Genomic DNA, 55,155 nt, shown 5'->3' with positions numbered 1-55,155 from the left:
GCCGGGCGAGGCGTCCCAGTTCGCCGCCCGGGGTCGTGGGTTGGCCATCGTCGACCACGTCTGCGAGCAGTGGGGGGTCGACCTGGACGACGGCACGGTCCGGGTGACCGCTCAGATCGTCTTCGCCTCCTGACACCAGGAGCTGCGGGAGGCGGCCCTTGCCCAGGCGGGCGGATGCGCGGCAGGGGTGTGAGGTGCGTCGACCGATAGCCGTGCCGAGGTCGGGTACCGGGTCCCCATGAGCCAGAACGACGACTCCGCAGCCCTCGGCACCGACCCGTCCGTCGACGTCACCCAGGACGCCAGCGACAACGAGAGCTACCACGGCTACAGCGTCGACGACGAGACGCAGCCGCAGAGCTCGGGCGACAGCCTGGTGCAGGAGAACACCGACATCGGCGAGCCCCTCGACGAGGGCTACAGCCCGCCGGAGAAGTGGTCGGTCGCCCAGGGCTACGGCAACACCCCGCTCGAGGAGAGCATGGGCGAGACCTTCGAGCAGCGGCTCGAGCAGGAGATCCCCGAGCCCGACCCGTACGAGCAGGCCGAGCAGGAGGCCGACCGCGGTGAGCTCAACGACGTGATCCGCGAGGGCGCCCAGGTCGGCGACGAGCGCGCCGGCCGCCTGGTCGAGTCCGACGAGGGTGCCCGGACCGACACCGAGAAGGACCTGGTGGCCGGCGACGTCGGCATCGACGGCGCCGCCGCGAGCGCCGAGGAGGCCGCGGTGCACGTGGTCGCCGACGAGGACCTCTGAGAACTCTGAGCAGGACCGATCCACCGTTGCCGAGGGCCGCGTCCGATCTGGACGCGGCCCTTGGTGATCGCCGTCACCCGGCCTAGTGTTCCCCGCACCGTCCCGGCGACGCCGCCGGTGACGCGCGAGCCGAGGAGGACGTCGTGCCGGACCGGGAAGTCTTCACCCACGTGGTGGTCGGAGCCGGCAGCGCCGGCGCGGTCGTCGCCGCACGGCTGACCGAGGACCCGTCGGTCTCGGTGCTGCTCCTGGAGGCCGGCGGGGCGGCCGACGCCGACGAGATCAGCATCCCGGCGGCGTTCGCGAACCTGTTCAAGACGCGGTGGGACTGGAACTACCAGACCTCGGAGCAGAAGCAGCTCGAGAGCCGCCGCGCCTACTGGCCGAGGATGAAGGCGCTCGGCGGCTGCTCGTCGATGAACGCGATGATCTACATCCGCGGCAACCGGGCGGACTACGACACCTGGCGCGACGCGTACGGCGCGACCGGCTGGGGCTACGACGACGTGCTGCCGTACTTCGTCCGCGCGGAGGGCAACACCCGCCTGGCCGGGCCCTTCCACGGCCAGGACGGACCGCTGCACGTGGAGGACCGTCGCTACACCCATCCGCTGACCACCGCCTGGGTCGAGTCGGCCGTCGCCGCCGGCTTCAAGCCGACCGACGACTTCAACGGCGCCGAGCAGGAGGGTGCCGGGCTCTACCAGGTCACCTGCCGCAAGGGCCGCCGCTGGTCGACGGCCCGGGCCTACCTCGACCCCGCGGCCGACCGTCCCAACCTGACGGTCCGCACCGGGGCCCTCGCCGAGCGGGTCGTCGTCGAGGGCGGCCGCGCCGTGGGCGTCGCCTACCAGCACGGCGCCGGCACGCGCACGGCGTACGTCGAGGGGGAGGTGGTGCTCGCGGGAGGGGCGGTGAACTCCCCGCAGCTCTTGATGCTCTCCGGCATCGGGCCGGGCGCGCACCTGCGGGAGGTGGGCGTCGACGTGGTCGTCGACCTGCCCGGCGTCGGGCAGAACCTGCACGACCACCCGGCCGTGCCGCTCGTCTTCGCCACCCGCGGCACCAGCGACCTGATGGACCACAACAACCTGCTGCAGCTGGCGCGCGCGAAGGCCACCGGCACCGGCCCCCTGGTCTCCAACATCGGCGAGGGGGGCGGCTTCTGGCGCACCCGCGACGATCTGGCCGCACCGGACCTGCAGGTCCACGTCGCGCCGACCGGCTTCTACGACAACGGGCTGCACGAGGCGACCGCCCGGAAGGTCACCGTCGCACCGACGCTGGTCTCGGTCGCGAGCCGGGGGGCCCTGCGGCTGCGCTCGACCGACCCGCGCTGGCACCCCGAGATCGACCCGGGCTACTACGACGACCAGGCGGACCTCGACGCGATGACGGCCGGCGTGCGCCGGATGCTCGAGACCGTCGCCACGGGGCCGCTGGCCGACCACGTCACCGGCCCCGGCCTGCCGACGATGGAGACCTGGGGCGAGGACCCGACCGACGCGCAGGTCGTCGAGCACGTCCGGAGCTACACCCAGACGCTCTACCACCCCGTCGGCACCTGCGCGATGGGTGACGACGAGCGCTCCGTCGTCGACCCCGAGCTGCGGGTGCGCGGCGTCGACGGCCTCCGGGTCGCGGACGCCAGCGTGATGCCGATGGTGACGCGCGGCAACACCAACGCCCCCACGATCATGATCGGCGAGCGCGCCGCCGACCTCCTCCGCGGAAAGGCCCTCCGATGACCACCGGCACGACCACCGGCACGACCACCGGCACGACCACCGGCACCGACGGGAAGCTGGAGTCGATCAACCCCGCCACCGGCGACGTGGTGGGTGTCCACCCCGTGCACGACGAGGCCGACGTGCGGGCCGCCGTCGCCCGGGCGCGGGCCTCCGCGGACTGGTGGGCCGGGCTGGGCTTCGAGGGCCGCCAGCAGGTCCTGACCCAGTGGCGCGGCGTGATCACCCGGCGCCTGGCCCAGCTGTGCGACGTGGTCCACCAGGAGACGGGCAAGCCCCACGGCGACGCCCAGCTCGAGTGCGCGCTCGCGATCGACCACCTGGCCTGGGCCGGGTCGCACGCCGCGAAGGTCCTGGGCCGCAGGCGGGTCTCGCCGGGCCTCCTGCTGGCCAACCAGGCCGCGTCGGTGGAGTACCTCCCGCTCGGCGTCGTCGGGGTCATCGGCCCGTGGAACTACCCGGTCTTCACCCCGATGGGGTCGATCGCCTACGCGCTCGCGGCCGGCAACACCGTCGTCTTCAAGCCCAGCGAGCTGACCCCGGGCGTCGGCACCTGGCTGGCCGACAGCCTGCGCGAGGTCGTGCCCGACCACGACCTGCTGCAGGTCGTCACCGGGTACGGCGAGACCGGGGCGGCGCTGTGCCGGGCCGGGACCGACAAGATCGCCTTCACCGGCTCGACCGCCACCGGCAAGCGGGTGATGGCCGCCTGTGCGGAGACCCTGACCCCGGTGGTCATCGAGGCCGGTGGCAAGGACGCGCTCCTCGTCGACGAGGACGCCGACCTCGACGCCGCGGCCGACGCGGCCGCCTGGGGCGCCTTCGCCAACGCCGGCCAGACCTGCGCCGGGGTCGAGCGGGTCTACGTGCACGAGAAGGTGCACGACCGCTTCGTCGACCTGCTCGCGGAGCGGGCCCGCTCGGTGCACGCCGGCGTGGACGTCGACGCCAAGATCGGCCCGATGACCATGCCCGGCCAGCTCGACGTCGTACGACGCCACGTCGACGACGCGCTCGCCCGGGGCGGGCGGGCCGTCGTGGGTGGCGCCGAGGCGGTCGGCGACCGGTTCGTCCAGCCCACCGTCCTCGTCGATGTGCCAGAGGACAGCGAGGCGGTCACCGAGGAGACCTTCGGGCCGACGGTGACCGTGCGCAGGGTGCGCGACATGGACGAGGCGGTCGAGCTGACCAACGCCGGGAAGTACGGCCTGGGCTCGGCCATCTTCACCGCCAAGCGCGGCGACGACCTCGCCCGGCGGCTGCGCACGGGGATGACGTCGATCAACTCGGTGATCTCGTTCGCCGGCGTGCCGACGCTGCCGTTCGGAGGGGTGGGCGACTCGGGCTTCGGACGGATCCACGGCCCGGACGGGCTGCGGGAGTTCACCTACGCCAAGGCGGTCACCCGCACCCGGTTCAAGGCGCCGCTCAACCTCACGACGTTCGACCGCACGCCCGAGCAGGACTCGACGGTCGCGACGCTCCTGCTCGCCCTGCACGGTCGTGCCTCCCAGCTGCCCAAGCTGCCGCGCCGGCCGCTTGAGACGATCCGCGGGCGCCGCCGCGGCTGACCCCTTCCACCGCCTCGTGGTGCCCAGCGCGCGCCCGGGCGCACGCTGGGCACCACGAGGCGCGGTGGGTCAGGCGACGAGGTCGTCCCAGCCGGCCGCGAGGTAGTCGATGAACGCCGGGCCGACCCGCTCCGCGCGCAGCACGTCGCGGGTGACCGGGCGCTCCCGCACGCGGAAGTCCGGGTCGGCGGCCGCCCGGGCGGCGAAGTCGTGGTGCAGGATCGCGCCGGTGCCGACCGAGACGAAGTCGGCGCCCCGCTCCAGGCACCAGCGTGCGTCGGCCGCGGAGAGCACCTTGCCGGCGACGCCGAGCCGCGTGCCGCCCCGGGGCAGATCGGCGAAGTGCTCGACCAGCAGCCCCTCGGCGCCGAACCGGGAGGCCATGAAGACGTCCCACAGCGACATGTCGAGGTAGTCCAGCAGCCCCGAGGTCATCACCTGCCGGGCGGTCTCGCGCCCCTCCTCGAGGGTGATCCCGCTGCCTTCCGGCGTGAGCCGCAGCCCGAGCTGGAAGTCCGGCCCGGTCGCGGCGCGGATGCCCTCGAGCACCTCGCGCAGGAGGCGGGACCGGTCGTCGAAGGAGCCGCCGTACCCGTCGGTGCGGTGGTTGTGTCGGGCGTCGAGGAACTGCCCGACGAGGTAGCCGTGCGCGCCGTGCACCTCAACCCCGTCGAAGCCGGCCCGCTCCGCGCGCACCGCGGCGGCGACGAAGTCGGCCACGGCCTGCTCCACCTCGTCGGTCGTCATCGCGACCGCGCCCTTCGCCGGCTCGTCCCAGGGGCACTGGTTGGCCCGGCCGGTCAGTGCCGGGTCCGCGCGCCGGCCGCCGTGGTGGAGTTGGACCGAGGAGACGGCGCCGGTGGTGCGCAGGGCGTCGGCGAGCCGGGTGAGCCCGGGCAGGTGGTCGTCGGAGGCGATGCCGAGCTGGCCGGCCCACGCCTGGCCCGCCGGCGCGACGTACGCCGCCGCCGTCATGACCAGCCCGAAGCCACCGCGGCCGCGCGCCTCCAGCCAGTGGTGCTCGTCGTCGGACAGCGTGCCGTCGGCGTTGCTCTGGGTGTTGGTCAGCGGTGCCAGCGCGAAGCGGTTGGCCCACTCCGGGCCGTGGGCGAGCGCGAGCGGGTCGGCGAGGGAGGTCACCGCTCCATCGTGGCCGAGCGGGCGGCGGTGCCGTGCACCCGGGTGCCCGGAAGGTGCCTCGGGTACCTTCGAGCGCCATGAGCCAGCAGTCCCGCGGACCGCGCGGCATCCGCGCCGTGCCCTCCACCCTCGCGCGCGGACGGGACCGGGTGACCGGGGTCCTCCAGCACCGCTACCCGACCGTCGCGGTGACCGGCATGACCGGCGTCGGCAAGAGCGAGCTGGTCGACCACCTCGCCGGCCGCCCGCGCGCCGGGGAGCCGCCGGAGGCGGGGTCGGCGGTGATGGAGCGGCGGGTGCGCCGCGACCGGCGGCTGCGCGGCTTCCGGTTCCGCGTCGTGCCGGGCGAGAACGCCGCCACCCGGCTCGGGGCGCTGGACGAGGTCTTCCACGACGACCCGGTCGACGGGGTGCTGCACGTGGTCGCCAACGGCTACGCCACCGGGCGCCGCCCGGCCGGCACCACCGGGGCGGTCGAGGTGGACCGCGACGAGCAGCTGGCCCGGGAGCTGGAGGACTGGACGGTCACCGCCCACCGGATCGCCTCGATGGCGGTCCGCCGGCCGCGACCGACCTGGCTGGTGATCGTGGTGACGAAGGTCGACCTCTTCCTCGACGACGTCGACGAGGTGGTCCGCTCCTACTCACCCGGCGGCGGCACGCCGTTCGGGGACCGGCTCGACGAGCTCCGCGCGCTCGCCGGCGCCGCGAAGCTCTCCATCGACGTGCTGCCGGCCTGCAGCCGGCTCGACCCCGACAGCCCGCTCGACCAGAAGCAGCGCGACGCCTACCTCGCCGCCCTCGAGGCGCGGATGGGGCAGCTGGCCGGGCACGCCTGAGCCGGGCGGGCCGCCGGCCGGGCCGGCCATCCCCACGGGTGTGAGGACGTGTTCGGTCTTGTGCTGCTCCGTGCGAGCGGGGAGAGTGATCGTCGTCACTACCCGCCGCACTCGGAGGCCCCCATGACCCTGACCCCCATGACCCGTCCCACTCCGCCCGCTCCTCCCGCGCTCACCCGCACCCCGGCTGCCGCCGCGGTGGGGCGCCGGGCCCTCCTCGGAGCCGCCGGGCTCGGCGGGCTCGCGGCGGTCACCCTGCCCACGGACGCCGCCTCGGCCGCGCCCCGCAGCCGGGTCAGCCCCTTCGACCTCGACTTCGAGGTCGTCGACCGCCAGCGTCGGCTCGACCTGCTGGCCGACCGGTTCGTCACGCTGCGCGACAGCTTCACCGACGGGGGCGGCCGGTACGACGTGCTGGCGCCGCGGGGCCGCGCGGGCGCGGTGGCGCGCGGTGGGGGCGAGGTGCGGATCGGCGGGCGCGAGCACTCCACGCTGCTGCGGTCGACCAGCCGCCAGGACGCGCCGTACGCCGCGGTGGTGGTCGACGTCGCGGCGTTCTCCGGCGACACCACCCGCGACCGGGTGCTCGCGGGCCTCGCCAAGGGCGCGGGCGACCACCTGCTCGCGTGGTACGACCGGGCGACCGGCACGGTGGGGATCGACCTGACCGTCGGCGGGACCACCGAGACGCTCGGCACGGCCGAGGCCGACCTGCAGGCGCCCTTCCAGCTCGCCTTCGCCGTCACCAGCACCACGGTGGTGGCCTTCGCCGACACCGGCTCGGGACCGGTGCCGCTGGTCAAGGCGACCCTCGACGAGCGGCTCGACCTGCGCGAGCCGGCGAACCTGCGGACCTGGACCAACTCCTTCGGCGCCGAGTCCGGCTCGGGCACGGTCGTGCTGGACCGCGTGCGGGCGGGGTACTTCGGCCAGCTCGGGCTGCGCGACCCGCACCTGGTCACCCACGCCGACGGCGCGCCGTACATCCGCGACGGGAAGGTCTACCTGACCTTCACCCAGGCCGGCCTGGCGTTCTTCGAGACCGCCCACTGGGGCGTGTGGACCCTGGACCTGGAGACCTACCGGCTCGAGCAGGTCGCCAACCTCTTCTTCCAGCGCGACGGCCGCGACCTGGTGCTCGGCGACCACGCCGGCCACCTCGTGCGCGACGACGCGAACCGGCGCTGGATCGTCACGAACAGCACGTGGGGCGACTTCGCCAACGACAGCGTCGAGATCAACTACACGACGCTGCGCTCGTCCACCGACGTGCTGCGCGGGGTGCACGTGCTCCGCACCCGGCAGCTCCGGCTGCCCACCTCCGAGCTGCCGTCGGAGGCGGTCGGGCAGTGGGACCCGCACGTGGTCAAGATCGAGGGCCGTTGGTACGTCGGGTTCGTCAACGCCCGGCGCTTCTTCGACTTCTACCCCGCCCTGGCCCGGAGCCCGCGCGGCGCCGACTTCACCAACCTGTCGCTGGTCGGCGCGGACGCCTCGAAGGTCGAGACCGAGGGGACGGTGCTCCAGCGCTTCGGCGGCCGCTGGTACGTCCTGGCCAGCAACGGCGACGCCAACGCGGCGGAGATCCGCGGGCAGTACCCCGTGTACGACCTGCAGATGAAGCAGCTCGGGATCCTCGACGCCCCGCACCCGACGAACATCCCGTGGCCGATGATCATCCCCGTCGCGGAGCGGAACCGGACCCGCTGGCTGCTGGTGACCTTCAACGGCACGCAGTACTACGAGCCGCTGCTGGGCTACGGCACCCACGGCGACACGATCGTGATGGAGGCCCAGCGGACGAAGGGCGTGGAGTTCCCCCGGAGCCGCTGAGGCCCGGGACGCGGAGAGGCCCGCAGGTCACCTGGGGTGACCTGCGGGCCTCTCGCTCGCTGCTTCCGTCGTCCCGTCAGCGGGTGACGACGGGGCGGCGGTCGCTACGCAGGGTCAGCGCCTCGTACCCCCGGCGGGTGCCGGTGACGCGCACCGTCACCGTCTTGCCCAGGTGGCGGCGCGTCAGCAGCAGCGTCCGGCCGGTGGCGACCTGCTTGCCGCCGACGATCCACCGCACGCGGGTCCTGGTGCCGTCGGCCCAGTCACCGGTCTCCACCGTCAGGCGCTGCCCCACCCGGGCCTTCCCGAGCAGCACGGGCCGCTCGCCCTGGAGCCGGCCCGGTGCGACCCGGGTCGGTTCCGAGGTGACCGAGGTGGCCGGGCCCGAGCCGAGGGTCGCCGTCACCGTCACGGTGAGCCGCCTGCCGACGAACCGGGGGAGGACCCGGAACGTGCTCGCGGTCGCCCCGTTGATCGGCCTGCCGTCGGCGTTCCACTGGTAGGTGAGCGTCGTGCCGGCGGGCCAGTCGCCCGCGTCCGCGGTGAGCACGCGGCCCACGCGGGCGGGGCCCCGCAGGTCCGGCTCGGCCGGCTGCGGCACCTCCGGGCCGGGCGTGCCGGGGTCGCCCGGGGTGCCCGGGTCCGGCGTGCCGGGGTCGCCGGGGTTGCCCGGGTTCGGCGTGCCGGGGTTCCCCGGGTTCGGGGTCCCGGGAGTGCCCGGGTTGCCCGGGTCCGGCGTGCCGCCCCCGCCCCCGGCCACGGTCAGGGTCCGGACCTCGGAGATCGAGCTGCCGCCGTAGGGGTTGGTGGTCTCGACGTACCACCCGTGCCGCCCGGCGCCGGGGTCCCAGGCGACCGTGCTGGTCGCGCCCGAGGCGACGTCGTCGAGGACGGCGATGTCGCGGGTGGTGAGGACGTCGGCACGGAAGGAGTCCGTGGCGAGCGTCTTGGTCGCCGGGGCGATGCCCGCGTCGACGTACGGGATCACGAACTCCTGGTGGACCGGCTCCAGCGACGGGTCGTCGGAGTCGAAGTCGTCGAGCGAGGGGGAGTAGGTGCGCACGACGATCCGGCCGCCGGTGTTGTCGAAGTGCATCAGCCGCAGGTAGCCGAGGCCGCCCTCGGGGAGGCCCTGGTAGTCGAACAGCATCGAGTGGACCGTGCGGTCCGGCGTGCCGTCCCCGTCGTCGTCGAACTGGTCGAGGCGCGTGTAGGCGTCGTGGTAGTGCCCGGAGGACACCGCGAAGACGTTCGGGTTGGGGGCGACGACCTCGTCCATGATCCGCTGCGGGACCGGGCCGAGCCCGCCGGTGGTCAGCATGAACTCGTGCAGGCTGATCCAGACCTTGCGCTCGGGGTGGGCCTTGATCACACGGTTCATCCAGGCGATCTGCTCGTCGCCGGGCGCCCAGCCCATCGAGAGCATGAGGAAGTCGATCCCGCCGGCCGTGATCAGGTCGTAGTGGCCGCGGTTGTCCTGGTGGGTGCCGCCGTACCACGGGTTCTGCTGGTAGCGGTGGGTGCCGAACCACTTCGAGAACGCCGTGTAGTCGTTGTCGTGGTGGCCGACGTCGTGGTTGCCGGCGAGCACGCCGTACGGCAGGCCCGCCTCGTCGAGCATCCGGTACGCCGGGTCCGCCTTGAGCCACTGCCGCTCGTCGGTCGCGACGTTGACGACGTCACCGGTGTGCAGGACGTACTGCAGGTTCAGCTGGTCGCGCTGGGCGAGCAGGAACTTGTTGATGTTGAGCTGGTGCTTGTAGAAGCCGTCGGTCTCGTTGTAGTACTGCGTGTCCGACTCCCAGCCGAAGGTGAAGTCGTACTCCGAGCGGGGCGTGACCCCCTTGCCGGAGTACGGCGCGGGGTTGTCGGCGCGGGTCGAGCGCACCTTGCCGGCGAAGCCCTCGGAGTGCTGCACGAGGACAGTCATCGTGCCGTCGGCGGTGTGCCCGGCGACCGGCACGAGCTCCTCGAAGGCGAAGGGCTGGTCGTCGGTGGTGATCTTGCGCGCGACCTCCTCCCAGGCGCCGGTGGCGGCGTCCTTCACGTAGAGCAGCACCTTCGCGCCGGCGTTGGCCGAACCGGTCCAGGTCAGCCGGGCCGTGGCGTCGGCGCCCGCGTCGGCGGGGACCGCCACCGAGAACAGCTGGTAGGGGAAGGCCACGTCCGAGCTGACCTCGTGCTCGATGCCGTCGGTGCCGGCGACCTGCTCGAGCTGCTCGGCGGTCAGCACCGTCCGCTCGGAGCGGTCGGTGCCGCGGGCGACGCCGGTGGTGCCGCTGTACGCCGCCACCTCGGCGTCGGTGGGCACGAAGCTGCTGCCCTCGCGGAACCGCAGCTGCAGGTCGTCGCCCTCGGGCGAGCCGGCCGTGGCGGTCAGGTCCACCGGCCCGGAGGCGACGCTCGCGCCGTCCTCCGGGCTCACCAGCGTGGTGCGGGGCCGCTCGTCGGCGGTGGTGAAGGTGACCGTCCGGGTCGCGGTGTTCCCGACCCGGTCGCGGGCGGTGACCACCAGGCGGTGCTCGCCGGGCGCCAGGCTCAGCGAGCTCGTGGCGTGCGGCAGCGTGACCGCCTCGCCGTCGAGCGTGGCGGTGACGCCGGCGTCGGCCAGGCCGGAGCCCGCGTCGGTCGTGGCCGCGTCGAGGGTGAGGTCACCGCGGTAGCGCTGGCCGTCGGCCACGGTGGGCTCGACGACGGGTGCGGTGTTGTCGACGCGCACGGTGCGGGTCAGCGTGGCGCCGTCCCGCGCGGTCGCGGTGACCGTGTGCGGGCCGTCCGCGACGGTGGTGGAGTCCCACATGGTCGCGAGCGAGTCGAAGGCGTCGTCGGGGATGGTGAAGGTGGCGGTGAAGTAGACCTGGTTGGCGTCGTTGAAGCCGATCCGGGTCGTCGGGTCCGGGCAGGCGCGGACCGTCGGGTCCTGGCCCTCGCCGGCGCCGCCGCAGGTCGTCGGACGCAGCACTCGGCCGTCGGGCAGCGCGAGGCGCAGGTTGAGCGCGGAGAAGTCGTCGTTGTTCTCGTTCGGGTCGGGCTGCGGCCAGGCCTTGGTGCCGGCGTAGATGCCGACCGTGAGCGGCTCGCCCTTGACGACCCGCTCGACCGGGACCGGCGCGGTGACGGTCTCGACCCGGGCGTAGAAGCCCTCGTCGAAGACGGTGAGCACCTCCTCGCCGATGCGCACGCCGTTGCGGAAGAACGCGTCGGTGCTGGTGGCCTCGAAGGCGAAGACGGGACGCGCCTCGAGCGCGGGCACCGGCGTGGGCGCGGGCGCGCCGTCGATCGCCAGGCTCAGGTCCGCCGGGTCGCCGGCGGTGGTGGCAGCGAGGCGCGTGCGCCCGCCGACGTACTGGTCCTCGGTGACGTTGAGCCGGACCGGTGCGGTCTCGGTGGCGTCGAGCGTCACCCGGACGGTCTCCAGCGTGGTGCTGCCCGTGCCGTCGGTGGCGGTGACCGAGTACTCGACCCACCGCTTCCCGTAGAGGTCGACCGCGGGGATCGTGTAGGCGTACCGGTCCGGCGCGCCGAAGACGAGGTTGCGGCGGATCGGCTCGTCGACGTCGGTGTCGACGGTCAGCACGACCGTGCGGACCTGACGGTCGTCGGTGATCTCGAAGTCGAGGGCGAGGTCGGCGGTGTCCGGGGTCTCCGAGCCGCCGACGAGGTCGACGATGCGCGGGGCGCTGGTGTCGGCCGGCGTCGCGACCAGGCCCGGCGGGACCTGGTCGGGGGCGGCGTACCCGGGCGTGGCGGTGCCGGTGCCCAGCTTGGTCTGCTTGGTGCCGCCGTCCCAGCGGTACTGCAGCGGCTTGTCGGCGACGGTGTCGGCGTCGTCGTGGTAGTACGCGCGGCTGATGTCGTGGCCGCTGTTGGTCATCACCTGGATGCCGCGCAGGCCGCCGTTGGCCATGCCGCCCGAGGCGATCTCGACCAGGTCGGTCCCCGGGGTCAGGCGGGAGCCGAAGTGCTTGTTGAAGTCGGTCGCCGTCAGGTGGTCGTTCGACCCGTTCTTCACCCACAGCACGAGCGTGCGCCCGGGGGCGATGACGGGGTCGTGGGGCCGGGCCGGCCACAGGAGGCTGTTGGTGGTCAGCTCGCTGCCGTCGATGTAGAGGTAGTTGAGGGTGAAGTCGGCGAACGCGACCGGCGCGTCGGAGGCGTTGTAGACCTCGACGAACTCGTAGGCGTCGCCGCCGCCGACGTTCGCCGTGTCGGGCGCGACCTCGGTGACCTGCAGCACGGGTGCGGTGAGCGCCGGGTCGACCGCCGGCGCCGGACCCTGGACCGGGACGGACGGGCCGCCCGGTGCCGGGCTCGTGGTCGGGGTGCTCGTCGGGCTCGTCGGCGCCTCGGTGGGCGTCGAGCTGCCTGTCGGCGTCTCCGTCGGGGTCGGGCTGGTGCTCGGCTCGACCGGAGCGGTGGGGCTGGCCGGCGCCGTGGGCTCGGTGGGCGTGGGGCTGGTGGTCGGCGTCGGGGTCGGTGTGGGCGTCGTTGTGGGCTCGGTCGTCGGCCGGGTGAGCTGCGCTGGGTCGACCGTGCCCGGGGTCGGCGCCTGCAGCCGTCCGAGGACGGGCTGCTGCGGGGAACCCGACGGCGGCACCGCGTACGTCACCGTCCGGTCGACGCCCTTGTCGGTCCCCGTCCACGCGACCTCAGTGAGCTTGGTGCCACCACGGGTGAGGTACATCGAGGTGCCGGAGTTGTTGAGCCCGTCCTGGCCGGTGAGGTGCACCAGCGTGTAGTCGTCGCTGACGCCGAGCGAGGCGTAGTGCTCGCGGAACTGCTGGTCGGTGAGCGTGGCATCGCGACCACCGGTCGCGCTCCCGTCGCGGTAGACGCTGTTCCGCGCCCACAGCACGACGGTGCCGTGCGCCGGGACGGTCGTGCCGGCCGGGTACGACAGCGTCTTGGGGTTCGTGCCGCTCATGTAGACGATGCCGACGCCCGCAGCGGTCAGGTCGATGGCCTCGGCAGTGGTGTTGTGCAGCTCGACGAACTCCCACGCGTCAGCAGACTTGTTCTCGAAGGTCGGCATGTTCGCCGAGTCGACGTTGACCTCGGTGATGAGCAACGCCGGAGCATCGGCCGGCGCGGCCGGGAGGTCGGCGGCGGCCAGCGGAGCGGCCGATGCGGTCGGCCCGGTCAGGGCGACGGTGCCGGCGGCGAGCGTGCCGGTGAGCGTGGTGGAGAGCGCCAGGGTGGCGAGCGCTGTGCGTCGGCCGCGACGGCGGCGCACGCCGGCGGAGCCGGCTGGAGAGGGCGTCATGCGGGTCGGGTTCGCTTTCTCTGGAAGGGGATCGGGCGGACCCTCGCAGCGAGAAGGTGAAGGAATGCGAACCGCGCGTGACCCGCAGGTGGACGCTGTCGGTCTGCTTCGAGCGGGCCGTGCCGGCGGGACGTGGGGTGCGGCGTTTACCCAGATCTGGGGATGCGGAGCGCTCCGCCGCGAGCGCACAGTCGAGGGACGGGCGAGACCCGTGCGAACGACCTGTCGACCGTGGCGGAGGGACACGGCGCCACACGCTGACGCCACCTCCCATGCCCTCCTCCCAGGGAGCTGCCGGAGCCCCCGGCACGAGGGGCCACGGTCGACGGGCCCGCACGACAGCCCGCACGACGGCCCCCGGCCCCCGGCGCACGCCTCGGCGCGGCCGGGCCGGCCGCAGACGCGACACCGGGGCCCGTCCTGGTGGACGGGCCCCGGTGCTGTTCGAGCGGGTCGCTGGGTTCGGCCGGCGGTCGGCCGGCCCTCAGCGGTCGGTCAGCGGACGGCGTCCAGGGCGTCGATCACGCCGTCGCCGAAGTAGCTGTTCTCGTCGGTCGTGCCCACGCACGGCGCACCGGCGGTCGTGGTGCCGCACGCCTTGTCGTCGGCCTGGGCCCGCAGCGCGCGGGCCAGCTGGGCCGGGCTCCACCGCGGGTGCTCGGAGGCCAGCAGTGCCAGCACGCCGGCGGCGTGCGGGGACGCCATCGAGGTGCCGCTCTTGAGCCCGTAGCCGTTGTCCGTCACCACGGTGGACAGGATCCGCGAGCCCGGGGCCGCCACGTCGATCACGCCGAGGCCGCGGTTGCTGAAGCCGGAGAGCCGGCTCTCCATGGTGTCGGCGGGGAAGCGCTCCATCGAGGAGACCGTGACGACACCGTCGAGCTCGGCGGGGATGTCCTCGCAGTCGTCGTTGATGACCCGGTCGACCGGCGTGCTGTCGTCGGGGCTGGTGGTGTCGGTGGTCTTGTTCGCCAGGTCGTACGACGAGTTGCCGGCCGCGGCGGCGTGCACGACGCCCTCGCGGGTCGACCAGGCCACGGCGCGGCGGACCGCCTCCTTGGCGGCCAGCTGGTCGGGCTGGTCCTCGCAGTAGAACTGGAACGGGTCGACGTAGTAGCTGTTGTTGGTGACCTCCATGCCGTGGAGGCCGGCCCACACGAAGCCGCACACGGCGTACTCGGGGTAGATGAAGCCGTCGTCGTTGACGACCTTCACCGAGGCCATCCGCACGCCCGGGGCGACACCGACGATGCCGACGCCGTTGCGGGCCGCGGCGATGGTCCCGGCGACGTGGGTGCCGTGGTCGCTGGTGGTCGGGTGCCAGCCGGTCGCCGACCGGTCGGGGCGCCCGGCGTCGCTGCAGTTGACCGAGTCCCGGACGTCGATGTTGGGGGCGAGGTCGGGGTGGTCGGGGTCGATGCCGCTGTCGAGGACGCCGACGACGACGCGCCGGCTGCCGTCGGTGATCGCGTGCGCCCGGTCGGCCCCGATCATCTGCATGTCCCACTGCTCGGCCTCGCGCGGGTCGGCCACGACCTTCGTGGCGGACTCGAGGTCCTTCTTCTTGGCGGACCGCGCGGCACGCGCCGACCGCTCCGAGCGCCCGGGGCGCTTCGCGTCGACGCCGGGCGTGCCCTCGGTGACCGGGACGGTGCGGGTCGCGCCGACCGAGGCCAGTGCGCCGCGGGCGGCCCGGCTGACGTCCTCGCGGAAGTCGGCCTCGTCCGCGTGCGCCACGACGACGCCGATCTGGGGCCACGACTGCACGACGGTGCCGCCGGCGCGCTCGACCGCGCGCTCGACCTGGCGGACCTGCGCGGGGCCGGCCTTGCGGGCGTTGAGGAGGTAGCTCGACACCACTCCGTCGGGAGTGGCGATCGGCACGGGCGTGGACGGGGGGCCGGCGGTCGGGCCGCCGTGGCCGCCGGGGCCGCCGTGGCCGCCGGTCGCGGTGGCGCCCGGCCCGGTGGCGACCAGCAGCGCCGTGGAGAGGGCGGTGGTGGCGGCGAGCGCGGCTGCGGTACGCCGCAGGGTGGTGCGGTGGGTCATGTCGTTCCTTCCCGAGAGTCCGGCGCGTGTGTGCGCCGGGGGGTCATCCTGACCCGAGGCCACCCCCCACCGCCAGCACCCCCAGGGACGAGTCGGCGTCCGTGCCCGTCGTACGACGAAGGGCCCCGCCGTGATCGGCGGGGCCCTTCGCTGGTGCTCGTGGGCAGGGGCGGGGTCGAACCGCCGACCTTCCACTTTTCAGGCGGACGCTCGTACCAACTGAGCTACCTGCCCGAGCGACGGACACCTTACATGCCCGCGGAGCGGCCGACGAATCGCGTCCTCGACGCGGCAGCGCCGGGCTCACGCCTCCGGCGCGACGTCCACGACGGGGTTGCGCAGGTGCTCGTAGATGATCGAGGTCTCCACGTCGGCGATCGCCTCGCGCGAGGTCAGCCGGTCGATGACGAAGGCGTAGAGCGCGTCGTTGCTCGCCACCGCCACGTGCACCATGAAGTCCGCCCGGCCGGAGGTCACGAAGACGCCGACGGTCTCGGGGAGTGTGGCGACCCAGTCGCGGAAGTCCTCGATGTTGGTCCGCGTCGGCGGGCGGATCCGCACCGAGACCAGGGCCTGCACCGAGCGGCCGAGCTGGGTCAGGTCCACGTCGAGGTGGCTCCCGCGGACCACCCCGCGCCGCTGCAGGGCCCGCGCCCGGTCGTGGACGGTCGTCGCGGAGACCCCGACCTCGGCCGCGATGTCGCGCAGGCTGCGCCGGGCATCCGTCATCCAGGCACGCAGGATCGAGCGGTCCAGGGCGTCCATGTCAGCCAGGATAGGCACTCGTCCGGACGATGCGCGGCGTGCTGGCGTCTGCGCCGTACGTCGTCCTAGCGTTCCCGCATGACCACCGAGACATTCCCGGCGCCGCCGATCGGGTTCGACCCCGAGCAGATCGACCAGTCCGCGAGCACCCGCGACGTCCCGCTCAAATGGGTCGTCGTCGTGGACGAGACCCTGCCGGCCGGGCGGGCGGTCAACGCCGCCGTCTGCGTCGCCGGCGCCACCACCACGCGCGTCCGCGGGCTGCTCGGCGACGCCGCCACCGACGCCGACGGCACGTCGTACCCGGGACTGCCCTGGCTGGGGTGCACGGTGCTCGGCGCGGCTCCCGAGCGGCTCGCCGCCGTCCGGGCCGCCGCCGCCCGGCGCGAGGACGTCGCGCTCGTCGCGATGCCGGTCCAGGCCCAGCAGACCCGGGTGTACGCCGAGTACCTCGACGCGGTCGCCGCGAGCGGGACCGAGGACCTCTCCTTCCACGCCCTGAGCCTGGTCGGGCCGCGCAAGGTGGTCGACAAGCTGGTCAAGGGCCTCGGCCTGCTGCCGTGACCCGCGCGTTCCGGGCCGTGGCGGGCGGCACCGGCGAGCGAGGATCTCGTATGCTGTCCGCGCAGTCCGGCCCCCATCGTCTAGCGGCCCAGGACCCCGCCCTTTCACGGCGGTAGCACGGGTTCGAATCCCGTTGGGGGTGCTCCACCGGCTCGTGCAGGCCCCGCGATTGGGTCCGTCGCGAGAGTGTGGGTTAGAGTTCCACCGCTTCGCCGATGTGCGGAGCAGAGCACGACCAGCAGTTCCATGGCCCCGTAGCGCAGTTGGTTAGCGCGCCGCCCTGTCACGGCGGAGGCCGCGGGTTCGAGTCCCGTCGGGGTCGCCACCGAGCGCCCCGGACCACCAGGTCCGGGGCGCTCAGTCGTTCCCGGGCCGTTGCCCGCCCACGGCAGACTGGCCGCGTGCCGATCGACATGGACCGCGACCGCTTCGACGCTCTCGTCGACCAGGCGCTCGACGGCATCCCCGACGAGCTGGCCTCGCTCGTGCGCAACGTCGTCGTCCTCGTCGAGGACGAGCCGCCGGAGGGCGAGCCTGACGACCTGCTCGGCCTCTACGACGGCGTGGCGCTGACCGAGCGGACCAGCTGGACCGAGGGAATGGAGCTGCCCGACCGGATCTTCGTCTTCCGCGGTCCGCTGCTGGACATGTGCAGCAGCGAGGAGGAGCTGGTCGACGAGGTCCGGATCACCGTGGTGCACGAGGTCGCCCACCACTTCGGCATCGACGACGACCGCCTCCACGACCTCGGCTACGCCTGAGGGTCCGCCCAGGAGCCCACCCAGAAGCCCAGGGCGCAGGCGGCGAGCGCCAGCCCGAGCGTGCCCGCGGCGTACGCCGCCCCGGCGCGGCCGCCGAGCCGGTGGGTCTGCCCCGCGAACGCCGACCAGGTGGTCAGGCCCCCGCAGAAGCCCACCCCCACCAGCGCGTACGCCGCGTCGCCGCCGCCCGGCTCGTGGCCGAGGCCCACCAGCAGGCCGAGGAGGGCCGAGCCGGCGACGTTCACCGCCAGCGTGCCGCGCGGCCAGCGGCCGTCGAGCGCCGACGCCGCGACGTACCGCAGGGCGGAGCCGAGCGCACCGCCCAGTGCCACGAGCAGGAGCGTCACGACGCGCCTCGACGAGCGCTCGGGACCCCCGCCGTGCCCGGTGGGGCCGGTGCGAGCCGGGAGGCCAGTGCGACCGCCGCGACCGTGGCCGCGAGCGTGCCGAGGAGGTAGCCCAGGGCGAGCAGCGACCGGCCCTCCGCGAGCAGCGACCGGGTCTGCTCCGAGGCCGCCGACAGCGTGGTGAAGCCCCCCAGCAGGCCGGGGCCGAGCGCCGCGGCGAGCGCGGGCGAGCGGCGGACGGGCGCCACGCCGGGCAGCAGTGCGAGCAGCAGGCTGCCGACCACGTTGATCGCCAACGTGGTCCCCGGCAGGCCCGGCCCGTCAGGCACCGCTTCCCCACACCCCCACCTCAGGGCAGCGCCGACCGCGCCGCCCGCGGCCACGGCCGCGAGCAGTCGCGGGCTCACGACACGCTGCTCTGGCGTCCCGTCCGGAGGTCGGCCGCGATGCCGGCGCCCTCGGCGGTCGCGGGCGCGCCGCCGTCCTGCGCGCCGACCCCCGAGCCGCCCGTCCACGGCCGGGGAGCGGCGCCGTGCGCCTGGCGCACCAGCTCGCCGAGGAACCACCGCTGGAACTCGCGCTGCTCGGGCGTGCGGGCCAGCGACAGCAGGCGCTGCTGGCGGCAGAACTCGTCGGCGAGGTCGAGGAGCTCGAGGAACTGGTCGATGGTCTGCGCGCCCCGGCGCGGCATCACGATGCGCAGGTCGGCCTGCTCGAGCCCGGTCGCCTGGGCGGCGGCGATCTGCTCGGAGCCGATCCCCTCGCGCAGCTGGCGGTCCAGGTCGCCGAAGAGGTCGGAGAGGTTCTTGGCGAGGGGGTAGTCCGCCTCGTGGGCCAGCGCGAGGAGCCGGACCTCACGGCGCAGCTCGCGGTAGTGGCGCTGGAAGGCCAGGTAGGCGCGCAGGGGGACCGCGACGACCTCGATCTCCAGCAGGTCCTGGTCGTCGGTGCCGGCGAGCGACGCCTCCTCCGCGACCCCGGTGACCAGTCCCTCGACACCGTCGTCCTCCGCGAACGAGGCGGCCGGGGCGAACCACACGGTCTTGCCGTCGTCCTCCATCTCCGCGCCCCAGGCGTCGGAGCTGCGCGCGACGATCGACAGGCCCCGGCCGAAGGTCAGCAGGATGTCGTCCTCGTCGGGGCTCACGGCCGAGGGCAGCACCGGGCGCTCGGGGGAGGCGTCACGCACCTCGACCCGCGGGTGCTGGACGGTCCCGCGCACGCGGACCTGGATCGGCGGAGCACCGTGCAGCAGCGCGTTGGTGACCAGCTCGGAGACACCGAGCTCGGCGCACTCGACCAGGTCGTCGCGTCCGATGTCCCGGCACGTCTCGACCACCCATCGGCGTGCGTCTTGCACGCCGCGGGGACCAGGGCCCAGGGACAGGGCGGGCCTGTTCAGCGGCACAGGTGCGACTCCGGACTGCTGGCGGGACGGGTGAGGGGCGGGACGCCTGCGGGTGGGGCGGGGTGGTGTGGGGCGGTGGTGCGGCGGTGGTGCGGTCCGTCGCTCGGCGTGGTCCACGGTCGAGGCGACGGGTAGAGCCATTCTTGGCTTGCCTACCCCCGCATCTTGTGACCAAACCCATGTCGTTGAAAGTTTTCCGACGGAATCGGTTCCCCCGCTGCCGTGTTGACCCGGTGACCCGTCGTCACGGGCGCAGAACCGCCGGGGTCCCGGGCATGTGTGCCGGCCGACGGACTGGTCACCGGATTGGTGATCGGCAGGCGTGCGGCGGGACAATGACCGCACAACGGCGGAGCCCGGTGCACGTCCACAGGCACGGCCCCACCTCGTACAGGAGGAATGTCATGGCAGCGACCGCTCCCCTCGGCGACGAGACCCGGACGACCGGCGAGGGCCGGCGCCACCAGGTGGTGGTGGTCGGGTCCGGCTTCGGTGGCCTCTTCGGGACCAAGGAGCTGCGGCGCGCCGACGTCGACGTGACGATGGTGGCCAAGACCACCCACCACCTCTTCCAGCCGCTGCTCTACCAGGTGGCGACCGGCATCCTCTCCGAGGGCGAGATCGCGCCGCCGACCCGCGAGGTGCTGGCCGGGCAGAAGAACGCCCAGGTCCTGCTCGGCGAGGTCACCGAGATCGACCTGGAGAAGCAGACCGTCCGCTCGCACGTGCTGGGTCGGGAGACGGTCACGCCGTACGACTCCCTCATCGTGGCCGCGGGCGCGGGCCAGTCCTACTTCGGCAACGACCAGTTCGCCGAGTTCGCGCCGGGCATGAAGTCGATCGACGACGCCCTAGAGCTGCGCGGCCGGATCTTCGGCGCCTTCGAGCTCGCCGAGCTCGGCGCCGCCCGGGGCGAGAACGTCGACCACCTGCTGACCTTCGTCGTCGTGGGCGCCGGTCCCACCGGTGTGGAGATGGCCGGCCAGATCGCCGAGCTCGCGCACCGTACCCTCAAGCGCGACTTCCGGTCGATCAACACCCGTCAGGCCCGCGTCGTCCTCGTCGACGCCGCGCCGCAGGTGCTCCCGCCGTTCGGCGCCAAGCTCGGCGGCAAGGCGCAGAAGGAGCTCGAGGACCTCGGCGTCGAGGTGATCCTCGGCGCGATGGTGACCGACGTCGACGAGCGCGGGCTCTCGATGAAGTTCAAGGACGGCCGCGTCGAGCGGATCGAGTCCGTCACCAAGATCTGGGCCGCCGGTGTGCAGGCCTCGCCGCTGGGCAAGCAGCTCGCCGAGCAGAGCGGCGCCCCGCTCGACCGGGCCGGCCGGATCGGCGTCAACCCCGACCTGACCCTCCCGGGCCACCCTGAGGTCTTCGTCGTGGGCGACATGATCCAGCTCGACAACCTCCCCGGCGTCGCGCAGGTCGCGATCCAGGGCGCGAAGTACGCCGCCAAGGAGATCCAGAACCGGGTCGAGGGCAAGGCTCCGCAGAAGCCGTTCAAGTACTTCGACAAGGGCTCGATGGCGATCATCAGCCGCTTCCGCGCGGTCGCGATGGTCGGCAAGCTCCGGCTGACCGGCGTCATCGCCTGGCTGATGTGGCTGGCGGTCCACCTCGTCTACATCACCGGCTTCAAGAACCGGGTCACCGCCGTCCTGCACTGGGCGGTCTCGTTCCTCGGCCGCGGCCGCTCCGAGCGCACCACGACCGAGCAGCAGATCTTCGCCCGGTCGGCGCTGAAGCGGCTCGAGCGGGGCGCGTCCGACCTGGTCTCGCAGCCGGGTGAGTACGACGCCCAGCGCGACCAGGCCCGCCGCGACGAGCTCGAGGCGCAGGCCGCGGAGGAGGTCCGCCTCACCGACGCCGGCGAGCGCGGCACCCGTCCCTCCGAGCGCGTCTGAGCCCTCGGCCGCAGCACCCGGCCCCACCCGGACCCGTCCGACAGGACGGCCCCGGTGGGGCCGTCGCCGTCGTACCGGGACCTACTCGAACGTCGGCGGCACCTCGGTGGCCCCACGCGCGGCGAGCAGGTCCCGGGCCCAGCGGGGGAGCACGAAGAGCCCCTCGGCCTCGACCGTCGGCCCGTCCGGGCCGATGACGTGCCCGCGGGCCCACGTCTTGTGGCCCTCGGTGCGCTCGACCCACGCCTCGAGGCGGAGCGGGCCGAGCGGCGTGGGCTGGCGGTAGGTGACGTTGAGGTAGGCGGTCATGCCGGGCTTGCGCGCCGCGGCGGCCGCGTTGCCCAGCATCTGGTCGAGCAGCAGCGAGGAGACGCCGCCGTGGACGAGTCCCGGCGGTCCCTCGTACGCCGCGCCGAGCACGACCTCCGCACGGACCTCGCCGAGCCGGTCGCCGGCGGGCTGCGGGTCCAGCGGCGGCGCCACCGGGTTCCGCACGCCGACGACGGTGTTGCCCCACGGCTGCCGGGCGCGGCCGTGGCCGAAGTGCGCGCCGATGGAGCCGTCGATCTGCGAGCGGCGCAGTCGGGCGGTGATCGCCTCGACCTCCGCCTGGGCGGCACGGATCGTGTCCGGGTCGACGGTGGTCCGGATGGTGGCGTCCACCAGCTCGCGCACCGCCTGGGTGAACGGCGCGTAGAGCGCCGTCTCCGCGGCGAGCTCCTCGGCGCTGATCTCTGCTGGGCGGTGGGGATCGAGACTCACGGGCGGAGTCTAGGTACGGCGCGTGCGGCCGCGGCGCCTAGGCCGTCCGTTCCGGACGGTGCCGGCGCAGGACGGCGGTGAACTCCTCGGGGTCGACCATGGTGGAGTCGACCACGAACGGCTCCATGCTCCGCCGCAGGAACAGCACCTTCCACCCACGCGACCCCGGCTCACCCACCACCTCGATCGGCGTGTGGGGACTGCGCAGGTCGAAGACGAACCTCCCGCCCCCGCGCAGCACCTCCAGCTGCCCGGCGGTCACCGACATCCGGGTCGGCGCCGATCCGGCCCGCACCGCCCAGACGACCAGGGTGAGGACCGCGAGCGTCCCGGCCAGGCCGAGGGTGGTGGTCGTCTGGTCGCGGGAGGCGGCGTACGCCGCGCCGGCGGTGGCCGCGAGCAGCACCAGGAGCAGCAGGCCGACGACCCGTCGGGCGCCGGTCCGTGGCCGGAACACGTGGTTCGTCGACGCGTCGTCCACCGTGGCTCGTGCGGCCGCCGCTGCCGGTGGTGCCGGGCTCCTCACCGGGCGGGCCGGGCGCGTCTCGCGCTCGGCCACCCGGGCCGCCTCCAGCTGGGCGGCGATGCGCTCCCCGGCTGCCACCCGGGCCTCCTCGGCGACGCGCGCCTCGGCGGCGCGCACCTCCTCCGGGGTCGGCCCGGCCGGGACCTCGGCCGGAGCCTCCGGGACGGCGTCGGTGACGACCGGGTCGGCCTCGGGGTCGGCGACCGGGTCGCCCGCGGCCTCGGGTGCCTGGTCGTCGCGCCGCGGGCGCAGCCGCCCGCGGCGCGACCCTGCCCGCTCCTGCCTGCGGCGGGCCGAGGGGATGATCACCGGCTCGAAGTCGAGCTGCAGCTCCTGCGGTGCGGAGGCCTCGAACAGCGGCGCCTCCACCTCCTCCGGTGCCGGCTCGAAGGACTCGTCGAAGAGCGGGTCCTCCGCGTCCACGTCGGTCGCCGACCCCGAGTCGACGGCGCCGGCGACCGGCGTGCGCGCGGCACCGCCCTGCTCGCGGTGGGTCAGCCACCGGTCGAGCAGGTCGGCGGGCTCACTCTCCTGCGCCATGCCCCACAAACTACGCGCGGACCCGCTCGTCACGGGCCGCTTCGGCCGGTCTGGTCCGGTCAGCGGTTCCGCCACTGGGGCGGCCGCTTCTCGGCGAAGGCCCGAGCGCCCTCCTGGGCATCCTCGGAGGCGAAGACCGGGGCCATCAGCGCCGACTGCTGCTCCCAGAAGTCCTGGGCGCCCCAGTCGGCCTGCTCGGCGAGGATGCGCTTGGTCGCGGCCATGGCGAGGGGGCCGTTGGCGGTCATCCGGCCGGCCAGCTCCAGGGCCGCGTCCAGGGCACCGCCGGGCTCGGTGAGCCGGTTGACCAGGCCGTACCGCTCGGCCTGCTCCGCGGTCATCGGGTCGCCGGTGAGCGCGAGCTCGTGGGCGACGTTCTGCGGGATCTTCCGCGGCAGCCGGACCAGCCCGCCGGCGCCGGCGACCAGTCCGCGCTTGACCTCCGGGATGCCGAACCTCGCCTCCCGCGAGGCGACGACCACGTCGCAGGCCAGGACGACCTCGCACCCGCCGGCCAGGGCCCAGCCCTCGACCGCGGCGACCAGCGGCTTGGCCGGCGGCCGGGTGGTGATCCCGGCCAGCCCGCGCCCGCCGGCCATCACGTCCTCGCCGCCGAGGAACGCCTTGAGGTCCATGCCGGCGCAGAAGGTCCCGCCCGCTCCGGTGATGACGCCGACCGAGAGGTCGTCGCGCGACTCGAGCCGGTCCATGGCCGCGGCGACCGCGGCCGAGACCGCGCCGTTGACGGCGTTCCTCGCCGCGGGACGGTTGATGGTCACGACGAGGACGCGGTCGCGCTCCTCGACGAGGACGACGGGCTCGGCGGTGCCGGCGGTCTCGCTCATGCGGCTCACCCTGCCGGGGCGGGGGACGCCTGTCCACGGCCGGGCTCGCCCAGCGGCACGGCGGGAGCGTGGTGGCCGTGCGGCAGCTCGTCGGCCAGGGAGAGGGCGACCAGCACGCTCGGCAGGACGGCCTTCGCGGTCCGCTTGTAGCCCGCACTCGAGGGGTGGAACCGGTCGACGGCGAACATCTCGTCGGGCCGGGTGACGAAGAACGGACCGACCACGTCGGCAAGCGAGACCGCGAGCGCGCCCTGCTCGAGGGCGACGTCGCGCTGGGCCGCGGCCAGCTGGCGCGACGCGACGCGGGCGAGGGTGCGCAGCGGCTGCTGCAGCACGCCGAGCGCCCCGAGGTCCGGACAGGTGCCGACGACGACCGGGACGCCGGCCGCCCGGAGCGTCGAGATCGCCTCGGCGAGGTGCCGGCGCGACTCCGAGACCCGCACCCGGTGGGTGACGTCGTTGCCGCCGACCACGATCACGGCGACGTCGGGGCGGTAGCCGCCGGGCAGGCCGGCCAGCTGCGCGCGCAGCATCGAGGACTCCGCGCCGACCACCGCGGCGGTGTGCAGCCGCACCGACCGGCTTGCGGCCTTGGCGAGCCGCTTGGCGAGCTGGGCGCCGAAGGTGCCGCCGGGGGAGTCCGCGCCGAGCCCGGCCGCGATCGAGTCGCCGAGCACGAGCAGGTCCAGCGGGTCGCCGTACGTCTTCTTCCACACCTTGTCCGCGCGGTGGGCGTCCTCGCCGAGCGGCTTGCCGACGATCCGCCGGGCGGCCGCCGCCTGCCGCTGCAGGACCCCGCGGCCCGTGAGCAGGCCTCCGAGCACCACCGCACCGCTGCCTCCGACCAGCCACCGACCCCGCACGCACCCACCAGACCCCGCCCGGACGGCCGGGAGGTGGCGGTGAGGCGACCGGACGGTGACGGCGGCCCGACGGCGCACGAGCGTTCGGGGAGCGTTCACGGCGAGGTCGCCGGGAGGTGCCGCCCGGTCCCTAGCGTCGACAGGGTGCTGACGCGTGGTGTCCTCGGCTACGTCCTGGTGCTGCTCGGCGGTCTCGTCGTGTCGGTGCTGCCGGTCTCGAGCCCCCTCGACGACCTCCCCCTGCGCCACGACACCCCCGGCCGCCTGGTCGGCCTGGTCCTGGTCATCGGCGGCCTGGGCCTCGGCGGGCACGCCTGGCTCGAGCTGCTGCGCGACGTGCGCCGCGGGGCCGGCGCCGCACGGATGCTGCTGGTGCACCGCGCGACCGCCTGCTGGTCGTTGCCGCTGCTGCTGGCGCCGGCGATGTTCAGCCGGGACGGGTGGAGCTACGCGGCCCAGGGCGTGATGGCGCGGATCGGCGTCTCGCCGTACGAGCACGGACCCGGGGTGCTGCGCGGCGAGGTGGTCGAGGCGGTCGACCCGATGTGGCTGGACACGGCCACGCCGTACGGTCCGCTGCCGCTCGCCTGGGGCGCCTTCGCCGCAGGCTTCACCCGTGAACCGTGGGACCTCGTCGTCGCGCACCGCCTGCTCGCGCTGGCGGGCCTGGCGCTGCTGGCGTGGGCGGTGCCCCGCCTCGCGGCGGCGGCCGGCCGCGACCCGGCGTACGCCGCGGCGCTGGTCCTGCCGAGCCCGCTGGTGCTGGCGCACGGAGTCGCCGGGCTCCACAACGACCTCCTGATGGTCGGCCTGATGGCCGCAGCGCTCGCCGTGGCGGTCGAGCGGCACTGGGTCCTCGGCGCGGCCCTCGGCGGGGCCGCGGCGGCGGTGAAGCTGCCCGGGGGCCTGGTCTGCGTCGCGGTCGCCCTGGTCGCGCTGCCGGCGGCCGCCGGCCCCGCCGACCGGGTCCGCCGCCTCGTCGCGGTGGCGGGCGTCTCCGGCGGGGTGCTCGTCGTGACCGGCCTGGTGACCGGGCTGGGCGTCGGGTGGGTGCACGCGCTGGGCGTCCCCGGGGTGGTCCGCTCCCCGCTGTCGGTGACCACGCAGGTCGGGCAGCTGCTCTCCTGGCTCCAGCAGCTCGCCGGCCTGCCGGGGCCCTCGCCGGTCGAGGTGCTGCGCCTGTCGGGCACGGTCCTCGCGCTCGCCGTCGCCGCGGTCTGCGCGATGCGGGCGCCGACCGGCCGGGCGGGCACCGCGGTCGCGGTCACCGGCCTGGTCGCGCTGGCGACGGTGCTCCTCGGGCCGGTGGTCCACCACTGGTACGCGCTGTGGGCGCTGCCGTTCCTCGCCGCCACCCGGCTGGGGGCGCGGGCGGAGGCGGCGCTGGTCGGCTTCGTCGGCCTCGCCGGGCTCGTCGCGCCGCTCGACTCCACGCTGCGCGCCCGGGGCACCGACATCGCGGTCGCCGTGGTGCTGGTCCTCGGTGTCGCGGTCGCGCAGGCGGTGGGCCACCGCCGGGCGCTCGAGACGGCCGCACGCGGAGCGGCCGAGCGTCCTACGCCGGTGTCGCAGCCCGGCTGAGCCCGAGGTCGTGGAGGGCGAGCATCTCCTCGACCGTCCGCGTCCACGGGAACCGTTCCGCCCGCCGCCGGGCGGCTGCCCGTCGGCCCTCGGGGTCGCGGGCGAGCACGCGGAGCACGGCGTCGGCCAGTGCCTCCGGCTCCGCCGGCGCCCAGGCACCGGACCACTCGTCGACCAGCTCGCGGGCCCCGCCCTCGTCGGCGGTCACCACCGGGGTGCCGCAGGCCAGCGCCTCCAGCACCGACAGCCCGAACGTCTCGCCCGGGCACACCGACAGCGCGACGTCCGCCTCGGCCAGCCGGGCCGCCAGCCGGTCCCGACCGGCGAGGTGGCCGTGGAACCGCACCGGCGCCCCGTCGGCCATCCGCTCGAGCTCGCCGCGCTGGGGGCCGTCGCCGTACACGTCCAGCCGGAGGGGTACGCCGCGCCGGTGCAGCGCGAGGGCGGTCGCGACCGCCAGGTGCGGGCTCTTCTCGCGCGAGAGCCGGCCCGCGTGCGCCAGCCGCAGCGGACCGCCCGCACGCGGCCCCGGACCCGGACCCGCACCCAGGCCGGGAGTGAACGTCGCCAGGTCGACCCCGAGCGGCACCCGGTGCAGCGGGGTGGCGGCCAGGTTGGCCACCGCGCGCAGCTCGTCGCGGGCGTAGCGCGAGGTCACGACGACGCGGTCGTGGTGGCGCACGAGGGTGCGGTTCCACGGGGTCGCGCGCACGGGCAGGCCGGTGCGGAGCGAGAGCATCGCGTCGAGCCGCTCGTGGGAGAACAGCACCGAGGCCACGCCCTCCCGCCGCGCCCACCGGGTGACCGGCAGCAGCGTGGACTTGTCGGAGACCTCCAGCGACGTCGGGGCGAACCGCCGCAGCGCGTCCACCACCCGCCACGGCTCGACGATCAGCCGGTAGCCGCCGCCGACCCGCGGCGCGCGCAGCTGCACGACGTCGCCGGCGGGGGTCTGGAGCACGCGGTCCTCCGGCCCGGGGACGACCAGCAGCCGGGCGACCCCGCCGGCGACGTACCCCCGGCCGAGCGCCTCGAGCGTCGTCTTCATCCCGCCCGACGTGGGGCCGACGAAGTTGGCCAGCTGTGCGACCCGCACCTCAGGCCGCGAGCCGGTCGGGGAGGGCACCGACCACGGCCGCGTAGTGCCCGACCAGCTCGTCGACCACGCGTGCCCAGCTCCGCCCCGCCACGGCCTCGTGGCCGCCGCGGGCCATCCGGGCGCGGGCGAGCGGGTCGGCCACGAGGCCCGCGACCGAGCGGCGCAGCGCACCGGGGTCGGTGACGTCGTAGAGGCAACCGGTGCTCCCGGGCACCACCAGGTCCAGCGGCCCGCCGGCGGCCGGGGCCACCACGGCGACACCGCTGGCCTGCGCCTCCTGGACGGTCTGGCAGAACGTCTCCGCCTCGCCGGTGTGGACGAAGACGTCGAGCGAGGCGAACGCCCGCGCGAGCTCGGGCCCGCGCAGCATGCCGGTGAACGTCGCGTGCGGCAGCCGGTCGGCCAGCCAGCCGCGCTCGGGGCCGTCGCCGACCACGACGAGGTGGATCCCCGGCACGTCGGCGAGCTCGGCCAGCCGGCGTACCCGCTTCTCCTGTGCCAGCCGGCCGACGTACCCGACGACCGTCCGCTGCTCGCCTCCCGTCCAGGCGGCGCGCAGCGCCGGGTCGCGGTGCGCGGGGTCGAACAGGTCGAGGGCGACGCCGCGGCGCCACAGGTGCAGGTCGGGCACGTCGAGCGCCGCGAGCTGGTCCCAGGAGGACGTCGAGGGCACGAGCGTGCGGTCCGCGCGCCGGTGCAGGTGGGCGACCCAGCGGTCGATGAGGTGCTCGGCGCGCAGGCCGTACTGCCGCGCGAACCCCGACACGTCGGTCTGGAAGACCGCCACCGTCGGCACGCCCAGCCGGCGCGCGGCGCGCAGGCCGACCGCGCCCAGCGCGACCGGCGAGGCCAGGTGCACCACGTCGGGCCGGAACCGCTCGAGCGCCTGGTGCACCGCCGGGTCGGGCAGGCCGAGGGGGAAGGACCGGTAGCCGGGCAGCGCGAGCGACCGCACCCGCACCACCTCCGCGCCGCCGTACGCCGCGGGGCCGGCGCCCGGCGCCACCACGAGCCCCTGGTGGCCGGTCGCAGTGAGCCGGTCGACCACGTGGCGCACCGTGCCGGCGACGCCGTTGACCTGCGGGAGGAAGGACTCGGTCACGATCGCGACGCGCATGCTCCGACCGTGGCGGTGGCCGGTGAACCCCGCGTGTCCCCGGCGTGAGCGTCTCCTGCGTGCCGGGCGAACCGTCGGGTACCGGCCCGCCATGACGAACCAGCCTGACGAGTCCACCCAGCAGCAGACCGGCCACCTGGACGACGCCGCCGAGGCGGCCCAGGAGTCCTCGACGACTGACGGGCCCGCCGCCGCGGGCGACTACGACCCCGCCCAGGGCTCCCCGGGCGGTGGCCACCCGGTCGGGGAGTCGTTCCCCGAGGAGTCCGCGAAGAGCGGCGAGGAGGGCCACCCGCGCTCCTGACCCGCGCTGCCGACGCCGGCCCGACCCCGGCCCGACCCCGGCCCGGGCCGGCCCCCGCGGCAGTGGTGCACGCCACGCCGACGGCCCGGAATGACCGCCCGGGTGGACCCGTTGACCACCTCAGCCGGTCCGGTCCATGCCCCCGGGCTCACCCCTTGCCGCTACGAGCGGCCACCCGCCGAGAGGCGGCTGTCGGGCCGGCGAGCCACAGCACGCAGCCACCCGCCGGGTAAGCCCTGGTCCGGGTGGCTGTCGTGTTTCCGGGTACCTGACCGGCTCCCGCCCGCGGTCCACCGGGCGAACCCGAGGAGGCCCCGTGGGGGAGCAGAGACTGGTCGCGGACCTGGTCGTCGAGCGGCTGCGCGCCTGGGGCGTGCACCGCGTCTTCGGCTACTCCGGTGACGGCATCAACGGACTGATGGGCGCCCTGCGCCGGGCCGGCGGCGACCCGGCGTTCGTGCAGGCGCGCCACGAGGAGAACGCCGCCCTGATGGCCGTCGGCCACGCGAAGTACACCGGCGGCGTCGGCGTCGTCACCAGCACCCAGGGACCGGGCGCCGTGCACCTGCTCAACGGGCTCTACGACGCCAAGCTCGACCACCAGCCGATGGTCGCGATCGTGGGCCAGCAGGCCACCACCGCGCTGGGGTCGGAGTACCAGCAGGAGATCGACCTGACCTCGCTGTTCAAGGACGTCTCCGCGCAGTACGTCGCCACCGTGCTCGACCCCGAGCAGGCCGCGATGGTGGTCGACCGCGCCTTCCGCACCGCGCTGGCGACCCGGTCGCCCTGCGTCGTGGTGCTGCCGCACGACGTCCAGGTGCAGCCGGCCCCCGACCAGCCGTCCCACGAGCACGGTGTCGTGCCGACCGTCCCGCAGTGGCGGCCCCCGCGGGTGGTTCCCGCCGCCGACGACCTCGCCGAGGCCGCCGCGGTGCTCAACGCCGGGCGTCGCGTCGCGCTGCTGGTCGGGCAGGGTGCCCGCGACGCCGGCGACGTGGCCCGCGCGGTCGCCGAGCGGCTCGGTGCCGGGGTGACGACCAGCCTGCTCGGCAAGCCGTGGTGGGACGAGACGCTCCCGACCAGCTGCGGTGTGATGGGCCACCTCGGCACCACCGCCTCGGGCTGGCTGCTCGACCAGTGCGACACGCTGCTGATGGTCGGCACCAACGACCCGTGGACCGAGTTCTACCCCGCACCCGGCCAGGCCCGCGGGGTGCAGGTCGACCTCGACGGCCGGCACGTCGGCAACCGCTACCCGGTCGAGGTGGGGCTGGTCGGCGACGCCGCCGAGACGCTCACCGCGCTGCTGCCGCTGCTCGAGGAGCGCGCGGACACCTCCTGGCGCCACCAGGTGGTCGAGCAGGTCGAGCGGTGGCACCGGATCGCCCGGGAGCGTGCCGAGGGCGACGTGGGTGCCGGTGCCGACCCGCTCAGCCCGGAGCGCGTCGTACGCGCCCTGACGCCGCGGCTGCCGGCCGACGCCCAGGTGAGCGTGGACGTGGGCTCGGTCGTCTACTGGTACGCCCGGCACCTCACCCTGCCGCCCGGGGTGCCGGCGCACCTGTCCTCGACGCTCGCCTCGATGGGCTCCGGCCTGCCGTACGGCATCGCCGCGAAGCTGGAGTCGCCCGACCGGCCCGTCGTCGCGCTCGTCGGTGATGGTGCGATGCAGATGAACGGCATCGCCGAGCTGGTCACCGTCGCCTCCCGCTGGCGCGACTGGGCCGACCCGCGCTTCGTCGTCCTCGTCCTGAACAACGGCGACCTCGCCGAGGTCACGTGGGAGCAGCGGGAGACCGAGGGCGACCCGCGGTACGACGTCAGCCAGTCGCTGCCGGACTTCCCCTACGCCGGGTACGCCGAGCTCCTCGGCCTGACCGGCATCCGCGTGGAACGGCCCGAGGAGGTCGACGACGCCTGGGACCGCGCGCTGGCCGCCGACCGGCCGGTGCTGATCGAGGCCGTCGTCGATCCCGACGTCCCGCTCCTGCCGCCGTTCCCCGGAGGGGAGCAGAAGCTCGAGAGCTTCCGCCGGGCGCTGGCGCAGGAGGACGGCGGCGAACGCGCTCGGGCGCTGCTGGACCGGCAGGCGGAGCAGGAGGGTGGGGCGGGCGACTGACCCCGGTGGCCGGTGGCCCGTGGTTGCGGGGTGCCGCGGGACGGACGGCGGCCGCCGGCCGTCCCGAAGTGGTCTAGGCTGGTCCTCCGGCTGAGCAGCGGCTGGTGGGGACCCGCGTGCCGCGGGTCGGCAGGACGGATCGTCATGACCACCACGAGCTCGACCTGCACGATCAGCGTCGGTGTTCTCAGTCCCCACGCGATCGTCGTGCACGGCGTCGCCGGCCTCGTCGCGGCGTACGACCGGGGCATCAGCGTCCACGACCTCGGCGGCGGTCTCGACGGACCGCTCCGGTGGGGGGACGACGTGCTGCTCGTCGACTCCGAGCTGCTCGCGGGCGGCAGCACGGCCGCGCGGGCGGCCGTCGCGGGCGATCGTCCGGCGTTGGTGCTGGTGCGGCCCGAGCACGGCGCCTCACGGGCTGCCGGCCGCGGTCGGCCGTCGTCGACGACCGTGCCTGCGCTGCCGATGAGCGTCGACGGCCCGACCATCGTCCACCGGATCCGGCGCGCCGCCCGGCTCGCCCGGCCGGCGGTGCCCGAGCCGCTGCGGGCCGACGGCCCGGGCCGGTGCGCGACCTCCCTCAGCGTGCGGGAGGTCGACGTGCTCCGGGGCGTGGCGGCCGGGCGCTCGAACGAGGAGATCGCCGCCGCGCTGTTCGTCAGCATCAACACCGTCAAGACCTACATCCGCACCGCCTACCGCAAGATCGGCGTCGGCCGGCGCGCGGAGGCTGTCGCCTGGGCGATGACCCACCTCTCGGCGCCGGACGCCCCCGGCGCCTGGCGGGTCGCCGGCAGCGCGGGAGCTCCGGAGGCGTGGGCCCCGTGGGACTCGAACCCACAACCAAGAGATTAAAAGTCTCCTGCTCTGCCAATTGAGCTAGAGGCCCGGGACGGGCGGACCCGTCGGTCCGGCCATCGGAGGGCTGTCACCAGCCCGGCGGGCCCATCATGCCCGAGCCTCGGCGGCAGTGCTCGGACGGGCGGCCGTGGCGGCGCCGGGCCACACCCGTCGGCTTTCGGGACCCGCTACGAAGCCAGCATCCTTCGCGGTCCGTCACCCGCCGCGCAGTCGGCCGGTCCTATCGTCCGATCGTCCAGTGGCTGCGGAACCACCCGGTCTTGTGGGCCTCGCCGTCGAACTCGTAGAGATAGCGGATCCTGGAGGCCCGTCCGGGGCTCTCGCTGGTCCTCCTGACGGTGATGCCGGTCTCCTCCCACGCCGGGTCGGCCGAGCCGCCGTCCTCCTGGCACACGCGGTCGACGGTGTGGTCGTCAGCCGTGAAACCCATGTGCTTGCTGTTGAGACGGCCGAGGTGGGATCCGTAACCGCCGTACTCCGGCGGGCGCGCGCGGACATCGACGATCTCGAGCCCGGTCGATGCCGGGTCGAACTCGGCCCCGGTCAGGGTGGCGACTCCAGGCCTGGTCAGGCACAGGTGCTTCGACACGAACGAGTACAGCTGGCCGGGTTCCACCGAGGTGTCCCGCTCGCGGATGACGGCGGTCTCCTCATCCGGGACGGACAGGACGAGGAGCCCGTCCCGGTCGGGCCGGGCCGGATCCGGCGTGTCCGTCCGGCAGGCGCCCAGGAGAAGCCCGGCGCCACTGAGGATCGCCGCCAGGGCGACCGCGTGGTTCCGTCCGGTACCGGTTCTCCTCGAGCTGGGCTCCACTCGAGGCATCCAAGCCATTCACGAGACGTACGGCGAGTGGTGTCTCACACCACGGAGCCCGGCGGCCGTGCTCAGGCGGGCGCCGGCGCCGGTCACCGCCGCAGGTGGTCGAGCAGCACGTCGGCGAGCTGGTCGCCGGCCTCCTCGGCCATGTGGTGCCCGGAGTCGATGACGGCGGACCGCACCGGGAGGCGGCACCACGACTCCCACACTCGCGCCGGGTCGCCGTACAGCTCCTCCATGTCGTCGTGCCGCGACCACGCGACGAGCGTGGGGCACTCGACGAGCAGCCCGGCCGCGCGCGCCTCCTCGTCGTGCCGACGGTCGGTCCGGAGACCGGCGCGGTAGTCGGCGACCATCGCGTGCACCGTGCCCGGCCGCTCCAGCGCTCGGAGGAGGTCGGCGTAGTTCTCGGGCCCCATCGCCTGGGGGTCGGGTCGGTACCACGCGAGCGGGTCGGCGCTGATCACGCGCTCCGCGTGCGGCGACGCACCCAGGAAGAACCAGTGCCACCAGGCCTCGGCGAAGCAGGCGTCCGCGCGCTCGAGGGCCTCGAGAACCGGGACGCTGTCGAGCGCCGCGAGCCGGGTGACGCGTTCGGGGTGGTCGAGCGCGGTGCGGTACGCGACGTAGCTGCCCCGGTCGTGGCCGACGACGGCGAAGCGCTCGTGACCGAGAGCGGCGGCCAGGGCGACGGTGTCGGCGGCCATCGAGCGGTCGCAGTACGTCGTGTGGTCGGCGTCGTCCGGTGGTGCCGAGGACTGGCCGTAGCCGCGCAGGTCGGGGCAGATGACCGTGCGGCCCGCGGCGGCGAGGCGGGGCGCGACGACGTGCCAAGTCGTGTGGGTGCGGGGGTGGCCGTGGAGGAGCACGACCGCCGGTCCGGAGCCGCCCACCCGCACGCGCAGGTCGATGCCCGGGGCGACACAGACGGTGCGGAGCTCGAAGCCTGCGAACACCGGACCAGCCTGCCAGGCACCCGGGCCGCGTCCGAGCCGACGAGCCCTGGGCTTCGCTGCCCCGGACGCTGAGCAATCCTCGTCGCCGAAGGACTCAGACGGTGCTGCGCGAGCAGTCGCCGCAGACCCTGACCCAGGGACACCGGCGGAGGTCGAGCAACGCGACCAGTCGGCCGCAGGCGACGCAGTCGCCGTACGTGCCGACGTCCATGCGGTCGAGCGCGTCGTGGATGTCGCGCAGGATCCGCCGGACGCTGCCGCGGTGCGCCGCCCGGACCGGGGTCTCGTCGCCGCCGGACGGGGAGAGGTCGGCCAGCTGCCTGCTGCGGACGTGGGCCGCACGCAGCAGCTCCGACCGGAGCTGGGCGAGGAGCTCGCGGTGCGAGCTGACGGTCCGCGCCCTCATGGCGCGGAGGTGGTGCTGGTCGAGGGGGTGCCGGTCGGGGTGGTCATCGGTGCTCCTGGGTAGCCGTGACGGCGCACCGGCACTGCCGGTGCGCTGGACGTGTCGTGACGCGAGGGGCGTCCGGCTACGCAGGTGGGGCGCGGTCGACGCTGCGTCGCAGCACGTCGAGCCCGCGGATGCCCCGAGCGACCTCGCTCAGGGCGATGGCCAGGAGCGCGGCGCCGGAGGGCACGTGCGACGGCTCGGCCGTCGTCCTCGTCCCCGGGGGTGCCTGCCTGACCATGCCGGCACCCTAGGCGACCCCGTCCGGAGGCCACCGGGGCGGTCCCGCCCCGCGGCGTACCGCATCCGGGCGAACCAGCGCGACGAGTGCCGCCACCGGCGGCGACCAGGTGAACACTGATCCTGAGGCGCCGGGGCCGCGGGGGCCACCGGGCGGGCCACGACGGTGGGAGGACGCCATGGAGATCTCGCCGGGCGGACGCCTGTCCGCCTGGGAGGTGGCGCCGGCCGACACCGCCTGCTGGGAGCAGGTCCTGGCCACCGACCCGTACGCCGTGGCGTCCCAGGCTCCGGCCTGGGTCGACGCCGTCTGCGCCACCGGGCCGTACCGACCCGCCTCGCTGCAGCTGCGCAGCCCGGACGGACGTCGGCTGGTGCTCCCGATGGTCCGGCGCAGGGGGCTGCCCGCCGCGGCCGCGGGGCGCCTCTCCATGCCCGGCCGGTGGGGCCACGGCGGCCTGGTGGCCGAGCACGGCGTGCTGCGGCCCGCCGACGTCACGTCCGCGATCTCGTTGGTGGCCCGAGCGGGGGCCGGCCCCCTCGTGGTGGTCCCCGCCCCCGGCTCGACGACCGCTGGCGCGGTGCCGCGGACTGGTCCTGCACGACGCCGAAGGTCGACTACGAGCTCGACACCTCCGGCGGCTTCGAGGAGGTGTGGACGCGGCGGTTCAGCAGCGGGGTGCGCCGCGCGGTGCGCAAGGCCGAGCGCAGCGGCGTCGTGGTCGAGCGCGACAGCACCGGTCGGCTGCTCCCGCAGTTCCTCGCGCTCTACCAGGAGTCGGCGCAGCGCTGGGCCGCGGCTGACGGGATGCCGGCCTGGCTGGCCGCGCGCCGGTCGGCGCGCCTGGAGCCGCTGGCCAAGCTCCAGCGGGTCGCGGCGGGTTTCGGCGAGGCGTGCGTGACGTGGATGGCCTTCGTGGGCGGCCGCCCGGCGGCCGCCGTGATCGTGCTCAACCAGGGCGCGAACGTCGACTACTGGCGCGGAGCCATGACCCTGCCGCTCGCGGGACCCGTCCGCGCCAACGACCTGCTCCACCGGTGCGCCATCGAGGAGGCGTGCCGCCGGGGCGCGGCCCGGTACTCCTTCGGCATCAGCGTCCCGGGGACCGGTCTCGCGCGGTTCAAGGAGGGCTTCGGCGCTGTCCCGGTGCCCCACTCCGGCTACGTCCTGGAGCGGTTCCCCGTCCGTCGTGCCACGCGCACCGGTCGTCGCCTCGTGCGGCGGGGGGGTCGTGGCGGCGACGTCCGCAGCTCGGCGCACGGGAGGTCCGTGAGCGTCACGGCGCCAGGCGGGTCGCCGTGCCGTGCCGCGCCGGTCAGGAGTACCGGTGGTTCTTCTCCGCGTGGCCCAGCGGGCGGGTGCAGGTCCGGCCGCTGATGGCCCGGTGGCCGCACGCGGACTCCGACGGCGCGGCTCCGCCGGCGGGCTCGGCGGCGGGCTTCCGGGCCGCCGGCTTCTTCCTGGCGGGCGCGACGGCGCCCGGCGCCGCGGTCGGGCGGGCGGTCCTCGGCTCGGCGGGCGCGCGCACGGCGCCGTCCGCCGACCCGGCGCGGGCAGCGCGGTCCTGCTCGTAGCGCGCCTCACGGAGGGCGCGCAGGTTGTCCATCTTGCTCATCGGCGATCCACCCCAGGGAGCCTAGGTGGAGCCACCGACGATCCGCTGCAGCCCGCGCGCGGGGCCCGGCTCAGTCCGCGACCGGCTGCCAGCGCTCGTCGGTCACGAAGGCGAACGCCCGGTCGCGGGGGAGGACCGTGTCGTCGACGGGGTTCCACGTCACCCGCACCTCGTACTCCGGACCGGTGCGGACCACGTCCCAGCCGCCGCCCCACTGCGCGCGCAACCGTCCGACGAGCACCTCGGTGTCGCCGTACGGCACCAGTCGGCACGCCGTGTAGCGGTCCGCCGGGCACCGGTCGGCCGGTGTGTCCGCGGCGACCGGGTGGGCGTCCCACGAGAGGTCGCCGCGGTAGTCCTGGCCCGACATGAGGGTGCCCCGCACCGACGGCAGGCCGGTCCCGGCGCCGACGACCGCCATCGCGAGCTCCTCGCCCGCGCCCACCAGGACCTCGCGGCCGACGTCGGCGAACGACTCGGCGTCGATCGGCGCCGACGCGGCGCCGACCGCCTGGCCCGGCAGGCTCAGCCGCGGATCGGCCGCCGCAGCCAGCAGGTCGTCGGCACCTACGTCGAAGGTCGGGACCGGCACCGTGGAGTTGTTGCCGAACAGCGGATCGGCCGTCACGACGACCACCTCGCCGTCGGCCTGCCGCAGGGCGACCGACGTCACGCCGTCCCGCTCGCCGACCCGGGCCTCGTCCGCGCCGGGGACCTCGGCCGCCCGGCAGGTCCAGCCGTCCCGCGACGGCCCGCGGCAGGGGTAGAAGGCGTCGCCCCAGCCGGTGCTGACCGAGACGACGAGCATCCCCAGCCCGTCCTCCCCGGGGACCCGCCACCCGAAGCGCGAGCCCAGCGACGTCAGGCCGGCCCGCCCGCCGGCCGACTGCTCGTTGGCGTTCTCGTCGCTGGAGCGGACCAGGTGCTCCCACCCGGGGTCGACGTGCTCCGCGAGCACCTCCTGCCAGCCGACGAGGGTGTCGCGGTGGTCGTCGGCCACGTCGAACGGGTTGGTCGAACGGCCCTCGGTGCGGGCGACGCGGCGGCCGGCCTCCGGCGAGGGGGTGGTGGTGTCCGCGACGTCGGGCGTCCGGACGGCCTCGGCCCCGCCGCTCGGCAGCACGGTGGCCCCGAGGCCCACCGCGCCGGCGGTGAGGAGGGCGGCGCCGCCGACGACCAGCCGGCGATGGCGCAGGCGCCGGCGTCCGCGGTGCAGGTCGTCGCCGACGGGGACGCCCGGCAGCGGCGTGGCGTCCGCGAGCTCGTGCAGCCGGGCGTCCAGGCCCGGCAGGCCCGGGTCGGCCGGGCCGTCACGGTGGTCGGTGGTCATCGGGACCCGCTTCCGCTCTCGTGCCCGGACGGCCTCAGGGCGGCGCGCAGCCGCGCCAGGGCGTCCGAGGTCTGGCTCTTGACCGTGCCGGGGCTGATCCCCAGGTCGGCCGCGGTCTCCTCGACCGAGAGGCCCCAGTAGTGCCGGAGCACCACCACGCGCCGCTGGCCGGGGGCGAGGCGCCGCAGCGCGGCCCACAGCTCGTCGCTGTCCGTGCCGTCCGGGCCGTCCTGGCCGTCCTGGCCGGCCGGCTCGGGGCGGTCCAGCAGCCCGTCCTCGGTCGGTCGCTCGCGGTGCCAGGGGCGCCGCACGTCGTCGAGGTGGCTGTTGACCACCACCCGCCGGGCGTAGGCGTCGAGGGAGCCGCTCCGCGCGGCGCGCGGCCACGCGACGTACAGCTTGGCGAGCGCCGTCTGCACGACGTCCTCGGCCCGGTGGGGGTCGCCGCACAGCAGGTACGCCGTGCGGTACAGCTGCGCCCGACGCGCCACGACGTACGCCGTGAACGCCTCGTCCCGCGATGTGCGCATGGTCCCCGTCCGTGTCCGATGGGTGGTCGATCCGGGCCTCCCGGGCCTCTGCACACCAGACGCGGCCGGGCCCGGATCGGTTGGGTCGCAGGTGCCCTCAGGCCCCGCCGGACGGGCCCCGCGGAGGGCCGCTCCGGAGGTGCCTGTCACGCGCGCGTCGCAGAACCTTCATGCCCCGGTTGCACAGATCTCGGTCCGAGGGGTTTGCAAGCGGCCTGAGGTTGGTACTGTCGTGCCTGCAACAGGTGCAAGTTCCAGCTGGTCTGACGCCCGCGGAGTTTGTGATCCAACGGCGTTTTCGGTTTGTGGTGTAACCAATCACGGGTCGGAGCGACGTGTCACCGCATCTGGTGCGGGCCGCCGAGGTGGCGGCTCTCGCCCCGACGAAAGAGGATTGAGCACAATGGCTCAGGGCACCGTGAAGTGGTTCAACGCTGAGAAGGGCTTCGGCTTCATCGCGCAGGAGGACGGCGGCGACGACGTCTTCGTGCACTACTCGGCGATCCAGACCCAGGGCTACAAGTCCCTGGACGAGAACCAGAAGGTCGAGTTCGACGTGACCCAGGGCCCCAAGGGTCCCCAGGCCGAGAACGTCCGCCCCGTCTGATCCTTCGAGCCTGACTCGAAGCTGACGAGAGCGCCGGGCAGCACCTGCCCAGGTCTCATCGCGAGGCCCCACCCGTTCCGGGTGGGGCCTCGTGCCGTTCCCGGGCGACCTCGCGGCCCGGGTCCCACGGCCCCCAGGCCGGATGCACGAGGGGGGTGGCGGGAACCACCCGTCCGGGCCACGGTCAGGCTGGAGGTTTGACCGTAGACTGGGAGGGGAAGGTTGGAGCGGATGAACGAGGAACCGCGGACCGCGAGCGAGCTGAGGGAGTCCGGCGTGCACGACCAGTTCGACGTGACGCTCGAGGACGCCGACCTACTCGGCGAGGTCGAGCTGACGACCAACCTCATCATCGCGGCCAGCGAGTCCGAGGAGCACCTCAGCAACGAGGAGATCGACCGGATCCTCGGCGTCACCCCCCGACCGCGACGCGAGGGCTGAGCCCCGCCCAGCGACGTACGCGCACCCGAGCCCGCCCGACAGCGATGTCCGGCGGGCTCTCGTCATTTCTGCAGCAGTGTCGTCCGACTTGATACCACTACCCCCTAGGGGTACCGTCGGAGGTGTGGACGACCAGACCGCCGCTCCGGCGCAGCACCAGCACGGCTACATCTCCCAGAAGGACGACTACCTCAAGCGGCTGCGCCGCATCGAGGGGCAGGCGCGCGGGCTGCAGCGGATGGTGGAGGAGGAGCAGTACTGCATCGACATCCTCACCCAGGTCGCCGCCATGACGAAGGCCCTCCAGGCCGTCTCGCTCGGGCTGCTCGACGAGCACCTGCACCACTGCGTCGTCGACGCCGCGCGTGCCGGGGACGCCGAGGGCCGGGAGAAGGTCGACGAGGCGATGGCCGCCATCGCCCGCCTGGTGAAGTCCTGACCGGACCCACCGCACACGCGCACACCCCGCCGAGAAGGAGACAGACCCGATGAGCACCAGCACCACCTGGACCGTGACCGGCATGACCTGCGCCCACTGCGAGGCCTCGGTCCGCGAGGAGGTCGGCGAGATCCCCGGCGTGGAGTCGGTCACCGCCGACCACACCACCGGCGAGGTCGTCGTCACCAGCGCCGAGCCCGTCGAGCGGTCCGTGGTCGCCGCTGCGGTCGCCGAGGCCGGGTACGAGCTCGGTTGATGCGTACGTCGACGCGCGTCCTCGGCTTCGTCCTGGCCCTCGTCCTGGTGCTCGGCGCCGGGTGGGCGGCCGGCCGCTGGCTCGGCCCGGACGAGGAGTCGGTGACCGCCGCCTCCGACCACGGGCACGAGGCCGGTGCCGGTGAGGCGGCAGCCGGGGGGCACGGAGCGCACGGCGCGACCGCGTCGGCCGCCGCGCTCGGCGGGCTGCAGGTCAGCGAGCACGGCCACAGCCTCACCCTGGCGCGGAGCACGCTGCCCGCGGGGCGCCAGGAGGTGGCGTTCACGATCGAGGGCGAGGACGGGCCGGTCACGGCGTACGACGTCGAGCACGAGAAGGAGCTGCACCTCGTCGTCGTGCGGCGCGACCTGACCGGCTTCCAGCACGTCCACCCCACCCGGGACGCCGACGGCACCTGGCGGGTCGACGTCGACCTCGAGCCCGGCCCGTGGCGGGTGCTGGCCGACTTCAAGCCGACCGGCGGCGAGGCGCACGTCCTGGGCGCCGACCTCTTCGTGCCTGGCGACTTCGAGCCCGAGCCGCTGGGGGAGCAGGAGCTGGCGGCGAGCGTCGACGGGTACGACGTGAACCTCGGCGGGAGCCTCACCGCGGGCGCGGCGACCACCCTGACCGCGACCGTGAGCCGCGGCGGCGAGGTCGTCGACGACCTGCAGCCCTACCTCGGCGCGACCGGTCACCTGGTGGCCCTGCGCGCGGGCGACGTCGGCTACCTGCACGTGCATCCCGAGGACGGCGCCTTCCACACCGAGTTCCCCTCGGTCGGCACCTACCGCCTGTTCCTGGACTTCAAGCACGAGGGCGTCGTGCGCACCGCGGCGTTCACCGTGCAGGTCGACGGCGCCGGTCACGACCACGGCACCCACAGCCACGAGAACCCTGACGAGAACCCTGACGAGAACCCTGACGAGAACCCTGACGAGAACTCCGGCGGGACCGGGAGCGAGGACGGCCACAGCCATGACCACTGACGTCGAGCTGGCGATCACCGGGATGACCTGCGCCTCGTGCGCGAACCGGATCGAGCGCAAGCTCAACAAGCTCGACGGTGTCGAGGCGAGCGTGAACTACGCGACCGAGAAGGCCCGCGTGCGGTTCGCCGAGACCGTCACCCCGGAGGACCTGCTGCGCACGGTGGAGGCGGCCGGGTACTCCGCCGCGCTGCCGCGGCGCGACGCCGACCCGGAGCGCCCGGAGGACGACCGCGACCCCGAGCTGGACGCGCTGCGCGACCGGCTGGTGGTCAGCGCGCTGCTGACCGTGCCGGTCATCGCGATGGCGATGGTGCCGGCTCTCCAGGTCGACTACTGGCAGTGGCTCTCGCTCACCCTCGCCGCGCCGGTCGCGGTCTGGGGTGCCTGGCCCTTCCACCGCGCGGCGGTGACCAACCTGCGGCACGGCGCGACGACGATGGACACCCTCGTCTCGGTCGGGGTCCTGGCGGCGTTCGGGTGGTCGCTGGTGGCGCTGCTCGCGGGCACGGCGGGCGAGCCGGGGATGACGCACGCGTTCGAGCTCAGCGTGGACCGGTCCGACGGGCTGTCGAACATCTACCTCGAGACCGCCGCCGGCGTCACCACGTTCCTGCTCGCGGGCCGGTGGTTCGAGAAGCGCTCCAAGCGGCGGGCCGGCGACGCGCTGCGGGCGCTGCTCGACCTCGGCGCCAAGGACGTCGTCGTGCTGCGCGACGGCGTCGAGACGCCGATGCCGGCCGACCGGCTGGCGGTCGGCGACGTGTTCGTCGTGCGGCCGGGGGAGAAGGTCGCCACCGACGGCGTGGTCGAGACCGGGACGTCCGCGGTCGACGCCTCGATGCTCACCGGCGAGCCGGTGCCGGTGGAGGTCGGGCCCGGCGACGCCGTCACCGGGGCGACCGTCAACGCCGGCGGCCGGCTCGTGGTCCGCGCGACCCGCGTCGGCTCCGACACCCGCCTGGCCCAGATGGCGCGGCTGGTCGAGGACGCCCAGAGCGGGAAGGCGCGCGCCCAGCGGCTCGCCGACCGCGTCTCGGGGGTCTTCGTCCCGGTCGTCGTCGCGCTCGCCGTCGGCACGCTCGGCTTCTGGCTCGGCACGGGCGTCGACACCTCCGCGGCGTTCGCCGCCGCCGTCTCGGTGCTGATCATCGCCTGCCCCTGCGCGCTGGGCCTGGCGACGCCGACCGCGCTGCTGGTCGGCACCGGCCGCGGCGCCCAGCTGGGCATCCTGGTGCGCGGTCCCGAGGCGCTCGAGCAGACCCGGCGCGTCGACACCGTCGTGCTGGACAAGACCGGCACGGTCACCACCGGCCGGATGGCCCTCGTCGACGTCGTCGCCGACGAGGACGTCGCGCCCGGCGACGTACGACGCGTGGCGGGGGTGCTCGAGTCGGCCTCGGAGCACCCGGTGGCGCGGGCGCTGGCCGAGGGCCACTCCGGCACGGTCGAGGACTTCACCAACGTCCCGGGCCGCGGGGTCCGCGGCACGGTCGAGGGCCTCGACGTGGTGCTCGGCCGGCCGGCGCTGCTGGCCGAGAGCGGGATGCCGCTGTCCCCGCGCCTGACCGAGGCGGTCGACCGGGCGGAGGCGTCCGGGCGCACCGCGGTCGTCGTCGGCTGGGACGGCCGGGCCCGCGGCGTGCTGGTCGTCGCCGACACGGTCAAGGACACCTCGGCCGAGGCGGTCGAGCGGTTCCGGGCGCTCGGCCTGTCGCCGGTGCTGCTCACCGGCGACAACGAACGGGCCGCCCGCGCGGTCGCCCGGGAGGTCGGCATCGACGACGTCGTCGCCGGTGTCCTGCCCGAGGACAAGGTCGAGCACGTCCGCCGCCTGCAGCAGCAGGGGCGCGTCGTCGCCATGGTCGGCGACGGCGTCAACGACGCGGCAGCCCTCGCGCAGGCCGACCTCGGCATCGCGATGGGTGCCGGCACCGACGTCGCGATCGAGGCCAGCGACCTCACGCTCGTGCGGGGGGACCTCCGGGTCGCCGCGGACGCCGTACGGCTCTCCCGGCGCACGCTCGGGACGATCCGCTCGAACCTGGTCTGGGCGTTCGGCTACAACGTCGCGGCGCTCCCGCTGGCCGCCGCGGGGCTGCTCAACCCGATGCTGGCCGGTGCGGCGATGGCGCTGTCGTCGGTGTTCGTCGTGGCCAACAGCCTGCGGCTGCGGACCTTCCGGTAGCGGCGGTCCTCAGCAGGTGGCGAAGAGGACGGGGCCGGTCGAGAGGTCGGAGAGCACGTAGCTGCCCTCGACCGGCGCCAGGTCCATCGTCACGACCTCGTCCTCGGCGGCGACCCGGCCGAGCTCGAAGCGGTCGGCGAAGTCGCCGCCCTGGCCCGGGGCGGGCCCGGCGGCCAGCGTCGCCCGGCTGTCGGCGTCCTCCCGCGCCTGGTCGGCGGACTCCAGCGCCATCGCGACGCGTACGTCGCCGCCGGGCTGCGTCGCCATGACGAACCCGGTCAGCGGGTGCACCCCGCCGGCCTCGTCGACCAGCCGCTCGCCCTCGGCCGCGTCCGTGGGGTCGGCCTGGGACATCGCCAGCGCGCTGCAGACGTTGTCGGCGGTGTAGACCGCGGCGGCGACCGGCTCGCCCGCCTGCGCGACCGCGTCGTCGAGGTCCTCGTCGTCGAGACCCTCCAGGACGGCCCCGTCGCCCCCGAGGAGCCCACGGAGGTACTCGACGTTGTCGCTGGCGACCACCAGGCCGGCGTCGGCGTCCAGCGCGACGTGGGCCAGCTCCGGCGTCACGTCGCCGATCCCCGCCAGCAGGGTGTCGCCGCCGGTCCAGACGCCGTCGTCGTCCTCGGGCTCGGTGTACCCGATCTCGCGGAGCCGGTCGGCGACGTCGTCGGTCCCGGCGTCCTCGCCGAGCCGCATGACGACCGCGGCCCCGGACGCCCCCTGGCTGAACAGCTCCCACTCCAGGCTGGCCGGGGAGAAGCCGTACCGGCTCTGCAGCTGCTCGCTGCTCTCCACCAGCGCCGACGTCGCCGCGAGGTCGGCGTCGAAGGCCTCGTCGAGCATCGCCCGCACGTCGCCGGCGGGGGAGTCCGCGTCGACGTCGCTCCCGAGCTCGGCGCGCACGGCGGCCCAGTCGGTGAAGGAGAACCGCTCGCCGTCGCTCGGCGCCACGGCCATCGCCTGCTGGAGGTCGGTGCGGTCGCGGGCGGACCACCAGCGCCAGCCGGCCACCGCGACGACGGTCACGACGACGAGGGCCAGCACGGCACCCAGGACCTTCCACCGCGCCGGCACGGTGTGAGACTAACCGCCATGGACGTGCAGTCCGCGGGAGCGGTCGTGCTGGGGCGAGGGCCGGACGGCACGCGCTCGGTGCTGCTGGTGCACCGGCCGAAGTACGACGACTGGTCCTTCCCGAAGGGCAAGCTCGACCCGGGCGAGCACCGGGCGGTGGCCGCGGTGCGCGAAGTGGCCGAGGAGACCGGGCTCGCGGTGCGGCTCGGTCCGGCGCTCAGTGCGCAGCGGTACCCGGTCGCGGGCGGGCGGATGAAGACCGTGCACTACTGGACCGGCCGGGTCCTCCCCGACGCGCCCACCGACGTCTCGGGCTACGCCTACGGCGACGAGATCGACCAGGTGGCGTGGGTGCCGCTGGCCGACGCGCCCGCCCGCCTCTCCTACCCCCACGACGGCGCCACCCTCACCGAGGCGCTCGCCGCGCCCCGCGGCACGACCCCGCTGCTCGTCCTGCGCCACGGCCAGGCCCACCCGCGCAAGCAGTGGCGCGAGGACGATCGGCTCCGCCCGCTCGCGCCCGCCGGCCGGGACGAGGCGCTCGCGCTGGTGCCGCTCCTCGCGGCGTACGGCGTCCGGCACCTGGTCAGCTCCTCCAGCACCCGCTGCCTCGAGACCGTCCTGCCGTACGCCGGCGCCGCGGGCCTCGCCCCGCACGAGGAGCGGCTGCTCAGCGAGGAGGACGCCACCCCCGCCGCCGTGCGCCGCGTCGTCGCCGACCTCCTCGACCGCCGCGACCCCACCCTCCTGTGCAGCCACCGGCCCGTCCTGCCGCACGTCGCCGCCGCCCTCGGCCTCCCCGACCCCCGCCTCGCCCCCGCCGGCCTCCTCGTCGCCCACCACCGGCGGGGTGCCGTCGTCGCCTCCGAGTCGCTGACCCCCTGACCGCTCGCCTGTGGCTGGTCGCTGTGCTGCGGTAGTCCGGCACGTGTGGGCCCTTGGGCGGCTGTCTTGCGGTAGTCCGGCACACGGCGGCCCTTTCGTGCGGGGATGAGGGCCCCTCCGTGTCGGACTACCTCGGCCATGGCCTCCGCCCGCAAACCTCCACAGGGACCACGTCGGGCGAGCTGTCCCCAGACGGCTCGCTTGGCCCGCCCACTGGTGGGATCGCGAGGCGAACGTGGCCGGGTGCCTCGATCAAGCCCCCGACCCCTGCGCCTCCATGCGGGCCACCCTGCCGCTGTCACGCCGGTGCGGGTGGATGCCGACGGCCGGTCGGGTCCCACTCCCAAGCAAGCGCGGGGTCCTGCCTGGCGACGGACTGCCAGCGGGCTCTACGTGCCGTCCGTCGTCGATCCCGACCTGCCGGTCCAGCGCATCGTCGAGGCCGCTGCTGTCCTGCCCGCCTATGGCGGGGTGACCGGCTGGGCAGCGTTGCACTGGCTCGGCGCACGGTGGTTCGAGGGCGTCGAGGGCGTCGAGGACGACGGGCGGACACTGCGCCCGGTCGCGCTGGCCATCGGTCCGGGCAACCTGCGCCAGGACCGGCTCCGCGCACCGACGAAGGAGCGACTTGCTCCGGACGAGCTCCTCACCGATGACGGGCTGCCGATGACGACGGTGCTCCGCTCGGTGTGCTTCGAAGTGCGGCACGCGCGCGACGTGCGTGCGGCGGTCGTGGTGCTGGACATGGCATGCCGTGCAGACCTCGTCACTGTGGCGGAGGTGAGGACCTACGCCGCCGAGCGGCTGGCCTCGTGGACGGGGGTGCCGCAGACGCGGGCCGCCCTCGACTTGGCCGACGAGAACGTGTGGTCACCTCAGGAGAGCCTCATGCGTCTCCAGTGGGTGCTCGACGCCGGTCGGGCCGCGCCGCTGACGAACCGACCGGTGTTCGGCCTGGACGGTCGACACCTGGCCACGCCCGACCTGATCGACCCCGAGGCGGGAGTGGTCGGCGAGTACGACGGCTCCGGTCACCTCGGCGGCCCGCAACGTCACCGTGACCTGATCAGGGAGGAGCGCTTGCGAGCGGCTGGGCTCGAGCTGGTGGTGCAGGTGGCTGCGGACCGACGCGACCCGATGGGCTACCTCTGGCGGCTCCGCTCGGCGTACGAGCGCGCCGCACGGCGACCCGCCGCGGATCGTCGCTTCACCCTTGAGCTGCCGCCCGGCTGGGTGCCGACCCACGCGGTGGAGCAGCGGCGGGCGCTGCGCCGTGCATCCGCTGCCTGAGCCGCCCTCGACGGGTGGCTGGCCGGCGTCGGGGTAGTCCGTCACGAGCGCGCCCCTCAGGTCGACCGGAAGGGCGCGCTCGTGCCGGACTACCTCCTCCCGAAGTCAAGCAGGAGAGGAGCGAGACCTACGGCAGCTGGAACACGTACCGGCAGATGAGGTAGACCGCGGCCGCCATGGCGCCGGCGGCGGGGAAGGTAGACACCCAGGCGACGACGATCGAGCGGGCGACACCCCACCGCACGGCGGAGAACCGCTTGGTGGCACCGACGCCCATGACGGCGGAGGTGATCGTGTGGGTGGTGGAGATGGGGGCCTCGAAGGCGTAGGCGGTGGTGTAGAGCACCGACGCGGCGACCGACTCGGCGGCGAAGCCGCGGGCGGGGTCGAGGTGGATGATCCGGCGGCCCAGGGTGCGCATGATGCGCCAGCCACCGGCCCAGGTGCCGGCCGAGATGGCGGCGGCGGCCGCGAAGATGACCCAGAGCGGCAGGTCGTCGTCGGCGCCGACGTACCCACCGGCGAGGAGGGCGAGGAAGATGACGCCCATCGTCTTCTGGGCGTCCTGCAGGCCGTGGCCGAGCGCCATGGCGGCGGCCGAGGCGGTCTGCGCCAGCTTGAAGCCGCGGTGGGCCTTGTGCGGGTTGACCCGGCGGAAGATCCACATGATCGCGAGCATCATCAGGAAGCCGAGGCCGAAGGCGAAGACCGGCGAGATCAGCATCGGCAGGACGACCTTGTCGATGACCGTCGACCAGGAGACCGAGACGCTGGCGGCGAGCGCGGCGCCGACCAGGCCGCCGATGAGGGCGTGCGATGAGGACGACGGCAGGCCGTAGTACCAGGTGATGAGATTCCAGGTGATGGCGCCGATCAGGCCCGCCATCACGATGACGAGCCCGTGCGAGCCGTCAGGTGGCGTGATCACCTCGGAGACGGTCTTGGCGACCTTCTGGCCGAGGAAGGCGCCGATGAAGTTCATGACCGCCGCGAGTCCCAGGGCCACCCGCGGCGTGAGCGCGCGGGTCGAGACCGAGGTCGCGATGGCGTTGGCGGCGTCGTGGAACCCGTTCGTGTAGTCGAACACGAGGGCGACCACGACCACCGCGATGATGATCGCGAGCTCCACCGGTCAGGACTCCTTGACGGCGATCTGCTCCACCGTGTTCGCGACCTTCTCGAACGCGTCGATGGCGTCCTCGAGAGCCTCGACGATGTCCTTGAGCTTGAGGACCTCGATGGTCTTGTAGTCGCCGCTGAAGAGGTTGGCGAGGATCCGGCGGTGGTTCTTGTCGCCGGCGTTCTCGAGACGGTTGATCTCGATCCAGTACTCCTCGAGCGACTGCATCGAGCGCAGGTTCGGCATCGCGGCGGAGGTGAGGTCCGCACAGCGCTGCAGCAGCTCGACCTGGCCCGAGACCTCGGCCGGCATGTGCCGCACCTCGTAGAGCAGGATCATGTCGACGACCTCGTCCATCATGTCCATGACGTCGTCGAGGCCGGAGGCGAGCGAGTAGATGTCCTCGCGGTCGAACGGCGTGATGAACGTCGAGTTCACCTTCCGGATGATCGCGTGGGTGGTCTCGTCGGCGCCGTGCTCGGCGTCTCGCATGCGCTGGGCCACGGCTTCGTGGTCGGCGCCGTCGGCGAGCATCTCGGCGAGGATCCTGGCGCCGGTGACGAGGTGGTTCGCCTGCTCGGTGAACTGGTCGTAGAACGTGGCCTCGACCGGGCGGAAACGCAGTCCCACGGAGTGACTCCTGAACGACGGGTGAACGACGCCTGACAGACTAGGGGCACGGTCGCGAGATCACGCAAGCGAGGACCGCGTCGCTCCGGTCACTCCGGTGAAGACGGGGTGGAAGCGGTACCACGCGGTGCTGCTCAGCCCGTCGTACGCCGCCTCCGCTGCCGCTCGATCAGCGTCTCCTGCAGGTGCACGGGGCCGCGCGAGCGGTCCCACCCGCCGTCGGGCCCGAGGGTCCAGGCGTCGGTGTCGTCGTCGAAGGCGAGGGTCAGCAGGTCGTCCACGGCCTGCCGGCTCGACTCCTGCGGGAGCCGGACCAGCACCTCCACGCGACGGTCGAGGTTGCGGTGCATCATGTCGGCCGAGCCGATCCAGGCCTCGGCGTCGCCGCCGTTGTCGAACCAGAAGATCCGGCTGTGCTCGAGGAAGCGCCCCAGCACCGAGCGGACCTCGATCGTCTCCGACAGCCCCGGGACCCCCGGCCGCAGCGCGCAGATGCCGCGGACCAGCAGCTGGACCGGCACGCCCTCCTGCGAGGCGAGGTAGAGCGCGTCGATGACGGCCTCGTCGACCACGGAGTTGGCCTTGAGCCGGATCCGCGCCGCGCGCCCAGCCCGGTGGTGGGCGATCTCGCGGTGGATGCGCTCGACCAGCCCGGCTCGCAGCGAGTCGGGCGCGACCAGGAGCTCCTCGTAGGAGGCGTTGCGCGACCAACCGGACAGGTTGTTGAACAGGTGGGCGACGTCCTCGCCGATGGTGTCGTCGGTGGTGATCAGCCCGAGGTCCTCGTAGGTGCGCGACGTCTTCGGGTTGTAGTTGCCGGTCCCGATGTGGGTGTAGCGCCGGATCCCGTCGGGCTCCTCGCGCACCACCATCGAGAGCTTGCAGTGGGTCTTCAGCCCGACCAGGCCGTACACGACGTGGCAGCCCGCCTGCTCGAGCTTGCGGGCCCACCGGATGTTGGCCTCCTCGTCGAAGCGGGCCTTGATCTCGACGATGACCAGCACCTGCTTGCCGGCCTCGGCGGCGTCGATGAGGGCGTCGATGATGGGGGAGTCGCCGGAGGTGCGGTAGAGCGTCTGCTTGATCGCCAGCACGTGCGGGTCGGCGGCGGCCTGCTCGAGGAAGCGCTGCACCGAGGTGGCGAACGAGTCGTAGGGGTGGTGCAGCAGCACGTCACCGCGCCGGGCCGCCTTGAACACGTCGACCGGCGCCGCGGACTCCACCTCGGCCAGCCGGGCGTGGGTGGTGGGCACGAAGGCCGGGTACTTCAGCTCCTCGCGCGCGAGGTCGGCGATGCTGTGCAGCCCGCGCAGGTCCAGCGGGCCGGGCAGGCGGAAGACCTCCTCCTCGGCCACCCCGAGCTCGGAGACGAGCAGCTCGAGCACCGCGGGGGTGATCGTGTCCTCGACCTCCAGGCGCACCGGCGGCCCGAACCGGCGCCGCAGCAGCTCCTTCTCCAGCGCGGCGAGGAGGTTCTCGGCGTCGTCCTCCTCGACCTCGAGGTCCTCGTTGCGGGTCACGCGGAAGCTGTGCGCCTCCAGCACGTCCATGCCCGGGAACAGCCGCTTGAGCCGCTCGCGCATGACGTCCTCGAGCGGCACGAACCGCTGGTTCCCCAGCGGCACGAAGCGCGCGAAGATCGGCGGCACCTTCACCCGCGCGAAGTGCTGCTTGCCGGTGCCGGGGTCGCGCAGGACGACGGCGAGGTTGAGCGAGAGCCCCGAGATGTAGGGGAAGGGGTGCGCCGGGTCGACCGCCAGCGGGGTCAGCACCGGGAAGACCCGCTCCTTGAACAGCTTCTTGCAGTGCTTCTGCTCCTGCTCGTCCAGCTCGTTCCAGCGGACGATCTCGATGCCGTGGTCGCGCAGCGCGGGGTTGATCTCGTCGCGGAACAGGCACACCTGCCGCTCGCTGAGCTCCCGGCTGGTCAGCCAGATCCGCTCCAGCACCTCGCGCGGCATCAGCCCGGAGGCGGCGCGGACGGCCAGCCCGGCGGCGATCCGGCGCTTGAGGCCGGCCACCCGGACCATGAAGAACTCGTCGAGGTTGCTGGTGAAGATCGCCAGGAACCGGACCCGCTCGAGCAGCGGCAGGTCGGGGTCCTCCGCGAGCTCGAGCACCCGCTGGTTGAACCGCAGCCAGGACAGCTCGCGGTCGAGGAACCGGTCGTCGTACTTCTCCACGGCGGCGAGCGCCTCGTGGTCGGGGGTGTACGGCGGCTCCACGTCGAAGGAGTCGTGCGGCGCCCCGTCACGGGGCAACACGTCCTGCGCCGGTCCGGTCTCCAAGGTCACCTCGCCAGTGTGGCACCGCCGGGTGAACGGCAGGTGTCGCTCGCGGCGGCTGTGCGGACGCGCGCCCGGGGCCGCCGTGTGGACGGTTAGTGTCCGGGCCGTGGGTGCGAGGACGGGCGTCGAGGTGGCAGCGCTGCGGGCGCTGATGGGGCTCCCGGAGCCGGTGCAGCGGGTGCTCGCCGGACCGCGGCTGGAACGGGACGGGCAGGTGCTGGCCGCGGACCTCCAGCTCATGCTGCGGATCCAGCGGCTCGTCCGCGAGCCCGCCATCGAGACCCTCGAGGTCGAGCTCGGCCGGCAGGCCGCGGTGCGGCAGACCGGGCTCACCGGCGGACGCCAGCCGATCGGGTCGGTGCGCGAGGTGAACGTCGCCGGGCTGCTCGGCCGGCTCTACACCCCCTCGGCGGCCGGGGCGCCGGTGGCGACACCGGGGCCGCTCCTGCTGTTCTTCCACGGCGGGGGCTTCTTCTTCGGCGACCTCGAGACCCACGACGCGACCTGCCGGTTCCTCGCCGAGCGGGCCGGCGTGCGGGTGCTCGCCGTTGACTACCGCCTCAGCCCCGAGCACCCCTTCCCGGCCGCGCACGACGACGCGCTCGCGGCGTACCACTGGGTCCTGGAGCACGCCGGGTCCCTCGGCGCCGACCCCTCGCGGATCGCCGTGGGCGGCGACTCCGCCGGCGGCAACCTCAGCGCCACGGTCGCGATCGACGCCGCCCGCGCGGGGCTCCCGCTGGCCTGGCAGCTGCTCGTGTACCCCGCCACCGACGTGGCGGGGGAGACCGAGAGCAAGCGGATGTTCGGGTCGGGCCTGTTCCTGACCCAGGAGTTCATGGACCTCGCGGTCGCCTCCTACACCCCCGACGCCGCCACCCGCACCGACCCGCGGGTCGCCCCGCTGCGCGCCGAGCTTCCGGCCGGGCTGGCGCCGGCGTACGTCGTCACCGCGGGGTTCGACCCGCTGCGCGACGAGGGCGAGGCGTACGCCGCGAAGCTGGCCGACGCGGGGGTGGAGGTGGAGCTGCGCCGGTTCCCCGACCAGATCCACGGCTTCCTCAACATCGTCGGGGCCGGTCGCACCTCGCGCGCCGCCTGCGCCGAGATCGCGGACAAGCTGCGCGCGGTGATGAACCCGACCGGCTGACGCCACTCACTCCTTGCGGCTGCCCGCTCCCGCCCAGCCGACCAGGAACGCGAGCGTGACGACCACGCCGACGGCGAGCAGCACGTGGTCGTCGTACCCCTCGACCCGCGCCAGGACCGTCAGCGCCGCGGCGACCAGCGCGGCCACGAGGTAGAGGGCGCGGGGCATGCCGCCACCGCGCTCCTCGGGTGCGGGCGCCGGTGCGGGCGCTGGCGACGCAGCGCGTGGCTGCGGCTCGACCGGGGGCGGGACCTGGGCGACGGGCCGCGGCGCCGCCTCGCCGCCGCGCGCCTCGACCAGCTCCTGCGCGAGCTCGGCGGCGCGTCGCTCGGCGACCAGCCGGTCCTCGAGCGCGGCCTCGACGAGCTCGGCCTGGTGGCGGACCGACGCCTCGACCGCGCTGCGCTCCATCGCCCGCTGCTCGGCCTTCTCCTCCGCCACCAGGCGGGCCGCGGACTGCTCGTCGGCGGCGCGCTCGGCGGCCAGGCGGGCCTCGTGGGCGGTGGCCAGCTCGGCGGCCAGCTCGGTGACGCGACGCTCGGCCTCGACGCGGGCCGCCGCGGCCTCCGCGGCGAGCCGGGCGTGCTCCTCGGCGTCGCGCTCGGCGGCCTCACGGGCCTCCACGGCCAGCCGGGCGGCCTCCTCGGCGGCGGCACGGGCCTGGTGCGCCTCGGCGGCGAGCCGGGCCTGCTCGGCCGCCTCGATCTCCGCGACGGCACGGGCCTCGGCGGCCACCCGGGCGGCCTCGGCCTGCTCCTCCGCGGCGACCAGGGCGCCGTGCTCGGCCTGGGCAGCGGCCGCGGCCGTCGTGGAGGCGTCGTACGCCGACTCCGAGGCCGCCGCGGCCTCGGCGGCGCGTTCGCGAGCGGACTGCTCCGCGGCGGTGCGTGCCTCGTGTGCCTCGGCGGCGAGGCGGGCGTGCTCGGTGGCGGCGTCGTCGGCGAGCCGGCGGCCCTCGAGGGCCTCGGCGGCGGCGCGGGCGTGTTCAGCGGCGATGTGGTCGCTGGACTCGCGCTCCTGCGCCGCGGTCCGGGCGGCCTGGGCCTGCTGCTCGGCGGCGAGGAGGGCGGTGTGCTCGGCGGCTGCTGCGGCGGCGGCGAGCGCGGCCTGGTCGCGGGCGTCGGCCAGCGCGGCCTCGGCCTGCTCGGCGCGTTCGCGGGCGGCGGTCTCGGCGACCTCGCGGGCGGCGTGGGCCTCGGTGGCGAGGCGGGCGTGCTCGGTGGCGGCCTCGTCGGCGAGCCGGCGGCCCTCGAGTGCTTCTGCGGCGGCGCGGGCGTGTTCAGCGGCGATGTGGTCGCTGGACTCGCGCTCCTGCGCCGCGGTCCGGGCGGCCTGGGCCTGCTGCTCGGCGGCGAGGAGGGCGGTGTGCTCGGCGGCTGCTGCGGCGGCGGCGAGCGCGGCCTGGTCGCGGGCGTCGGCCAGCGCGGCCTCGGCCTGCTCGGCGCGCTCGCGGGCGGACGTCTCGGCGACCTCGCGGGCGGCGTGGGCCTCGGCGGCGAGGCGGGCGTGCTCGGTGGCGGCCTCGTCAGCAGCCTGGCGGCCTTCGAACGCCTCCGCGGCGGCAGCGGCGTGGGCGGCCGCGGACTCGTCCGCCATCGTCCGCGCGTGGTCCGCGTCCCGGGCGGCCTCGGCCTGCTCCTGGGCGGCCGTGAGGGCAGCGTGCTCGGCGGCCGCTGCGGCGGCGGCGAGCGCGGCCTGGTCACGGGCGTCGGCCAGCGCGGCAGCCGCCTCCTCGGCACGCTCACGGGCGGACGTCTCGGCGGTCTCGCGGGCAGCGTGGGCCTCGGCGGCGAGCCGCGCCTGCTCCGCCGCGGCCTCGTCGGCGGCCGCCCGGGCGGCGGCGAGCTCCGTGGCGCGTGCGGACGCCTCCTCGAGCGCGGTGCCTGCGGCGGCGGCCGACTCCTCCGCGCCGCGGCGGGCGTCGGTGGCCTCGCGGTTGGCCTCGGCCAGCTCGGCGGCACGTGCCTCCGCGAGTGCCAGCTCCCGGGCGGCGTCGGCCGCGGACTCCTCAGCGGCCAGCCGGGCCGCGTGCGCCTCGGTCGCGAGCCGGGCCTGCTCGGCGGCCGACGCGTCCGCGGCCTCCCGGGCGGTGGCGGCCGCGGCGGCGAGCGACGCCTGCTCCGCGGCGTACGACGCCGCCTCCTCGTGGCGGCGGGCCGCCTCGGCGGCCGCGACCTCGGCCTCCGCGCGGGCGGAGACGGCCTCGTCGAGCCGGGCCTCGGCCGCCTCGCGTCCCTCCGCGGCGGCGAGGGCGGCCGCGGCCTGCTCGGCCAGCGCGGCAGCCGCCTCCTGCGCCTCGGTCGCGGCACTCGCCAGCTCCGTGGCGCGACGGTGCGCGACCTCCGCCTCCGCGGCGGCGGCGCGGGCGGACTCCTCGGCGACGATGCGTTCCGCGGCCTGCTCGGACGCGGCGAGCTCGGCGGCGCGGCGCAGGGCGGCTGCCTGCTCGCCCGCGGCGGTCTGCTCGGCGAGCCGGGCGAGCGCCTCCTCGTGGGTGAGCGGGGGCGGCGGGGGAGCGGTGGTGGGACGCTGGCGACGGCGCCAACCGCGTGCGGACGGGCCTTCCTCAGGGGGTGGCGCGACCGGGCTCATGGCGCCGGATCGTATCGGGAATTCAGTAGACGAGCGCCTGCGCCTCCGGCTGCAGGACCTCCTCGGCGAACGACGCCGCGCCGCGGATGACGACGCCGTCCAGCAGGTCCGCCCCAGTGATGTCGCGCCGCGCGGCGCACTGGCTGCAGACGGTCACCGTCCCGCCGGCGACGACGGCCGCGAGGAGGTCCGCGAGGGGCGTGGCGAGCGGCAGCTCGAAGTTCTCGGCTCGGCCCGGCACGCCGTACCAGGCGGCCTCCCCGGTCAGCCACAGCGAGACATCCGCACCGGCGGCCACCGCGGCCGCGGCGACGGTGAACCCCTGGTTGCAGCGCTCGGCGTCGGCCGCGCCGCAGGTCACCTTGACGACGAGTCGGCGGGTCATGGCGGTGACTCTAGGCCGCCGTTCCGCTGGCCCGGCCGGACATCTCAGGGAGAACCGGTACCTCTCAGGGAGTGCGTCGGCCGAGAAGTGCCGGAATCCCCGGGGAGCCGGGGATTCCGACAATCGGGCCCGCAACCGCAGACGCAGCAGCCCGCCGACCCCCCTAGACTCGACAGGTGCCTTTCCAGATCCCCGAGAACCTCCACCCCGACTGCGGCCCGGTCGCCTGGATGCTCGGCACCTGGCGCGGCAACGGCCGCGGCGACTACCCGACCATCGAGCCCTACCAGTACGGCCAGGAGCTGGTCTTCCAGCAGGACGGCCGCCCGTTCCTCCACTACTTCGCCCGCTCGTGGGTCATCGACGAGGAGGGCAAGACGCTGCGCCAGGGCGCGCAGGAGACCGGCTTCCTGCGGTGCCGCCCGGAGGGCAAGGTCGAGCTCGTGCTGACGCACAACACCGGGTTCGTCGAGATCTGGTACGGCACCGCCGAGAACGGCAAGCTCGAGCTGGCCACCGACGCGGTCGCGCGCACCGAGTCGGCCAAGGAGGTCACCGCGGGCCACCGGCTGTACGGCAACGTCGAGGGCGACCTGCTCTACGCCTACGACATGGCCGCCGTCGGGCAGCCGCTCCAGCCGCACCTGTGGGCCCGCCTGCAGCGGGCCTGAGCGCCGCGATGACCGAGCAGGACTGGCGCGAGAAGCTCCGCGGGCGCGGCTACCGGCTGACCCCGCAGCGCGAGATGGTCCTGCGCGCGGTCGACGAGCTCGGTCACGCCACCGCCGACGAGGTGCTGGCGAAGGTCCGCGAGCACTCGTCCTCGGTCAACATCTCCACCGTCTACCGGACGCTCGAGGTGCTCGAGGAGCTCGGCCTGGTCCGGCACGCCCACCTGAGCGACCGCTCCCCGACGTACCACTCGATCACCGACCACGAGCACTTCCACCTGGTCTGCCGGAATTGCCAGAAGGTCGTCTCGGTTGATCCTGACGTGCTCCGGCCGCTCACCGACCGGCTGGAGGCCGACGGCTTCGTGGCCGACGTGGGCCACCTGACGGTGTTCGGCCACTGCACCGACTGCGAGGAGACCGCACCCCGATGACGAACCCAGCCAGCCCCCTGCTCGACCTCCCGGGCGCCGTCGCCGGGAACGGCATCGACGCCCCGGTCGCGGCGCACTACGGCTCGTTCAACGGCGAGCAGCGCACGCTCGAGTCGGGCGAGGGGTTCGTCGACCTCTCCCACCGCGACGTGCTCCGCATCGAGGGGCCCGAGCGGCTGACCTGGCTGCACAACCTCACCACGCAGC

52 protein-coding genes and 4 tRNA genes (2 of these 56 running past the window's edge) are annotated in these 55,155 nt (G+C 74.6%); 28 read left to right on the top strand and 28 right to left on the bottom strand.

Annotated elements, in window-relative coordinates; translation table 11 throughout:
* From OSR43_RS19045 to OSR43_RS19030, 4 genes are all read left to right on the top strand, one after another.
* On the top strand, positions 1-133 hold the final stretch of the coding sequence (locus tag OSR43_RS19045; protein ID WP_302268355.1) for an ATP-binding protein. It extends 299 nt beyond the left edge of the window; only the last 133 of its 432 coding nucleotides appear in the window; the start codon falls outside the window, past its left edge; the stop codon is at positions 131-133.
* A gap of 105 nt (positions 134-238) precedes the next feature.
* Positions 239-757, top strand: coding sequence for a DUF5709 domain-containing protein (locus tag OSR43_RS19040; protein ID WP_302268354.1), 519 nt, complete (start codon positions 239-241; stop codon positions 755-757).
* Between the two features lie 143 nt (positions 758-900).
* Positions 901-2,505: a GMC family oxidoreductase gene (locus OSR43_RS19035; RefSeq protein ID WP_302268353.1), complete on the top strand. Its 1,605-nt coding sequence runs from the start codon at positions 901-903 to the stop codon at positions 2,503-2,505.
* A complete protein-coding gene (locus OSR43_RS19030; protein WP_302268352.1) occupies positions 2,502-4,076 on the top strand; it encodes an aldehyde dehydrogenase family protein in 1,575 nt (524 codons plus the stop codon). The genes OSR43_RS19035 and OSR43_RS19030 overlap by 4 nt, the downstream gene beginning before the upstream one ends.
* Positions 4,077-4,145: 69 nt before the next feature.
* Here the strand turns inward: OSR43_RS19030 and OSR43_RS19025 are convergent, their stop codons facing one another.
* Positions 4,146-5,216: an NADH:flavin oxidoreductase gene (locus OSR43_RS19025; protein WP_302268351.1), complete on the bottom strand. Its 1,071-nt coding sequence runs from the start codon at positions 5,214-5,216 to the stop codon at positions 4,146-4,148.
* Between the two features lie 77 nt (positions 5,217-5,293).
* Here OSR43_RS19025 and OSR43_RS19020 point away from each other — a divergent pair, with 77 nt between their 5' ends.
* Both OSR43_RS19020 and OSR43_RS19015 read left to right on the top strand, forming a co-directional pair.
* Positions 5,294-6,055: a GTPase domain-containing protein gene (locus OSR43_RS19020; RefSeq protein WP_302268350.1), complete on the top strand. Its 762-nt coding sequence runs from the start codon at positions 5,294-5,296 to the stop codon at positions 6,053-6,055.
* Between the two features lie 123 nt (positions 6,056-6,178).
* Positions 6,179-7,888, top strand: coding sequence for a hypothetical protein (locus OSR43_RS19015; RefSeq protein WP_302268349.1), 1,710 nt, complete (start codon positions 6,179-6,181; stop codon positions 7,886-7,888).
* A 76-nt stretch (positions 7,889-7,964) separates the two neighbouring features.
* Here the strand turns inward: OSR43_RS19015 and OSR43_RS19010 are convergent, their stop codons facing one another.
* From OSR43_RS19010 to OSR43_RS18995, 4 genes are all read right to left on the bottom strand, one after another.
* The gene (locus OSR43_RS19010) at positions 7,965-13,151 is read right to left on the bottom strand and encodes a lamin tail domain-containing protein (protein WP_302268348.1); all 5,187 of its coding nucleotides are present in this window, start codon (positions 13,149-13,151) and stop codon (positions 7,965-7,967) included.
* Positions 13,152-13,646: 495 nt separating this feature from the next.
* Positions 13,647-15,200, bottom strand: a complete 1,554-nt coding sequence (locus OSR43_RS19005; RefSeq protein ID WP_302268347.1) for a S8 family serine peptidase — start codon at positions 15,198-15,200, stop codon at positions 13,647-13,649.
* A 160-nt stretch (positions 15,201-15,360) separates the two neighbouring features.
* Positions 15,361-15,434, bottom strand: a tRNA-Phe gene (locus OSR43_RS19000).
* Between the two features lie 69 nt (positions 15,435-15,503).
* Positions 15,504-15,965: an Lrp/AsnC family transcriptional regulator gene (locus tag OSR43_RS18995; RefSeq protein WP_302268346.1), complete on the bottom strand. Its 462-nt coding sequence runs from the start codon at positions 15,963-15,965 to the stop codon at positions 15,504-15,506.
* Positions 15,966-16,043: 78 nt separating this feature from the next.
* Here OSR43_RS18995 and OSR43_RS18990 point away from each other — a divergent pair, with 78 nt between their 5' ends.
* From OSR43_RS18990 to OSR43_RS18975, 4 genes are all read left to right on the top strand, one after another.
* On the top strand, positions 16,044-16,529 hold the full coding sequence (locus OSR43_RS18990; RefSeq protein ID WP_302268344.1) for a DUF2000 domain-containing protein: 486 nt from the start codon (positions 16,044-16,046) through the stop codon (positions 16,527-16,529).
* Between the two features lie 69 nt (positions 16,530-16,598).
* Positions 16,599-16,671 (top strand) — tRNA-Glu (locus OSR43_RS18985).
* Positions 16,672-16,777: 106 nt separating this feature from the next.
* Positions 16,778-16,854, top strand: a tRNA-Asp gene (locus tag OSR43_RS18980).
* Positions 16,855-16,930: 76 nt separating this feature from the next.
* A complete protein-coding gene (locus tag OSR43_RS18975; protein ID WP_302268343.1) occupies positions 16,931-17,290 on the top strand; it encodes a metallopeptidase family protein in 360 nt (119 codons plus the stop codon).
* Here OSR43_RS18975 and OSR43_RS18970 read toward each other — a convergent pair.
* The 3 genes from OSR43_RS18970 to OSR43_RS18960 are packed head-to-tail and all read right to left on the bottom strand — an operon-like array spanning position 17,281 to position 18,997.
* The gene (locus tag OSR43_RS18970; protein ID WP_302268342.1) at positions 17,281-17,637 is read right to left on the bottom strand and encodes a CrcB family protein; all 357 of its coding nucleotides are present in this window, start codon (positions 17,635-17,637) and stop codon (positions 17,281-17,283) included. The genes OSR43_RS18975 and OSR43_RS18970 overlap by 10 nt on opposite strands.
* Positions 17,634-18,020: a CrcB family protein gene (locus OSR43_RS18965; RefSeq protein WP_302271724.1), complete on the bottom strand. Its 387-nt coding sequence runs from the start codon at positions 18,018-18,020 to the stop codon at positions 17,634-17,636. Before OSR43_RS18965 ends, OSR43_RS18970 begins: the two co-directional genes overlap by 4 nt.
* A 20-nt stretch (positions 18,021-18,040) precedes the next feature.
* Complete coding sequence (locus OSR43_RS18960; RefSeq protein WP_302268340.1) at positions 18,041-18,997, bottom strand: ATP-binding protein; 957 nt, start codon at positions 18,995-18,997, stop codon at positions 18,041-18,043.
* 452 nt (positions 18,998-19,449) lie between these two features.
* Between OSR43_RS18960 and OSR43_RS18955 the strand changes: the two genes are divergently transcribed.
* Positions 19,450-20,949: an NAD(P)/FAD-dependent oxidoreductase gene (locus OSR43_RS18955; RefSeq protein WP_302268339.1), complete on the top strand. Its 1,500-nt coding sequence runs from the start codon at positions 19,450-19,452 to the stop codon at positions 20,947-20,949.
* Between the two features lie 81 nt (positions 20,950-21,030).
* Here the strand turns inward: OSR43_RS18955 and OSR43_RS18950 are convergent, their stop codons facing one another.
* Genes OSR43_RS18950 through OSR43_RS18935 form a run of 4 tightly spaced genes read right to left on the bottom strand, consistent with a single transcriptional unit; the run spans position 21,031 to position 24,449 of the window.
* The gene (locus OSR43_RS18950; RefSeq protein ID WP_302268338.1) at positions 21,031-21,711 is read right to left on the bottom strand and encodes a PaaI family thioesterase; all 681 of its coding nucleotides are present in this window, start codon (positions 21,709-21,711) and stop codon (positions 21,031-21,033) included.
* Between the two features lie 37 nt (positions 21,712-21,748).
* On the bottom strand, positions 21,749-22,777 hold the full coding sequence (locus OSR43_RS18945) for a hypothetical protein (protein WP_302268337.1): 1,029 nt from the start codon (positions 22,775-22,777) through the stop codon (positions 21,749-21,751).
* Between the two features lie 59 nt (positions 22,778-22,836).
* Positions 22,837-23,622: a crotonase/enoyl-CoA hydratase family protein gene (locus OSR43_RS18940; protein ID WP_302268336.1), complete on the bottom strand. Its 786-nt coding sequence runs from the start codon at positions 23,620-23,622 to the stop codon at positions 22,837-22,839.
* A gap of 5 nt (positions 23,623-23,627) precedes the next feature.
* The gene (locus tag OSR43_RS18935; protein ID WP_302268335.1) at positions 23,628-24,449 is read right to left on the bottom strand and encodes an SGNH/GDSL hydrolase family protein; all 822 of its coding nucleotides are present in this window, start codon (positions 24,447-24,449) and stop codon (positions 23,628-23,630) included.
* A gap of 180 nt (positions 24,450-24,629) precedes the next feature.
* Between OSR43_RS18935 and mptB the strand changes: the two genes are divergently transcribed.
* Positions 24,630-26,066, top strand: coding sequence for a polyprenol phosphomannose-dependent alpha 1,6 mannosyltransferase MptB (gene mptB / locus OSR43_RS18930; RefSeq protein ID WP_302268334.1), 1,437 nt, complete (start codon positions 24,630-24,632; stop codon positions 26,064-26,066).
* On the opposite strand, the gene OSR43_RS18925 is transcribed toward mptB, so the two are convergent.
* Both OSR43_RS18925 and OSR43_RS18920 read right to left on the bottom strand, forming a co-directional pair.
* The gene (locus tag OSR43_RS18925; RefSeq protein ID WP_302268333.1) at positions 26,041-27,162 is read right to left on the bottom strand and encodes a glycosyltransferase; all 1,122 of its coding nucleotides are present in this window, start codon (positions 27,160-27,162) and stop codon (positions 26,041-26,043) included. The genes mptB and OSR43_RS18925 overlap by 26 nt on opposite strands.
* 1 nt (position 27,163) lies before the next feature.
* Positions 27,164-28,282, bottom strand: a complete 1,119-nt coding sequence (locus OSR43_RS18920) for a glycosyltransferase family 1 protein (protein WP_302268332.1) — start codon at positions 28,280-28,282, stop codon at positions 27,164-27,166.
* A gap of 91 nt (positions 28,283-28,373) precedes the next feature.
* Here OSR43_RS18920 and OSR43_RS18915 point away from each other — a divergent pair, with 91 nt between their 5' ends.
* The 3 genes from OSR43_RS18915 to OSR43_RS21325 all read left to right on the top strand — a co-directional run bounded on the left by OSR43_RS18915 (position 28,374) and on the right by OSR43_RS21325 (position 31,566).
* Positions 28,374-28,586: a hypothetical protein gene (locus OSR43_RS18915; RefSeq protein ID WP_302268330.1), complete on the top strand. Its 213-nt coding sequence runs from the start codon at positions 28,374-28,376 to the stop codon at positions 28,584-28,586.
* A gap of 316 nt (positions 28,587-28,902) precedes the next feature.
* Positions 28,903-30,708: a thiamine pyrophosphate-requiring protein gene (locus tag OSR43_RS18910; RefSeq protein ID WP_302268329.1), complete on the top strand. Its 1,806-nt coding sequence runs from the start codon at positions 28,903-28,905 to the stop codon at positions 30,706-30,708.
* Between the two features lie 144 nt (positions 30,709-30,852).
* On the top strand, positions 30,853-31,566 hold the full coding sequence (locus OSR43_RS21325; RefSeq protein ID WP_367891532.1) for a LuxR C-terminal-related transcriptional regulator: 714 nt from the start codon (positions 30,853-30,855) through the stop codon (positions 31,564-31,566).
* Here OSR43_RS21325 and OSR43_RS18905 read toward each other — a convergent pair.
* The 5 genes from OSR43_RS18905 to OSR43_RS18885 all read right to left on the bottom strand — a co-directional run bounded on the left by OSR43_RS18905 (position 31,528) and on the right by OSR43_RS18885 (position 34,034).
* Positions 31,528-31,600, bottom strand: a tRNA-Lys gene (locus tag OSR43_RS18905). The two genes, OSR43_RS21325 and OSR43_RS18905, sit on opposite strands and share 39 nt — an antisense overlap.
* 192 nt (positions 31,601-31,792) lie before the next feature.
* The gene (locus OSR43_RS18900; protein ID WP_302268328.1) at positions 31,793-32,386 is read right to left on the bottom strand and encodes a hypothetical protein; all 594 of its coding nucleotides are present in this window, start codon (positions 32,384-32,386) and stop codon (positions 31,793-31,795) included.
* Positions 32,387-32,478: 92 nt separating this feature from the next.
* Positions 32,479-33,345 carry an alpha/beta fold hydrolase gene (locus OSR43_RS18895; RefSeq protein WP_302268327.1) on the bottom strand — a complete coding sequence of 289 codons (867 nt, stop codon included), beginning with the start codon at positions 33,343-33,345 and terminating at the stop codon, positions 32,479-32,481.
* Positions 33,346-33,439: 94 nt separating this feature from the next.
* Positions 33,440-33,751: a hypothetical protein gene (locus OSR43_RS18890; RefSeq protein ID WP_302268326.1), complete on the bottom strand. Its 312-nt coding sequence runs from the start codon at positions 33,749-33,751 to the stop codon at positions 33,440-33,442.
* Between the two features lie 124 nt (positions 33,752-33,875).
* Positions 33,876-34,034, bottom strand: a complete 159-nt coding sequence (locus OSR43_RS18885) for a hypothetical protein (RefSeq protein ID WP_302268325.1) — start codon at positions 34,032-34,034, stop codon at positions 33,876-33,878.
* Between the two features lie 651 nt (positions 34,035-34,685).
* Here OSR43_RS18885 and OSR43_RS18880 point away from each other — a divergent pair.
* Positions 34,686-35,411 (top strand): GNAT family N-acetyltransferase, encoded by a 726-nt coding sequence (locus OSR43_RS18880; RefSeq protein ID WP_367891503.1) that lies wholly within the window; start codon positions 34,686-34,688, stop codon positions 35,409-35,411.
* Here OSR43_RS18880 and OSR43_RS18875 read toward each other — a convergent pair.
* From OSR43_RS18875 to OSR43_RS18865, 3 genes are all read right to left on the bottom strand, one after another.
* A complete protein-coding gene (locus OSR43_RS18875) occupies positions 35,350-35,649 on the bottom strand; it encodes a hypothetical protein (RefSeq protein WP_302268323.1) in 300 nt (99 codons plus the stop codon). The genes OSR43_RS18880 and OSR43_RS18875 overlap by 62 nt on opposite strands.
* A gap of 70 nt (positions 35,650-35,719) precedes the next feature.
* Positions 35,720-36,979, bottom strand: coding sequence for a hypothetical protein (locus OSR43_RS18870; protein WP_302268322.1), 1,260 nt, complete (start codon positions 36,977-36,979; stop codon positions 35,720-35,722).
* Complete coding sequence (locus tag OSR43_RS18865) at positions 36,976-37,509, bottom strand: SigE family RNA polymerase sigma factor (RefSeq protein ID WP_302268321.1); 534 nt, start codon at positions 37,507-37,509, stop codon at positions 36,976-36,978. Before OSR43_RS18865 ends, OSR43_RS18870 begins: the two co-directional genes overlap by 4 nt.
* A 403-nt stretch (positions 37,510-37,912) precedes the next feature.
* On the opposite strand from OSR43_RS18865, the gene OSR43_RS18860 reads away from it, so the two are divergent.
* The 6 genes from OSR43_RS18860 to OSR43_RS18835 all read left to right on the top strand — a co-directional run bounded on the left by OSR43_RS18860 (position 37,913) and on the right by OSR43_RS18835 (position 42,429).
* Positions 37,913-38,116 (top strand): cold-shock protein, encoded by a 204-nt coding sequence (locus OSR43_RS18860; protein WP_056863399.1) that lies wholly within the window; start codon positions 37,913-37,915, stop codon positions 38,114-38,116.
* 231 nt (positions 38,117-38,347) lie between these two features.
* On the top strand, positions 38,348-38,557 hold the full coding sequence (locus tag OSR43_RS18855) for a hypothetical protein (protein WP_302268316.1): 210 nt from the start codon (positions 38,348-38,350) through the stop codon (positions 38,555-38,557).
* Positions 38,558-38,681: 124 nt separating this feature from the next.
* Positions 38,682-38,996 carry a metal-sensitive transcriptional regulator gene (locus OSR43_RS18850; protein ID WP_302268315.1) on the top strand — a complete coding sequence of 105 codons (315 nt, stop codon included), beginning with the start codon at positions 38,682-38,684 and terminating at the stop codon, positions 38,994-38,996.
* A 49-nt stretch (positions 38,997-39,045) separates the two neighbouring features.
* Complete coding sequence (locus OSR43_RS18845; protein ID WP_302268314.1) at positions 39,046-39,252, top strand: heavy-metal-associated domain-containing protein; 207 nt, start codon at positions 39,046-39,048, stop codon at positions 39,250-39,252.
* On the top strand, positions 39,252-40,241 hold the full coding sequence (locus OSR43_RS18840; protein ID WP_302268313.1) for a hypothetical protein: 990 nt from the start codon (positions 39,252-39,254) through the stop codon (positions 40,239-40,241). Before OSR43_RS18845 ends, OSR43_RS18840 begins: the two co-directional genes overlap by 1 nt.
* Positions 40,231-42,429, top strand: coding sequence for a cation-translocating P-type ATPase (locus tag OSR43_RS18835; RefSeq protein ID WP_302268311.1), 2,199 nt, complete (start codon positions 40,231-40,233; stop codon positions 42,427-42,429). Before OSR43_RS18840 ends, OSR43_RS18835 begins: the two co-directional genes overlap by 11 nt.
* Positions 42,430-42,438: 9 nt before the next feature.
* On the opposite strand, the gene OSR43_RS18830 is transcribed toward OSR43_RS18835, so the two are convergent.
* Positions 42,439-43,503 (bottom strand): hypothetical protein, encoded by a 1,065-nt coding sequence (locus tag OSR43_RS18830; RefSeq protein ID WP_302268310.1) that lies wholly within the window; start codon positions 43,501-43,503, stop codon positions 42,439-42,441.
* Positions 43,504-43,521: 18 nt separating this feature from the next.
* On the opposite strand from OSR43_RS18830, the gene OSR43_RS18825 reads away from it, so the two are divergent.
* Both OSR43_RS18825 and OSR43_RS18820 read left to right on the top strand, forming a co-directional pair.
* Complete coding sequence (locus OSR43_RS18825) at positions 43,522-44,388, top strand: NUDIX domain-containing protein (RefSeq protein ID WP_302268309.1); 867 nt, start codon at positions 43,522-43,524, stop codon at positions 44,386-44,388.
* Between the two features lie 393 nt (positions 44,389-44,781).
* A complete protein-coding gene (locus OSR43_RS18820) occupies positions 44,782-45,678 on the top strand; it encodes a hypothetical protein (protein WP_302268308.1) in 897 nt (298 codons plus the stop codon).
* A 127-nt stretch (positions 45,679-45,805) separates the two neighbouring features.
* Here OSR43_RS18820 and OSR43_RS18815 read toward each other — a convergent pair whose 3' ends face one another.
* The 3 genes from OSR43_RS18815 to OSR43_RS18805 all read right to left on the bottom strand — a co-directional run bounded on the left by OSR43_RS18815 (position 45,806) and on the right by OSR43_RS18805 (position 49,653).
* Complete coding sequence (locus OSR43_RS18815) at positions 45,806-46,807, bottom strand: inorganic phosphate transporter (protein WP_302268307.1); 1,002 nt, start codon at positions 46,805-46,807, stop codon at positions 45,806-45,808.
* A 3-nt stretch (positions 46,808-46,810) separates the two neighbouring features.
* Positions 46,811-47,428 carry a DUF47 domain-containing protein gene (locus OSR43_RS18810; protein ID WP_302268306.1) on the bottom strand — a complete coding sequence of 206 codons (618 nt, stop codon included), beginning with the start codon at positions 47,426-47,428 and terminating at the stop codon, positions 46,811-46,813.
* A gap of 134 nt (positions 47,429-47,562) precedes the next feature.
* Positions 47,563-49,653, bottom strand: a complete 2,091-nt coding sequence (locus tag OSR43_RS18805) for an RNA degradosome polyphosphate kinase (RefSeq protein ID WP_302271721.1) — start codon at positions 49,651-49,653, stop codon at positions 47,563-47,565.
* Between the two features lie 169 nt (positions 49,654-49,822).
* Here OSR43_RS18805 and OSR43_RS18800 point away from each other — a divergent pair, with 169 nt between their 5' ends.
* Entirely contained in the window at positions 49,823-50,866 is a 1,044-nt protein-coding gene (locus OSR43_RS18800) for an alpha/beta hydrolase (protein ID WP_302268305.1), read from the top strand.
* Positions 50,867-50,872: 6 nt separating this feature from the next.
* Here OSR43_RS18800 and OSR43_RS18795 read toward each other — a convergent pair whose 3' ends face one another.
* Positions 50,873-53,458 (bottom strand): hypothetical protein, encoded by a 2,586-nt coding sequence (locus OSR43_RS18795; protein ID WP_302268304.1) that lies wholly within the window; start codon positions 53,456-53,458, stop codon positions 50,873-50,875.
* A 22-nt stretch (positions 53,459-53,480) separates the two neighbouring features.
* Positions 53,481-53,843 (bottom strand): DsrE family protein, encoded by a 363-nt coding sequence (locus tag OSR43_RS18790; protein ID WP_302268303.1) that lies wholly within the window; start codon positions 53,841-53,843, stop codon positions 53,481-53,483.
* Between the two features lie 176 nt (positions 53,844-54,019).
* On the opposite strand from OSR43_RS18790, the gene OSR43_RS18785 reads away from it, so the two are divergent.
* The 3 genes in view from OSR43_RS18785 to OSR43_RS18775 are tightly spaced (at most 8 nt apart) and all read left to right on the top strand, a layout consistent with a single transcriptional unit that may run on beyond the window.
* Positions 54,020-54,514: an FABP family protein gene (locus tag OSR43_RS18785; protein WP_302268302.1), complete on the top strand. Its 495-nt coding sequence runs from the start codon at positions 54,020-54,022 to the stop codon at positions 54,512-54,514.
* An 8-nt stretch (positions 54,515-54,522) separates the two neighbouring features.
* Positions 54,523-54,948, top strand: coding sequence for a Fur family transcriptional regulator (locus OSR43_RS18780; protein ID WP_302268301.1), 426 nt, complete (start codon positions 54,523-54,525; stop codon positions 54,946-54,948).
* Positions 54,945-55,155, top strand: partial view of a folate-binding protein YgfZ gene (locus OSR43_RS18775; RefSeq protein ID WP_302268300.1) — the 5' end (the start) only. 734 nt of this gene lie beyond the right edge of the window; the window shows 211 of its 945 coding nt (coding positions 1-211); its start codon is at positions 54,945-54,947; its stop codon lies beyond the right edge, outside the window. The genes OSR43_RS18780 and OSR43_RS18775 overlap by 4 nt, the downstream gene beginning before the upstream one ends.

Source organism: Nocardioides sp. Arc9.136, from assembly GCF_030506255.1.
Lineage (GTDB): Bacteria > Actinomycetota > Actinomycetes > Propionibacteriales > Nocardioidaceae > Nocardioides.
The sequence above is the reverse complement of the archived record's forward strand: the minus strand, read 5'-3'. Positions and strand labels throughout refer to the sequence as shown.

Bases quoted from the DNA above. Each gene is read 5' to 3' on its own strand.
- OSR43_RS18885 (WP_302268325.1), bottom strand. From the start codon at position 34,034: ATGGTCAGGCAGGCACCCCCGGGGACGAGGACGACGGCCGAGCCGTCG.
- OSR43_RS18920 (WP_302268332.1), bottom strand. From the start codon at position 28,282: ATGCGCGTCGCGATCGTGACCGAGTCCTTCCTCCCGCAGGTCAACGGC.
- OSR43_RS18865 (WP_302268321.1), bottom strand. From the start codon at position 37,509: ATGCGCACATCGCGGGACGAGGCGTTCACGGCGTACGTCGTGGCGCGT.
- OSR43_RS19015 (WP_302268349.1), top strand. From the start codon at position 6,179: ATGACCCTGACCCCCATGACCCGTCCCACTCCGCCCGCTCCTCCCGCG.
- OSR43_RS18890 (WP_302268326.1), bottom strand. From the start codon at position 33,751: ATGAGGGCGCGGACCGTCAGCTCGCACCGCGAGCTCCTCGCCCAGCTC.
- OSR43_RS19030 (WP_302268352.1), top strand. From the start codon at position 2,502: ATGACCACCGGCACGACCACCGGCACGACCACCGGCACGACCACCGGC.
- OSR43_RS18840 (WP_302268313.1), top strand. From the start codon at position 39,252: ATGCGTACGTCGACGCGCGTCCTCGGCTTCGTCCTGGCCCTCGTCCTG.
- OSR43_RS18795 (WP_302268304.1), bottom strand. From the start codon at position 53,458: ATGAGCCCGGTCGCGCCACCCCCTGAGGAAGGCCCGTCCGCACGCGGT.
- OSR43_RS19010 (WP_302268348.1), bottom strand. From the start codon at position 13,151: ATGACGCCCTCTCCAGCCGGCTCCGCCGGCGTGCGCCGCCGTCGCGGC.
- OSR43_RS18990 (WP_302268344.1), top strand. From the start codon at position 16,044: ATGACCACCGAGACATTCCCGGCGCCGCCGATCGGGTTCGACCCCGAG.
- OSR43_RS18860 (WP_056863399.1), top strand. From the start codon at position 37,913: ATGGCTCAGGGCACCGTGAAGTGGTTCAACGCTGAGAAGGGCTTCGGC.
- OSR43_RS18790 (WP_302268303.1), bottom strand. From the start codon at position 53,843: ATGACCCGCCGACTCGTCGTCAAGGTGACCTGCGGCGCGGCCGACGCC.
- OSR43_RS18915 (WP_302268330.1), top strand. From the start codon at position 28,374: ATGACGAACCAGCCTGACGAGTCCACCCAGCAGCAGACCGGCCACCTG.
- OSR43_RS18870 (WP_302268322.1), bottom strand. From the start codon at position 36,979: ATGACCACCGACCACCGTGACGGCCCGGCCGACCCGGGCCTGCCGGGC.
- OSR43_RS18780 (WP_302268301.1), top strand. From the start codon at position 54,523: ATGACCGAGCAGGACTGGCGCGAGAAGCTCCGCGGGCGCGGCTACCGG.
- OSR43_RS18995 (WP_302268346.1), bottom strand. From the start codon at position 15,965: ATGGACGCCCTGGACCGCTCGATCCTGCGTGCCTGGATGACGGATGCC.
- OSR43_RS18875 (WP_302268323.1), bottom strand. From the start codon at position 35,649: ATGAGCAAGATGGACAACCTGCGCGCCCTCCGTGAGGCGCGCTACGAG.
- OSR43_RS18940 (WP_302268336.1), bottom strand. From the start codon at position 23,622: ATGAGCGAGACCGCCGGCACCGCCGAGCCCGTCGTCCTCGTCGAGGAG.
- OSR43_RS18855 (WP_302268316.1), top strand. From the start codon at position 38,348: ATGAACGAGGAACCGCGGACCGCGAGCGAGCTGAGGGAGTCCGGCGTG.
- OSR43_RS18835 (WP_302268311.1), top strand. From the start codon at position 40,231: ATGACCACTGACGTCGAGCTGGCGATCACCGGGATGACCTGCGCCTCG.
- OSR43_RS18945 (WP_302268337.1), bottom strand. From the start codon at position 22,777: ATGGCGCAGGAGAGTGAGCCCGCCGACCTGCTCGACCGGTGGCTGACC.
- OSR43_RS19005 (WP_302268347.1), bottom strand. From the start codon at position 15,200: ATGACCCACCGCACCACCCTGCGGCGTACCGCAGCCGCGCTCGCCGCC.
- OSR43_RS18825 (WP_302268309.1), top strand. From the start codon at position 43,522: ATGGACGTGCAGTCCGCGGGAGCGGTCGTGCTGGGGCGAGGGCCGGAC.
- OSR43_RS19040 (WP_302268354.1), top strand. From the start codon at position 239: ATGAGCCAGAACGACGACTCCGCAGCCCTCGGCACCGACCCGTCCGTC.
- OSR43_RS21325 (WP_367891532.1), top strand. From the start codon at position 30,853: ATGACCACCACGAGCTCGACCTGCACGATCAGCGTCGGTGTTCTCAGT.
- OSR43_RS19020 (WP_302268350.1), top strand. From the start codon at position 5,294: ATGAGCCAGCAGTCCCGCGGACCGCGCGGCATCCGCGCCGTGCCCTCC.
- OSR43_RS18845 (WP_302268314.1), top strand. From the start codon at position 39,046: ATGAGCACCAGCACCACCTGGACCGTGACCGGCATGACCTGCGCCCAC.
- OSR43_RS18955 (WP_302268339.1), top strand. From the start codon at position 19,450: ATGGCAGCGACCGCTCCCCTCGGCGACGAGACCCGGACGACCGGCGAG.